The sequence below is a fragment of the Citrobacter sp. SX206 genome, from assembly GCF_024181025.1.
GTDB classification, from domain to species: Bacteria; Pseudomonadota; Gammaproteobacteria; order Enterobacterales; family Enterobacteriaceae; genus Citrobacter; species Citrobacter youngae.
In genome coordinates, this window is record NZ_CP049738.1 from 1,555,560 (window position 1) to 1,613,230 (window position 57,671).

50 protein-coding genes and 1 pseudogene (1 of these 51 only partly in view) are annotated in these 57,671 nt (G+C 51.0%); 24 read left to right on the forward strand and 27 right to left on the reverse strand.

Features of this window, described 5'->3' with window-relative positions; all coding sequences use genetic code 11:
- From G8S19_RS07485 to G8S19_RS07520, 8 genes are all read right to left on the reverse strand, one after another.
- Positions 1–133, reverse strand: the 5' portion of a protein-coding gene (locus G8S19_RS07485; RefSeq protein ID WP_048211141.1) for an ABC transporter permease. The gene continues 893 nt to the left of window position 1, outside the view; only the first 133 of its 1,026 coding nucleotides appear in the window; its start codon is at positions 131–133; its stop codon lies off the left edge, out of view.
- Complete coding sequence (locus G8S19_RS07490) at positions 133–1,227, reverse strand: microcin C ABC transporter permease YejB (protein WP_137345559.1); 1,095 nt, start codon at positions 1,225–1,227, stop codon at positions 133–135. Before G8S19_RS07490 ends, G8S19_RS07485 begins: the two co-directional genes overlap by 1 nt.
- Positions 1,228–3,042, reverse strand: a complete 1,815-nt coding sequence (locus G8S19_RS07495; protein WP_124021784.1) for an extracellular solute-binding protein — start codon at positions 3,040–3,042, stop codon at positions 1,228–1,230.
- A 100-nt stretch (positions 3,043–3,142) separates the two neighbouring features.
- Positions 3,143–4,702, reverse strand: a complete 1,560-nt coding sequence (locus tag G8S19_RS07500) for a cyclic di-GMP phosphodiesterase (protein WP_048211143.1) — start codon at positions 4,700–4,702, stop codon at positions 3,143–3,145.
- A 182-nt stretch (positions 4,703–4,884) separates the two neighbouring features.
- Positions 4,885–5,454, reverse strand: coding sequence for a bifunctional murein DD-endopeptidase/murein LD-carboxypeptidase (gene mepS, locus G8S19_RS07505; protein ID WP_003027474.1), 570 nt, complete (start codon positions 5,452–5,454; stop codon positions 4,885–4,887).
- 413 nt (positions 5,455–5,867) lie between these two features.
- Positions 5,868–6,581, reverse strand: coding sequence for a phosphatase PAP2 family protein (locus tag G8S19_RS07510; protein ID WP_048211144.1), 714 nt, complete (start codon positions 6,579–6,581; stop codon positions 5,868–5,870).
- Positions 6,582–6,615: 34 nt separating this feature from the next.
- A complete protein-coding gene (locus tag G8S19_RS07515; RefSeq protein ID WP_048211145.1) occupies positions 6,616–7,602 on the reverse strand; it encodes a GTP-binding protein in 987 nt (328 codons plus the stop codon).
- 119 nt (positions 7,603–7,721) lie between these two features.
- Complete coding sequence (locus G8S19_RS07520) at positions 7,722–9,188, reverse strand: mannitol dehydrogenase family protein (protein WP_253686402.1); 1,467 nt, start codon at positions 9,186–9,188, stop codon at positions 7,722–7,724.
- 202 nt (positions 9,189–9,390) lie between these two features.
- Here G8S19_RS07520 and uxuA point away from each other — a divergent pair, with 202 nt between their 5' ends.
- On the forward strand, positions 9,391–10,581 hold the full coding sequence (uxuA, locus tag G8S19_RS07525; protein WP_048211147.1) for a mannonate dehydratase: 1,191 nt from the start codon (positions 9,391–9,393) through the stop codon (positions 10,579–10,581).
- Between the two features lie 70 nt (positions 10,582–10,651).
- On the opposite strand, the gene G8S19_RS07530 is transcribed toward uxuA, so the two are convergent.
- Positions 10,652–12,133: a PLP-dependent aminotransferase family protein gene (locus tag G8S19_RS07530; protein ID WP_061068176.1), complete on the reverse strand. Its 1,482-nt coding sequence runs from the start codon at positions 12,131–12,133 to the stop codon at positions 10,652–10,654.
- A gap of 167 nt (positions 12,134–12,300) precedes the next feature.
- Between G8S19_RS07530 and torC the strand changes: the two genes are divergently transcribed.
- Genes torC through torD form a run of 3 tightly spaced genes read left to right on the forward strand, consistent with a single transcriptional unit; the run spans position 12,301 to position 16,564 of the window.
- Positions 12,301–13,431, forward strand: coding sequence for a pentaheme c-type cytochrome TorC (torC, locus tag G8S19_RS07535; protein WP_137345563.1), 1,131 nt, complete (start codon positions 12,301–12,303; stop codon positions 13,429–13,431).
- Positions 13,432–13,443: 12 nt separating this feature from the next.
- Positions 13,444–15,942 (forward strand): trimethylamine-N-oxide reductase TorA, encoded by a 2,499-nt coding sequence (gene torA, locus G8S19_RS07540; protein ID WP_253686404.1) that lies wholly within the window; start codon positions 13,444–13,446, stop codon positions 15,940–15,942.
- Positions 15,932–16,564, forward strand: coding sequence for a molecular chaperone TorD (gene torD / locus G8S19_RS07545; RefSeq protein WP_048211151.1), 633 nt, complete (start codon positions 15,932–15,934; stop codon positions 16,562–16,564). Before torA ends, torD begins: the two co-directional genes overlap by 11 nt.
- Before the next feature lie 55 nt (positions 16,565–16,619).
- Here the strand turns inward: torD and yeiP are convergent, their stop codons facing one another.
- Positions 16,620–17,192: an elongation factor P-like protein YeiP gene (gene yeiP / locus G8S19_RS07550; RefSeq protein ID WP_005129255.1), complete on the reverse strand. Its 573-nt coding sequence runs from the start codon at positions 17,190–17,192 to the stop codon at positions 16,620–16,622.
- A gap of 157 nt (positions 17,193–17,349) precedes the next feature.
- On the opposite strand from yeiP, the gene G8S19_RS07555 reads away from it, so the two are divergent.
- Positions 17,350–17,604 carry a YkgJ family cysteine cluster protein gene (locus G8S19_RS07555; protein ID WP_040230605.1) on the forward strand — a complete coding sequence of 85 codons (255 nt, stop codon included), beginning with the start codon at positions 17,350–17,352 and terminating at the stop codon, positions 17,602–17,604.
- On the opposite strand, the gene setB is transcribed toward G8S19_RS07555, so the two are convergent.
- Entirely contained in the window at positions 17,601–18,782 is a 1,182-nt protein-coding gene (setB, locus tag G8S19_RS07560) for a sugar efflux transporter SetB (protein WP_137376433.1), read from the reverse strand. The genes G8S19_RS07555 and setB overlap by 4 nt on opposite strands.
- Positions 18,783–19,150: 368 nt before the next feature.
- Here setB and fruB point away from each other — a divergent pair, with 368 nt between their 5' ends.
- The 4 genes from fruB to G8S19_RS07580 all read left to right on the forward strand — a co-directional run bounded on the left by fruB (position 19,151) and on the right by G8S19_RS07580 (position 23,306).
- Entirely contained in the window at positions 19,151–20,281 is a 1,131-nt protein-coding gene (gene fruB, locus G8S19_RS07565) for a fused PTS fructose transporter subunit IIA/HPr protein (RefSeq protein WP_253686406.1), read from the forward strand.
- Positions 20,281–21,219: a 1-phosphofructokinase gene (gene fruK / locus G8S19_RS07570; protein ID WP_003027446.1), complete on the forward strand. Its 939-nt coding sequence runs from the start codon at positions 20,281–20,283 to the stop codon at positions 21,217–21,219. The genes fruB and fruK overlap by 1 nt, the downstream gene beginning before the upstream one ends.
- Positions 21,220–21,235: 16 nt before the next feature.
- On the forward strand, positions 21,236–22,924 hold the full coding sequence (gene fruA / locus G8S19_RS07575; protein WP_048211154.1) for a PTS fructose transporter subunit IIBC: 1,689 nt from the start codon (positions 21,236–21,238) through the stop codon (positions 22,922–22,924).
- Positions 22,925–23,069: 145 nt separating this feature from the next.
- A complete protein-coding gene (locus G8S19_RS07580; RefSeq protein WP_048211155.1) occupies positions 23,070–23,306 on the forward strand; it encodes a YgdI/YgdR family lipoprotein in 237 nt (78 codons plus the stop codon).
- 61 nt (positions 23,307–23,367) lie between these two features.
- Here G8S19_RS07580 and G8S19_RS07585 read toward each other — a convergent pair whose 3' ends face one another.
- Both G8S19_RS07585 and G8S19_RS07590 read right to left on the reverse strand, forming a co-directional pair.
- Positions 23,368–24,666, reverse strand: coding sequence for an anaerobic C4-dicarboxylate transporter (locus tag G8S19_RS07585; protein WP_101741562.1), 1,299 nt, complete (start codon positions 24,664–24,666; stop codon positions 23,368–23,370).
- 76 nt (positions 24,667–24,742) lie between these two features.
- Positions 24,743–25,462: an aspartate/glutamate racemase family protein gene (locus G8S19_RS07590; RefSeq protein ID WP_124021776.1), complete on the reverse strand. Its 720-nt coding sequence runs from the start codon at positions 25,460–25,462 to the stop codon at positions 24,743–24,745.
- Positions 25,463–25,813: 351 nt separating this feature from the next.
- Between G8S19_RS07590 and hypT the strand changes: the two genes are divergently transcribed.
- From hypT to G8S19_RS07610, 4 genes are all read left to right on the forward strand, one after another.
- Positions 25,814–26,725: a hypochlorite stress DNA-binding transcriptional regulator HypT gene (hypT, locus tag G8S19_RS07595; RefSeq protein ID WP_048211158.1), complete on the forward strand. Its 912-nt coding sequence runs from the start codon at positions 25,814–25,816 to the stop codon at positions 26,723–26,725.
- 301 nt (positions 26,726–27,026) lie between these two features.
- Complete coding sequence (locus tag G8S19_RS07600) at positions 27,027–27,968, forward strand: pseudouridine kinase (RefSeq protein WP_137376434.1); 942 nt, start codon at positions 27,027–27,029, stop codon at positions 27,966–27,968.
- A complete protein-coding gene (locus G8S19_RS07605) occupies positions 27,956–28,891 on the forward strand; it encodes a pseudouridine-5'-phosphate glycosidase (RefSeq protein ID WP_048211160.1) in 936 nt (311 codons plus the stop codon). The genes G8S19_RS07600 and G8S19_RS07605 overlap by 13 nt, the downstream gene beginning before the upstream one ends.
- A gap of 95 nt (positions 28,892–28,986) precedes the next feature.
- Positions 28,987–30,237 (forward strand): NupC/NupG family nucleoside CNT transporter, encoded by a 1,251-nt coding sequence (locus G8S19_RS07610; RefSeq protein WP_137376435.1) that lies wholly within the window; start codon positions 28,987–28,989, stop codon positions 30,235–30,237.
- A 47-nt stretch (positions 30,238–30,284) separates the two neighbouring features.
- On the opposite strand, the gene G8S19_RS07615 is transcribed toward G8S19_RS07610, so the two are convergent.
- From G8S19_RS07615 to G8S19_RS07625, 3 genes are all read right to left on the reverse strand, one after another.
- On the reverse strand, positions 30,285–31,373 hold the full coding sequence (locus tag G8S19_RS07615) for a sugar kinase (RefSeq protein ID WP_048211162.1): 1,089 nt from the start codon (positions 31,371–31,373) through the stop codon (positions 30,285–30,287).
- 2 nt (positions 31,374–31,375) lie between these two features.
- A complete protein-coding gene (gene nfo / locus G8S19_RS07620) occupies positions 31,376–32,233 on the reverse strand; it encodes a deoxyribonuclease IV (RefSeq protein WP_048211163.1) in 858 nt (285 codons plus the stop codon).
- A 65-nt stretch (positions 32,234–32,298) separates the two neighbouring features.
- Entirely contained in the window at positions 32,299–33,348 is a 1,050-nt protein-coding gene (locus G8S19_RS07625) for a YeiH family protein (protein WP_048211164.1), read from the reverse strand.
- A gap of 133 nt (positions 33,349–33,481) precedes the next feature.
- Here G8S19_RS07625 and yieE point away from each other — a divergent pair, with 133 nt between their 5' ends.
- Entirely contained in the window at positions 33,482–34,363 is an 882-nt protein-coding gene (yieE, locus tag G8S19_RS07630) for a DNA-binding transcriptional regulator YeiE (protein WP_048211165.1), read from the forward strand.
- Positions 34,364–34,557: 194 nt separating this feature from the next.
- The gene (gene lysP, locus G8S19_RS07635) at positions 34,558–36,027 is read left to right on the forward strand and encodes a lysine-specific permease (protein WP_048211166.1); all 1,470 of its coding nucleotides are present in this window, start codon (positions 34,558–34,560) and stop codon (positions 36,025–36,027) included.
- A 752-nt stretch (positions 36,028–36,779) separates the two neighbouring features.
- Here the strand turns inward: lysP and G8S19_RS07640 are convergent.
- On the reverse strand, positions 36,780–38,765 hold the full coding sequence (locus G8S19_RS07640; protein ID WP_048211167.1) for a ligand-gated channel protein: 1,986 nt from the start codon (positions 38,763–38,765) through the stop codon (positions 36,780–36,782).
- A gap of 278 nt (positions 38,766–39,043) precedes the next feature.
- The gene (gene fghA / locus G8S19_RS07645; RefSeq protein WP_253686408.1) at positions 39,044–39,880 is read right to left on the reverse strand and encodes an S-formylglutathione hydrolase; all 837 of its coding nucleotides are present in this window, start codon (positions 39,878–39,880) and stop codon (positions 39,044–39,046) included.
- 321 nt (positions 39,881–40,201) lie between these two features.
- On the opposite strand from fghA, the gene folE reads away from it, so the two are divergent.
- The 6 genes from folE to mglC all read left to right on the forward strand — a co-directional run bounded on the left by folE (position 40,202) and on the right by mglC (position 47,120).
- Positions 40,202–40,870: a GTP cyclohydrolase I FolE gene (gene folE / locus G8S19_RS07650; RefSeq protein WP_003027410.1), complete on the forward strand. Its 669-nt coding sequence runs from the start codon at positions 40,202–40,204 to the stop codon at positions 40,868–40,870.
- A gap of 14 nt (positions 40,871–40,884) precedes the next feature.
- Complete coding sequence (gene yeiB / locus G8S19_RS07655; protein WP_061068164.1) at positions 40,885–42,042, forward strand: DUF418 domain-containing protein YeiB; 1,158 nt, start codon at positions 40,885–40,887, stop codon at positions 42,040–42,042.
- Between the two features lie 143 nt (positions 42,043–42,185).
- On the forward strand, positions 42,186–43,208 hold the full coding sequence (gene galS / locus G8S19_RS07660) for an HTH-type transcriptional regulator GalS (protein ID WP_061068163.1): 1,023 nt from the start codon (positions 42,186–42,188) through the stop codon (positions 43,206–43,208).
- A gap of 295 nt (positions 43,209–43,503) precedes the next feature.
- Positions 43,504–44,502 (forward strand): galactose/glucose ABC transporter substrate-binding protein MglB, encoded by a 999-nt coding sequence (mglB, locus tag G8S19_RS07665; protein WP_003027399.1) that lies wholly within the window; start codon positions 43,504–43,506, stop codon positions 44,500–44,502.
- Positions 44,503–44,573: 71 nt separating this feature from the next.
- Positions 44,574–46,094: a galactose/methyl galactoside ABC transporter ATP-binding protein MglA gene (gene mglA, locus G8S19_RS07670; protein WP_048211171.1), complete on the forward strand. Its 1,521-nt coding sequence runs from the start codon at positions 44,574–44,576 to the stop codon at positions 46,092–46,094.
- 15 nt (positions 46,095–46,109) lie between these two features.
- On the forward strand, positions 46,110–47,120 hold the full coding sequence (mglC, locus tag G8S19_RS07675) for a galactose/methyl galactoside ABC transporter permease MglC (RefSeq protein ID WP_003027393.1): 1,011 nt from the start codon (positions 46,110–46,112) through the stop codon (positions 47,118–47,120).
- Positions 47,121–47,177: 57 nt separating this feature from the next.
- On the opposite strand, the gene preA is transcribed toward mglC, so the two are convergent.
- From preA to G8S19_RS07710, 7 genes are all read right to left on the reverse strand, one after another.
- Positions 47,178–48,413, reverse strand: coding sequence for an NAD-dependent dihydropyrimidine dehydrogenase subunit PreA (preA, locus tag G8S19_RS07680; protein ID WP_124020726.1), 1,236 nt, complete (start codon positions 48,411–48,413; stop codon positions 47,178–47,180).
- Positions 48,407–49,648 carry an NAD(P)-dependent oxidoreductase gene (locus G8S19_RS07685; RefSeq protein WP_124020725.1) on the reverse strand — a complete coding sequence of 414 codons (1,242 nt, stop codon included), beginning with the start codon at positions 49,646–49,648 and terminating at the stop codon, positions 48,407–48,409. The genes preA and G8S19_RS07685 overlap by 7 nt, the downstream gene beginning before the upstream one ends.
- Positions 49,649–49,881: 233 nt before the next feature.
- Complete coding sequence (locus G8S19_RS07690; protein ID WP_101741571.1) at positions 49,882–50,121, reverse strand: DUF2542 family protein; 240 nt, start codon at positions 50,119–50,121, stop codon at positions 49,882–49,884.
- A gap of 2 nt (positions 50,122–50,123) precedes the next feature.
- A complete protein-coding gene (gene sanA / locus G8S19_RS07695; protein ID WP_048211175.1) occupies positions 50,124–50,843 on the reverse strand; it encodes an outer membrane permeability protein SanA in 720 nt (239 codons plus the stop codon).
- Between the two features lie 163 nt (positions 50,844–51,006).
- Positions 51,007–51,891: a cytidine deaminase gene (cdd, locus tag G8S19_RS07700; protein WP_101741572.1), complete on the reverse strand. Its 885-nt coding sequence runs from the start codon at positions 51,889–51,891 to the stop codon at positions 51,007–51,009.
- 148 nt (positions 51,892–52,039) lie between these two features.
- Complete coding sequence (locus tag G8S19_RS07705; RefSeq protein WP_101741573.1) at positions 52,040–52,735, reverse strand: CidB/LrgB family autolysis modulator; 696 nt, start codon at positions 52,733–52,735, stop codon at positions 52,040–52,042.
- Positions 52,732–53,130, reverse strand: a complete 399-nt coding sequence (locus G8S19_RS07710; protein WP_005129194.1) for a CidA/LrgA family protein — start codon at positions 53,128–53,130, stop codon at positions 52,732–52,734. Before G8S19_RS07710 ends, G8S19_RS07705 begins: the two co-directional genes overlap by 4 nt.
- Positions 53,131–53,345: 215 nt before the next feature.
- On the opposite strand from G8S19_RS07710, the gene dusC reads away from it, so the two are divergent.
- Positions 53,346–54,290 (forward strand): tRNA dihydrouridine(16) synthase DusC, encoded by a 945-nt coding sequence (gene dusC / locus G8S19_RS07715; RefSeq protein WP_048211177.1) that lies wholly within the window; start codon positions 53,346–53,348, stop codon positions 54,288–54,290.
- Positions 54,291–54,349: 59 nt separating this feature from the next.
- Here the strand turns inward: dusC and G8S19_RS07720 are convergent.
- A pseudogene (locus G8S19_RS07720) lies at positions 54,350–54,642 on the reverse strand (SAM-dependent methyltransferase); the annotation flags it as partial.
- A gap of 168 nt (positions 54,643–54,810) precedes the next feature.
- Here G8S19_RS07720 and mdtQ point away from each other — a divergent pair.
- Positions 54,811–56,250: a multidrug resistance outer membrane protein MdtQ gene (gene mdtQ / locus G8S19_RS07725; protein WP_048211178.1), complete on the forward strand. Its 1,440-nt coding sequence runs from the start codon at positions 54,811–54,813 to the stop codon at positions 56,248–56,250.
- 30 nt (positions 56,251–56,280) lie between these two features.
- On the opposite strand, the gene G8S19_RS07730 is transcribed toward mdtQ, so the two are convergent.
- A complete protein-coding gene (locus tag G8S19_RS07730; protein WP_101741575.1) occupies positions 56,281–56,856 on the reverse strand; it encodes a DedA family protein in 576 nt (191 codons plus the stop codon).
- A 162-nt stretch (positions 56,857–57,018) separates the two neighbouring features.
- On the opposite strand from G8S19_RS07730, the gene G8S19_RS07735 reads away from it, so the two are divergent.
- Entirely contained in the window at positions 57,019–57,606 is a 588-nt protein-coding gene (locus G8S19_RS07735; protein ID WP_005129189.1) for a Yip1 family protein, read from the forward strand.
- The last annotated feature ends 65 nt before the right edge of the window (positions 57,607–57,671 follow it).

A 57,671-nucleotide genomic window follows, 5' to 3' on the forward strand; every position in this document is an offset into this window, starting at 1 on the left:
TATCATTAGCGATCAGCTCGGAACACATGCTCAGGCCAAACAACACCAAAAAAATCCATAATGACCAGTAGCCGCGGCGGTTATGACGAAAACGCGCCCAGCGGGCCTGATTGACGGGGCTTAATCGCGACATTAGCGTCCCTCAAAATCAATACGAGGATCGACCAACGTATAGCTGATATCACTGAGGATATTGAGCAACAGGCCAATCAGGGTGAAGATGTAGAGTGTGCCGAACATCACCGGGTAGTCGCGCGATACGGTAGATTCATACCCCAGTAATCCCAGACCATTAAGCGAAAACATCACTTCAATCAGCAGTGAGCCGGTGAAAAACATACTGATAAATGTGGCGGGAAATCCTGCGATTACCAGCAACATGGCATTGCGGAACACATGCTTCCATAGAATATTTTTCTCACTAACGCCTTTGGCGCGCGCAGTAACGACATACTGCTTACGAACCTCATCCAGAAATGAGTTTTTGGTCAGCATGGTCAGCGCGGCGAACCCACCTACGACGGTTGCCAGCACTGGCAGGGTAATGTGCCACAGATAATCGGTAATTTTTTGATACCAGGGCAGGGCATCAAAGTTAGCGGACACGAGCCCACGTAGCGGGAACAGGTCGTAATAGCTGCCCCCGGCAAAAAAAACGATCAGCAAAATGGCAAACAGAAAGGCCGGAATGGCATAGCCAATAATAATAAATGCGCTGCTCCAGACGTCAAAACGACTGCCGTTGTGAACCGCTTTGCGGATCCCAAGCGGTATCGACACCAGATAGATGATGAGCGTACTCCACAGCCCCAGGGTAACGGACACCGGGAGGCTGTCTTTGATTAGCGTAAGAACAGAGGAACTGCGAAACAGACTATCGCCAAAATCAAAACGGATATAGTCCCAGAGCATCTTGAAATAGCGTTCATGAATGGGTTTATCGAATCCGTAGCGACGGGTAATTTCCGCGATGACTTCCGGATCCAGACCCCGACCGCCACGGTAGTTACTGTCGCTGATATTCCCTACGCCGGTTTGCGCGTGGCTGGCGCGAACACCTTCGCTGCCCGCACCGGGCAACGCGCCGCTTTGTCCGAACTCAATGGCGGCGACGGCCTGCTCAACAGGACCGCCAGGTGCTATCTGTACGATAAAAAAGTTGATAGTAATGATGGCCCAAAGCGTTGGGATCACCAGCAGCAGACGTCGAATCAGATAAGCGCCCATTTACTCTCCCTGTCGTCTGGCTGCGGGAAGCTTCGCCGCTTTGTTGACGTCATACCACCAGTTGTCGATGCCAATGGTATAAATCGGGCGGATCGCCGGATGCGAAAACTTATCCCACCAGGCGATACGATCTTCAGCCATGTACCACATCGGCAACATGTAGTAGTTCCAGGTTAATACCCGGTCCAGTGCCCGCCCCAACGGGATCAGTTTGGCTTTATTCCCTTGTGCGGCAATGATCTGGCTAATCAGTTTATCAATGACCGGGCTTTGCACTCCGGGCGCGTTATAGCTGGAGTCTATATATTCAGAGGCCCAGAGAATTTGCAGGTCTGAACTTGGCCACGGCATTGCGCGATAGAGCCTGGGCATCATGTCATAGTCGCGACTGCGCAAACGGTTAGTGATTTGCGAGTTATCGACCTGGCGGATATTCATCGTAATGCCTAAGCGTTGCAGGTTGTGCTGGAACGGCAGCACCCACTGGCTGTTGCTGCCTGCCGGGAGTAATAACTCGAAGGTCAGCGGTTTACCGCTGGTGCTATTTATCCGTTGTTGCCCTTTCAGTATCCATCCCGCCTGTTGGAGTAACGTATCGGCTTTCAACAGGTTTTCACGATCGTAGCCATCGCCTTTCGACATCGGTGGTTGATAGATTTGACTGAAGACTTCCGGTGGCAGCTCTTTTTTCAATGGCGCGAGGATCACCAGTTCATCCGCATCGGGATAACCCCTGGCTGCATACTCGGTGTTCTGGAAATAGCTGTTTGTCCGACTCCAGGCATTATAAAACAGGGCCTTATTCATCCATTCGAAATCAAAGGCCAGCGTAATCGCTTCCCGTACACGTCGGTCACTAAACATTGGACGTTGAATATTAAAGGCTAACCATCGTGTGTCCTGCGCGGACTCATTCTTTTGTTCGTCTTTGACAATGTAATGATTGGCGAAATTTTTTCCGGTATAACGCGTCGCCCAGTTTTTGGCATCGTTCTCAAGACGCAGGTCAAACGCACCGGCCTTAAATGCTTCAAAGGCGACGTTATCATCTAAGTAGTAATCGTAGCGGAGGGTATCAAAGTTCCAGCGTCCGCGATTGACGGGCAAGTCAGCAGCCCAATAATCTTTGACGCGCGAATAAACAATGTACTGGCCCATTTTCCATTGACTGATGCGATAAGGGCCGCTGGCGAGCGGAGGTGATGATAAGGGATCGCTGAGCTTATGATCTTTCCAGTACTTCTCTGGCATCACCGGTAATGAAAACAGGCTGAGCATGTCCTCTTTACCCGGTTTGGCGAGTTCAATTCGCACTGTTAACGGGGCAATTGCCTTTACCGTCGTTCCTTTGTAGACCAAACGAAACTGCGGTACGCCTTCGGTCATAAATTTATGGAAGGTGAATTCAACATCGCGTGCGGTAATGGGTGAACCATCATGAAAACGGGCCCGCGGATTAATCGCGATTTCTACCCACGAATAATCATCGGCATAACGCGCTCTGTCAGCGATGAGCGGGTAGTAGCTGCCGGGTTCGTCATCCGAGGTGGTAAACAGCGTATCGTAGAGCGTTTCAGTGCGTGCGCCAGGGTTGCCGCGCATCGAATAGCGGTTGAAGTTGTCGAAGGTACCCAGGGCGGAGAGGGTGAGCTGCCCGCCTTTAGGGGCCGCGGGGTTAACATAATCAAAGTGATTAAAATTAAACGCGTACTTGGGTTCGCCCAACACGGCAAAGGCGTAGCTTTCTTTGATGGATTGGGCATGAACGTTAAACCCGATAAGGGCGATAAACAGAAGCAGTACACGAGGAATCATATCACAGAGGTTTCCTTGTCCTGCCACAACCCGACAGGCTTCTTGCCTGAGAAATAGCGGTTGGGGTGGCGAGTGAAAATATATGAATCGCCTGGTGCGATCACCACGTTGGCTTATCGGATTGCGCCATCCAACGTACAAAATCATCAAGCATTAATGGGCGGCTGATCCAGTATCCCTGGAAGAAATGAACCCCGCGATCGCGCAGCCATCGGGCTTGCTCAGGCGTTTCTACCCCTTCAGCAACCGTCAGCATATTAAGACGCTTAGACAGTGTCAACACCGCATCCAGTACCGGAGACGTTAGCGTTTCTGTCCCAATGGCGTTGATAAATCCTCGGTCGATTTTCAGATAGTCAACGGTAAAGCGTTCCAGATAAATGAGTGCGCTATGGCCGGTACCAAAATCATCAATGGCAATTTCGAATCCGGCAGCGTGTAGCCATTCAAATAACTTTGAGGCTTCATGCTGATTGAGCATATCGCGTTCGGTGATTTCGAGTACAACCTGGAAATGGTGTGGCGGCAGGGAAGCGTTCAGGTGTTGAATATCGTCTTTAAAGCTTTCACCATGCAGGTGCGTTGGGGCGATGTTGAGCCCGAGCTTTGCGCCTTGCGGTAACACTTTTTTTAATGCGGGGGCATCACGGGCCACCAGTTTGAACAGATGCTGCGTCAGCGGCACGATCATTTGCTGTGATTCAGCGTAGTGAATAAACGCATCTGGCGGGATCTCACCTGTTGTCGGGTGGCGCCAGCGTAACAATACTTCTACCCCTTTTACTTCCAGCGTCTGCATTTCAACGACTGGTTGGTAGACCACATAAAACTGATCGTGCTTGATAGCGTTGAGAATATCCTTTCCCGGGCGTAAACGAACGGCGTAGTTGTAGTACCACAAAAGCAACCCGGTCATGATCCCGGCCATACATCCCAACATGACGGCATACCAGACGTCAGTGTACGTCCACTCTTGCGCGTATAGCCGGATCTTCATCGGGATCCCTTTCAGCGTCGTCTGGCGCCAGGTGGTATCCGGAAGCGCGGAAACGTCCATCAGTTGGGATGAAAATGTCGTGATAGCGGTATCACCAACAATAATTGCAATACCGTCAAAATCATCTTCTCGGGCGGTATAGAGAAGGTAAGGCGCCAGATTGATATTCAGTGAGGAAAACACGCCGCTATTCTTAAATGAAGGATTCCGCTGCCAAATCATGATTGCCGGATTGTCCGGCATCATCGGGGTACCGGACAATAATTCCACATCGACATCTTGCTTGAGATCCAGCTTCGGAACCAGCGACAGAATAGGCGAGTCCATCGCGCCAGTTGCGGATGAGCAGAAAGCAATACCATCTTTTACCAATAAAAAAGCGCGTACATTGAGGTTAAACGCTGCGCTGGCGGTTAGCCTGGCGGCAACTTGTTGGCAATTGTATGAGACCAGCGGCTGCAGGGCATCTGTTGTGCTTTTGAGGTCTGAGAGGTAACTGCTGATGTAATAGTCGATATCGGAAAGAAGCGTTTCGTACTTTACATCTCGTTTGTGCCAGGTGGCAAAAAACTGCAGGGTGCTGACAAGTACCGCGACGACTACCCCCGTAAAAATACAGGTAAAAAGGACATTTCGACTGGAAGATGAAGGACGTCTGAACATAGTTCCTTATGTTTACCTGGGGTATCTGCTTATTATTAAACGGCTTGATCTGTAAAACTATAACCTGGATTGATTCGTATAGTGAGATTTTTCTTAAACATAGCGCAACGCAAAAAGCACTGCCGAAGCAGTGCTTTTGATAAGTCTCATCAGGATAGCCAAGGGATAGCTGCCAAACGAAATTAACTGCGGCTCAGGACCCGGCGAGCTTCGTTGTAACGTTTTTTCCAGTAAGGCTCGTTCATGCTGGAAATGATAACGCCACTGCTGGTCGAGGCATGTACAAACTGGTTATTGCCGATATAGATACCGACGTGACGGCCGGTGGAACCCGCACGGAACAGAACCAGATCGCCTGTGCGCAGATTAGTGCGCGAAACGGATTTGCCCGTTTCCTGTTGCTCGTAGGTCGAGCGCGGAAGCTCTAAACCAAATTGCTCACGAAACGTACGCTGTACGAAGCTTGAACAATCAATACCTTTTTTGGTGCTGCCGCCAAGGCGGTAACGCACGCCTTTCCAGTCAGCATATTGGTCCATAATACGTGATTTAACATCGATATTACGTACCATATTTTCAAATTCATCCTGAGAGGCTTGCAGTGAAGAGTTATCTCCATTGCCCACAGCATGCGTCTCAGAATGCATATTCCTGGCGGTGTTCGTTGTGCTACATGCAGAAAGCAGAACCGCAACTGCTATCGCGGGTATGCCCCGCAAGATATATCTCAAAATCGGTTGAGATTTGACCATTTTGTTTGTTTTCCCTTGAAGTCCTTAACGATAAATATCGTTATAAAAAATGCCAAACGTGACGAGACTAATTACCAACGCATGATGAGACAATTCTTTAAGGTCAAATCTGTGGCAGAACGCACAAATTTATTCTTATAGTGAATAATTATCCCGCGAGGCAAAACGAGTCTGAGGTTACCCGATCGCTCCGGTCATTGCGAGTGATTTTATGTGATTTCTTATAAGAAAAAGTGATACAGAAAGTGAATAGACTGCATTGGCTAAATTAAGAACAAATAGAGTGAAAAACACGCAATTCATTCATTTTAAACAGGAATAATATGACAGGAGAATGACAGTCAGAAGGATAATTTCCTGGCAGATATCATCAGGAAATCAGAAGCATTCCTGATGATGTTAATTACTTTGCGTTATTTGTTTAAAAATTGTTTGTTTTTGCCGGGGAGATAATGAATAAACAGCGTAACCAGACGGTCGCTTAATGGCGTCATTAACCACCAGGGCAAGCCAATCAATACGACGGTCATAGAACCTACCACGATATCTGTAAGCCAATGTGCGCCGATCATTACGCGTGGAAAGGCAAAAACCACAGTGATAATAAGGCCGATTATTCCTGCGACTTTTCCGAAATAACGTAGCATAAATGCGGAAAAAATAAGCAGCATCATACCGTGATCGCCAGGAAAACTGTCTCTGGACGCATCTTTTGTTGAAATATGCAGCAGCTCGCTGACGCGATTAATATTATCGAACGTGAGGGTGGGGCTGGCGCGCTTAACCGGAATAAGCGCCTGGCCCAGTTGGTTTAATATCACCGCTGTTAGCAGCATCACCAGCCCAATTGCCACAATACGACGACGACCTTCCTGCGTTTCTTTTAACCAAAAACTCAGCATTAATGTGCCCATCGCCAATAATGAGCAGCCGTCAAATGCCCGGTTATTGGTGACCGCGACAATCCACAGGAAGAGCGGGCTCTCAACCAGCTTATGATTGAAGAAGTGGAAGATGCCCGAATCGAGAGAAAACCAGAGCCCATGCCCATGTGGAAGGTACCAGGACAAAAACAGCGCCAGACCAGCAATATTAAGCAGGAGTATTAGTGGGTATCGGGTTTTCATCGTCGTTTACCATTGCCATAAAACGGAGGCAACCTTACGCGCCAGCGTCTAAACGAAGCCTCAACAATGCACTCTGTAATGCATTCCAGTCGGTCTCAGTATCGGAGATGAGTTCAATGCGGCTGTCTGGAGGGGCGACGTTTTGGGTCTCAATATGCCAGTCCTCACCCTGACGATTGATACGCACCAGCCCCTCTTTAATGCGCATCACTCCCTTCACGCGGCCGACAGGGGCGAGACGTGACCATTCCAGCAGGCCGATGGTATCGAACACCGTGTCAGCGTCAAAAATCCAGCCGCAGGCCTGATGCCCCTGACCGCTGTTCAGACTGCGGCGCCAGCGTTGCTGGGCAGGCAGGCTTAGTGCTGCCAGCCCTTTTTTATCAGCATGCTGGTGAGTATGTGCCGCACTGGAGGGAAGTTCCGTCAGATTCAGTCGGGGCAAATCCAGTAATTGTCCGTCGATCTGTCCATGATCGGCATAAACTAACTGGCGGTTACCGCCGTAGTGCTGCCACCAGGTTTGCAGAGCAGTTTCGCTTTCTGTCGTGGCACGATCGGATTTATTGGCAACGATGATATCGGCAGAGGCCAACTGATCGCGGAAATTCTCATTCGCGACGCTTTTTTCATCCAGCAACAGGCGCGGATCAAGGATACAGAGAGTTGCGCGCAAGTCGATCCACGGTTCGTAAACCGGCGCGGTGAGTAAATCCAGAATCTGTTTGGGATGCCCGAGGCCGGTGGGCTCAATCAGCAGCCGATCCGGTTTTCCCTGACGTAACAGCGTATTGAGGCCAACCTGCATGGGCAAACCATTAACGCAGCACATACAGCCGCCGGGGATCTCTTTGAGCATTGCGCCGCTGTCGGCGAGCAGTGCGCCGTCGATACCCACTTCGCCAAACTCATTGACCAAAACGGCCCACTTCTCTGCGGGATCTTTGTTGGCCAATAGATGAAGAATAGATGTGGTTTTGCCACTGCCGAGAAAACCCGTGATGAGATTGGTTTTAGTCACGCTTACTCCAGATTCATAAATTACCGTAATGGCTTTTAACAATCCTGGCGAAAAACGGGGGAAAAGAGAAGCGCAGAGAGGACGAAGACGAACTTCGTCCCGTTTAATGGCAGAAATCGTTAACTTTTTAACGTCTCGATGACCGCCTGATGTGCACCGTATTGGGCGATACGTTGCCAGGCTCGTTCCACGGTATCGATGAATTGTGGGTTCTGCGCGAGGTCAGTGGCAAAGATTTCGTGCAGTGAAAGCAACGCGCTGACGCGTTCTGATTCCGTACTCTGTTCGACGATAGTGCGGATTTTGTCACTCATCGGGTCACGAATATCGATAATTTCACCTGAATCATCAATCCCGCTTACGTAGCGCATCCAGCCCGCAATGCCGAGTGCCAGCAGCGGCCACTCGCTTTGACGTGCTAAATGAACGCGGATCCCGTCCAGCATACGTTGCGGTAATTTTTGGCTGCCATCCATCGCGATTTGCCAGGTTTTATGTTTCAGCGCCGGATTGGCAAAGCGTTCCAGCAGGCTGTCGGCATACTGGTCCAAATCTACATCGGTAATTTGCAGCGTGGGGGCCTGTTCGCTGAGCATCAGCCGGTAAGCGGCTTCACGAAATGCGCTGTCCTGCATACAGTCGCTGATATGCTGGAATCCCGCCAGATAGCCGAGATAAGCGAGAAACGAATGACTGCCGTTCAGCATCCGCAGTTTCATTTGTTCCCACGGCAAGACGTTTTCGACCATCTGGACACCTGCCGTTTCCCATTGCGGACGGCCGCTGACAAAATGGTCTTCAATAACCCACTGAATAAACGGCTCGCAGCTGATTGCGCAAGGGTCTGCCACGCCTAATTCGCGGGCGATTTCATCCAGTGATTCTTCCGTCGCTGCCGGGACAATCCGGTCTACCATGGTTCCCGGGAAACTGACGTGCTCCCGAATCCAGTTAGCCAGTTCAGGTGAGCGTTTCTCCGCCATTCCCAGTACAGCGTTTTTTACCACATGACCGTTGTCCGGGATGTTATCGCAGGAGAGGACGGTAAACGGTTGCAGCCCACGTTGACGTCGGCGGTGCAGTGCTTCAACAATAATTCCGGGCGCGGAGTGCGGTTCAGTCGGTGTCTGCAGATCGTGAATAATACGCGGGTTAGCGATATCGAGTGACCCCGTGGCAGGATCAATACAGTAGCCTTTTTCCGTAATGGTTAACGAAACAATAGCGACCTGAGGCTCGCAAAATTTTTCGATAATAGCCGCCAGTGAATCCAGCTTTGCATTCAGGCACTCGTTGACGGCCCCGACGATAATCGGCTGGTTGCCGGCCGCACCTTTTTCCAGCACGGTAAATAAATGATCCTGCTCGCGTAGCTGGCTCATCAGCCGGTCGCCGCTGAACAGGCTGATCTCACAAATCCCCCAGTCTCCACCCTGCGCATTCAGCACCCGGTCGGTCAATAACGCCTGATGGGCGCGATGAAATGCACCGAAACCAAAATGTACGATCCGCGTTTTTAGCTGTTGGCGATCGTACTGAGGCATCACGACATTTTCCGCAAGAGACGCTGAGGCAATAGTCTTCATTAAATACACCTGATTAACCATTAATTAACAATGGCAGTATAAAGTTATATGACAACAAATTGAATTGGTGTGCCTCATTTATCCGGGTAATGTGAGCTGGATCAATCAATGATGGGCGGTGTGTTGATCGTATACCGGATGCCTGTATGGTAGTCGTCATAAAAGTCGTTTAATTTGGTATAACAACTTGTGAGGTGAAGTAATGGAACAAACCTGGCGTTGGTACGGACCAAACGATCCAGTATCGCTTGACGATGTGCGTCAGGCTGGCGCAACGGGTGTTGTGACCGCCTTGCACCACATTCCCAACGGTGAAGTGTGGCCCGTAGAAGAAATTCAAAAGCGCCAGGCTACCCTGGCCGAAAAAGGGCTGACCTGGTCGGTGGTGGAAAGTATCCCTGTTCACGAAGATATCAAAACGCGTTCAGGTCAATATCAAACGTGGATTGCCAACTACCAGCAAAGTATTCGTAACCTGGCGACCTGCGGCATCGATACCGTGTGCTACAACTTCATGCCGATCCTGGACTGGACGCGTACTGACCTTGAATATCAGCTACCGGACGGGTCCAAAGCGCTGCGTTTTGACCAGATTGCCTTTGCGGCTTTCGAGCTGCACATTCTGCAACGCCCGGGAGCTGAAGCGGATTATACCGACGAAGAACAACGCCAGGCGCTGGACTACTTCAATGCCATGAGCGATGCAGAAATTGAAAAGCTGACCCGCAACATTATTGCTGGCCTGCCTGGTGCCGAAGAAGGTTATACGCTGGATCAATTCCGCGCGCGCCTGGCGGAATATGATGGGATCAGCAAAGATGATTTGCGCAATAACATGGCTGTCTTCCTGCGGGCGATTGTGCCTGTTGCTGAGGAAGTTGGTGTACGTCTGGCAGTGCATCCTGACGATCCGCCAAGGCCAATCCTCGGTCTGCCACGTATCGTGTCGACCATTGAAGATATGCAATGGCTGAAAGAAACGGTAGACAGTATCAATAACGGTTTCACCATGTGTACCGGTTCGTACGGCGTGCGCGCCGATAACGATCTGGTAAAAATGATTGAGACCTTTGGCGATCGTATTCACTTCACACACTTGCGTTCAACCTGCCGTGAAGAAAACCCGAAAACCTTCCACGAAGGCGCACACTTGCAGGGCGATGTGGATATGGTATCGGTGGTGGCAGCTATTTTGAGCGAAGAGCAACGCCGTAAGAAAGCGGGTGATTTGCGTCCGATCCCAATGCGCCCGGATCATGGGCATCAGATGCTTGACGATCTGCATAAGAAAACGAATCCGGGCTATTCCGCGATTGGTCGCCTGAAAGGACTGGCAGAAGTTCGCGGCGTGGAGCTGGCGCTGAAAAAAACGCAGTTCCGCGATCTGCTGTAATTCGCCCAACACCAGGCGATAAATTGCCGGATGGCGCTTGTCCCGCTCCCGGCAATACTCAGGTGCGTTGTTATTGCTGTAATAACGCACACCTCTCCTGCTCCAGTACGTTTAATACCTTTCTGAGGTGCGGCACCTGCAGTCCGCCAAAACCAAAGAACATCACCGCATCGGAATTTTTTTGCCGCCACGCTGTTTCTGAGCCGTTTTCAATTTCCTGTAATGTATCAAAGCGCACCCCTGCCTGCAGGCAGCGCTGGCGTAGTTTTGCGATGACGTCAGGCGACCAGTCAATGCGTAATGAGAGATGTAACCCTGCCGTGGCACCATCGATCTTTCCTTCAGGGAACAGGGCTGATAAGCCATCACGCAGTAATGCGAGGCGTGCTGCATAGTTGCAGGCTAGCTTACCGAGATGGGTATAAAACACCTGGTTTTGCATTAACTCGGCTAAAAACTGCTGCAATAACCACTGGCTACCATTGTTGTTCAGCGCTTTCATATTTTGAACGGCGGGCAGCAGCTCATCGGGGCAAACGAGGTAACCGAGACGTGCCCCCGGTCCCAGCGTTTTTGAGAAAGTCCCCATGTAGATAACCCGGTTGTGGTAATCCATGGCTTTCAGTGCCGGAAGGGGATTCTCGCCATACGTAAATACGGCATCGTAATCGTCTTCAATAATCCAGGCGCCCACTCGCTGTGCCCACGTGAGTAATGACTTACGTCGTTCAAGTGACAGAACACTGCCCATTGGATACTGGTGAGCAGGTGTCACATAACAAAGCTGGGTTTCAACCTCGGGTAAATTATCGGTGCACAGCCCGTGATTATCCACGGCAATAGACGTAATATCGGCACCATAATAATTAAACAGATGCCATGCGCCAGAATAACAAGGTGATTCGGCGACCACGTGACACTTTTTATTCTGGCTTAGTGCATGATGAATAATGAATATTTGACTGAGCAGTGACAACCCTTCCTGAATTCCATCAGTAATGATGATGTTTTGTGCACTGGTATTAATACCACGGGATAAATTAAGGTATCTGACAATTTGCTCACGCAATGAAAATAATCCATTTGGTGAATGATATCGAGTCAGTAGCTGCTCTTTAAGTACGCTGGGGGCATTATTCCATTTACGCCAGCTTGACCAGGGAAACGCATTGGGGTCAGGGACGCCCATCCGGCAATAGCACTCACGTCCCATTTCAGCGTAAACATCGGTAGAAACACCGGCAGGCTTAGGCTTTATCGGTGGTGAGCCTTCCGCAGATGGCACGTGTGTTGGGGGACTACGCATAGGTGCCGTAAATGTGACTTCATAGCCGATACCCTGCCTGCTCTTAATAAAACCGGCCGCCATCAGTTTTTCATACGCCATCACCACCGTGATTTTGGCCACGTTTAGCGTCTGTGCCTGTTCGCGGATAGAGGGCAGTTTATCCCCACAAAGCAAATCGCCTTGCTGAATTGCCTGAAAGTAGAATTGAAAGATCTGTAATTGTAGAGGGGTGCGACTTTCCCTATTGAGAAACAGTGCCAGCATGAGGGAATTCCTTGTTTAAACAATAGCGGCATATTACACGTTTCAGAATATTGCTATTTTGACACGCCTCATAGAGTTAAGGCTGTTCCTATAATCTGAAATCGCTGTCTCTATTTTTGCTTTTTAATATCCCTTAGCGTGACGCTATTAAAAAAATGGAGGCAGGTATGTCGTGGATAAAAAAGAACGCGCTTTGGTGTGCGTTAGGTGGCGCTGTCGTAATGGCCATTGTTATTTGGGGAACATGGCAAGGAGTCCATTACACCAGCACTACGGAGTTTTGTTTATCGTGCCACTCGATGCGCACACCTGGAGAGGAGTATAAAACCAGCGTGCATTTTCGTAATGCCTCTGGCGTGCGAGCGGAGTGTAAGGATTGCCACATTCCCCCGGGAGTCGTCCCGACGTTGATGCGTAAAACCGAAGCCCTAAACGATCTCTATCACACCTTTATCTCACCCTCTATCGATACCCCGGAAAAATTCAATGCTAAACGGGCTGAGCTCGCCCAGCGAGAGTGGGCGCGGATGAGCGCCAACAACTCGGCAGCCTGTAAATCGTGTCACAGCTATGAAGCAATGGATCATGGAAAACAATCCGCCAATGCCGCGGCACAGATGACGGCGGCAGCGGCGAAGGACAGCAACTGCATTGATTGCCACAAAGGGATCGCGCACCACAAACCGGACATGAGCAGTGGTTTTCGCGATCGCTACAAGCAGCTACAACAGCAGGGAGAAAAACTGTCAACTGCGACGACGCTGTTTTCGTTAAGCGAAAAAACACTGACAGCCACGGCAGGGGCACCAGCAGGGAAAGCGCTGTTATTTCCGGCGACCCAGGTCAAGGTGCTGCAAAAAGAGGGAGGCAACGTCCAGTTGGAAGTGACGGGCTGGCGTGAAAGCAAGGGGCGTGGGCGGGTGATCACCCAGTATATGGGTAAACGCGTATTCTCCGCGGTTCTGGATGCTTCACTGATGGAAAACGTGAAAGTCCTGCAAACCCAGACTGACCCAGGTTCGCATCAGGAATGGCAGCAGGTGAGCGTGACCGCATGGACCTCCGCGCAGGGACTCATCGATAGCATTACTCCGGTATGGGAGTACTCAGATCAGATGCTGCAATCGACGTGTAGCGCCTGTCACAGCACGCCGCCGGCTACCCGATACACCGCCAATGGCTGGATTGCCGGACTGAAAGCGATGTCGACGTATTATCGACTCAATCCGGTGGAAGAACGTACGTTGTTGAAATACCTCCAGACACACGCCAGCGATGTGTCTGAACCCAACAAATAATAAGGATAAGATATGGATATTCATGACTTTAATCCGTCCCGCCGTCGTTTTCTGACCGGAATGCTGGCGGTTGGCGCAGCCAGTGCGCTGGCGCCTAATCCGCTGATATCAAAAGTATGGGCGGCGGGGGAAAACCCCGAACAATGGATCCAGTCCGGCTCACATTATGGTGCTTTTGAAGCCAAAGTGGTTAACGGCGAGTGGACGGAAACGCGTCCGTTCAAACATGACAAACACCCGTGCGATATGCTCAATGCGGTACGTGAAATCGTCTACAACCCTTCACGGGTTCGCTATCCGATGGTTCGACTGGACTGGTTACGCAAGCGTGAGAAGTCGGATCGTAGCCAGCGGGGAGATAATCGTTTTGTGCGGGTTAGCTGGGATCAGGCGCTGGACCTGTTTTATGAAGAGCTTGAGCGGGTGCAAAAAACCTACGGTTCATCCGGCGTCTTTACCGGGCTGGCAGATTGGCAAATGGTGGGCAAATACCACAAGGCTGGCGGTGCAATGGACAGAGGGCTCGGCCTGCATGGTAGCTATGTGACGACCGTAGGCGACTATTCAGCGGCTGCAGCCCAGGTGATTTTGCCGCATGTTATTGGTTCGCTTGAAGTCTATGAACAGCAAACCTCGCTGCCGCTGGTTATCGAGAACAGCAATACCATCGTACTGTGGGGCTGTGATCCCATTAAGAACTTGCAGATTGAATTTTTGGTTCCCGATCACGATGCGTTTGGCTACTGGCAGCAGATCAAAGAGGCCGTCGCCCAGGGCAAAATGCGCGTCATCAGCGTTGATCCGGTGCGCAGCAAATCGCAAAATTTTCTGGGGTGTGAACAGCTGGCGTTACGACCACAGACCGATGTTGCGTTACTGCTGGCGCTCGCACATACCCTGTATGCAGAAAAACTGTACGACACGGCATTCATTAACGACTACACCGTCGGCTTCGAGCAGTTTTTACCCTACCTGATGGGAGAAACAGACAAACAACCGAAAAGTGCCGAGTGGGCTGCTGAAATCTGTGGGCTGACGGCGGATCAGATCCGTGACTTTGCCAGGCTGCTGGTGAAAGGTCGGACGCAGTTTATGGGCGGCTGGTGCGTACAGCGTATGCACCACGGTGAACAGTATCCCTGGATGCTGGTGGTGCTGGCCAGTATGGTTGGTCAAATTGGTTTACCGGGCGGCGGTGTGGGGTTCGGCTGGCACTACAACGGCGGAGGGACGGTGACGTCAGCCGGGCCAGTACTTTCTGGTCTGGGGAGCATTAACAATCCGCCAGAGGCGAAGTATAAACCAGATTTTCGCGGCGTATCCGAGCATATTCCTACCTCACGTATTGTTGATTGCCTGCTGGAGCCGGGCAAAAAGATTGCGTTTAACGGTGAGACGTTAATCTACCCTGACATCAAAATGGCGATCTTCAGCGCGGCTAACCCGTTCCACGCCCAGCAGGATCGCAACCGGATGATCGAGGCGTGGAAGAAACTGGAGACCGTGGTGGTGTTAGATCACCAATGGACCGCATCCTGTCGTTTTGCCGATATCGTCCTGCCTGTTACCACACGCTTTGAACGTAACGATATTGAGCAGTTTGGCACCCATTCGAATAAGGGACTGATGGCGCTGCATCAGGTCGTCAAACCGCAATATGAAGCGCGGCATGATTTCGACGTGTTTGCCGGACTCTGTAAACGTTTTGACAAGGAGTCGGTATACCGGGAAAACCGCGATGAAATGCAGTGGGTACAAGCGCTTTATGACGAAGGGGTCAAAATGGGGGCCTCGCTCGGTGTTACGTTGCCAGACTTTGACACGTTCTGGAAAGGTGAAGGGTATGTTGAATATCCCGCGGGACAACCGTGGGTGCGTCATGGCGAATTTCGCGATCAGCCCGATCTTAATCCCCTGGGCACACCATCCGGTCTGATTGAAATTTACAGCAAAACGATTGCCGGTTTTCAGTATGACGATTGCCCTGGACATCCGGTGTGGATGGAGCCGTTTGAACGTAGCCATCAGAGTAGGAAAGATAAATATCCACTGCACCTGCAATCCTGTCACCCGGATAAACGCCTGCACTCCCAATTGTGCTCAAGTGATGCGTTTCGCAGCACGTATGCGGTAGCGGGAAGAGAACCGCTTTACATCAGCGAGCAAGATGCTGCCGCGCGGGGGTTAAAAGCCGGGGATATTGCGCGGGTCTTTAACGCGCGCGGTCAGGTGCTGGCGGGGGTGGTGATTAGCCCTGATTTTACCCCTGGCGTGATCCGCATTCATGAAGGGGCATGGTATTCCCCACAGGAAGGTGGGAAAGCCGGGACGCTATGTACCTATGGCGATCCTAATGTCCTGAGCGCGGATATTGGTACGTCTCAACTGGCGCAAGGGCCTTCAGCGCATACCGTGCTGGTGGATGTCGAGCGCTATCAGCAACATGTTCCACCGGTCACGGGATTTGGTGGGCCGGAGATAGTAAAAGAGGAGGGGGACAATGCAGCATAGCCTTATTTTCCAGCAACGTGCCGCGGTCTATCAGTGGTTTTCACAATTGCTGTTTCGTGAGCTGGACCAGAAACAACTCGCTCGTCTTGAAAGCGAGGATACCCGACAGTGGCTTGCGTCGCTGGCGGGTATCCCTGGGCTTTCGCTGGATGTCAAAAAACTGGAGCGTAGCCTGACGCAGGCTCTGCGTCGTGAAAGCCGACAACTGGAGCTGGCCGCAGATTTTGCAACGTTATTTCTGCTGGCGCCGCCTGGCGGTGTTTCCCCGTATGCGGGACATTATCCGCACACAACAGCGGCCGAAGAACGTCGACAAATGAATGTACTGTTGGTTGAACACGGGCTGGCTGCGCAGGAAAATGAGCCCTCCGATCATATCGCTATACAGCTGGCTTTGATGGCGAGGATGGCAGCCAAAGAGGAAACGCTATCTGCACAATATTACTTTTTACATCATCATATTATGTGTTGGGCACCCTTGTTTCGTGATAGCTGCCTGCAGCGTGATGAGAAGGGATTTTATGCGCGGGCGGTTAGCGTCATTGTGGGTTTTATACGGGAAGATGAGCAGTATCTCGAATCATTGTTGATGGATGATTTTTACCTCAGCAGTCAGCGCTGAAAATGACAAAGGGACAGCCTGCGCTGTCCCTTATACGTCAATGTGCGGCAGAAAATTAGTCTGCACGGCCCATATAGCGGCGTTCTTCGATATGAATACGGATTTTCTCACCCGCACTCAGATACTCAGGAACCTGGATCACCAGACCGGTGCTCAGGGTTGCTGGTTTGTTACGCGCACTCGCTGAAGCACCTTTAATACCCGGTGAGGTTTCAACGATTTCCAGGTCTACGGTCTGTGGCAGTTCAAGCGCCAGCAGCTGGCCGTCCCAGGTCAGTACCTGCATGTCTGGCATTCCGCCTTCCGGGATGAACAGCAGCTCTTCTTCAATCTGGTCTTTGGTGAAGGTATACGGGGTATAGTCTTCTTTATCCATAAAGACATATTCATTGCCATCAACGTAGGAGAAATCAACCCCGCGGCGGCTTAGGGTGACGGTATCCACGATATCGTCACCTTTGAAGCGCTCTTCAACTTTCAGACCGGTACGGACATCAGAAAAACGCATTTTGTACAGCGTAGCTGCACCACGTGCGGACGGTGATTGAATATCGATATCTTTTACAATCAGCAGCTTGCCGTTGTAGTTCAGTACCATACCTTTTTTAATTTCGTTCGCTCTTGGCATCGAAAAAATCCTGTAGTGAGGAGTGTCTAAAATATCGCGTAAAACTACTCGCGCCGGGGCATTCAGGCAAGCGGAATTCATGCTTTTGCTGGTGCCAAAAAGGTGGTACTGTGCGCTTCCCGCACAATCCGATGGTTTACGATAAAGAGAGTACTGTATGGAATGCCGTCCGGATTGTGGTGCATGCTGCACCGCGCCTTCAATCTCCAGTCCCATCCCTGGCATGCCTGATGGCAAACCTGCTAATACGCCATGCGTTCAGCTGGATGAATCCCTGCGTTGCAAAATTTTTGCGTCTCCGTTGCGACCAAAAGTGTGCGGCGGTTTACAGCCCAGTGCGGAAATGTGCGGACAGACGACGCACCAGGCCATGATTTATCTCATCGAGCTTGAAGCGCTGACCGCGCCTTAAACGTCCTTGATGCGCGCCAGGCACACAACCGTCGCGACGATCATCACCAGCGCAAACCAGAACACCGCGTGATAGTTCCAGATTTCAGCGGCTATCCCCGCCAGTGAGCCGGCAATAATCCAGCCGACGCGGATGGTATTGGTGTACAACGTTGTGGCTGATCCCGCCTGCCCCGGCATTAAATCCTGAAAATAAAGCATGCCAATCCCGCCGAGGATGCCGATGTAAATCGCGTTCAGCAACTGTAAGCCGAGCAAAACCGCCGGTGAATGTGCCAACAGCATGCCTGCATAAAAAAAGAACCCGGCGATGACGGCGATTCTCATCAACAGACGTTTGCCCAGACGTTTGGCAAAATATCCCGCAATCAGCATGGTTGGGATTTCCAGTCCTGCTGCGGTGCCCATCATGATACCGGCGAGTTTTTCAGGCAGATGCAGTTCGTTGATGATAAACAGCGGCATATTAATGATATAGAGGCTGTTGGTGCCCCACATTAATGTACAGACAGCAAAAAGCAGCAGCGTATCACGACGATTACGGCGTGGAGCTTCAACCGCCCCTGTTGCGAGAGGTACGCTTTTGTTCATTGACGGTAAGAAAAACCAGACCATCACGCCGCAGACAATAAATGCCACCGCGGCGCTGAGATACATCACCGTAAAGCTGAACCCCATGGCCAGCGCGTAGGCCAATGGTGGGCCGATCACCCAGGCCAGTGAAACCTGGGCACGTAAAATCGAGCTGAACATGACGGCTTCCCGGCCCGTGCGATCGGCGTGTTCACGAGCAAGCGCAAACATTTGCGGGTTGGCGGTGGAGCCAAAGCTACTGAGAAATACGCCGACAAACAGCAAAATAAAATAGTTACGGTTCCAGGCAAACAACACGCAGGCCAGCATACCCAGTACACAGCAAAAAACGATCAGGTTTTTACGATCGCCTTTTTTGTCAGAGCGTCCGGCCAGAAACTGGCTTACCAAAATGCCGATGACGGCGCTACCGGTAAAAAAGAAACCCACCATTCCCGGACGTGCATGGACCTCATCGGTCAGAAAAAGGCTGAGCGTGGGCGTCTGTAATGCCCCGGCGATGCCCGTGAGAAAAGCGACAAGCAGGAACGCCGAAGACGTTAAATCAAACGCCTTGGGTGTGGCGGCTACGGGGGTGTTATGCATGTTTAGCTATCAGTGGAGTGAAGAGAGGCGGAGTTTACGCTGCTCGCCAGAAAATAAACAGGGCACTAAATCAAAATCGGTATGGAAAATCAAAATGTCATTTCAGTCTGAGAAGTCCACATGCTGACGATGCTGAAGTTGAATAGCTGAACACGTTTTTGCGTCAGCTTGTTTCAAAGAAACGAAGAGAAAATGTGCGGTACATCTAAATTCAGCAAGTTAATTGTTAACTTTACTTGCGTGCTGAAGCAGAAAGATCCAGACTCCTTGAAACGTTTCAGCGTCATCTTACCTTAACTGATGGAGTCGGGTGACGCCTTTTTTCTCATGTTAGCTGAATCGTTTCAATTCAGCAGGAGAGGAGAATCATGTTCCAGTTATCTGTTCAGGATATTCACCCGGGCGAACAGGCCGGGAACAAAGAAGAGGCTATTCGCCAGATTGCCGCAGCCCTTGTGCAAGCGGGCAACGTTGCGGACGGCTATGTCAATGGCATGCTGGCGCGCGAACAACAAACATCGACGTTTCTCGGCAATGGTATTGCCATTCCTCACGGTACGACAGACACACGCGATCAGGTGCTGAAAACCGGGGTGCAGGTGTTTCAGTTTCCGCAGGGTGTGACGTGGGGCGAAGGTCAGATTGCGTATGTGGCTATCGGCATTGCGGCCAGCTCAGATGAGCACCTTGGGTTGTTGCGTCAGCTGACTCATGTATTGAGTGATGACTCGGTTGCGGAACAGCTGAAATCAGCCACCACGGCAGAAGAATTACGCGCATTGCTGATGGGCGAAAAGCAGAGCGAGCAACTGAAGCTTGATAACGAAACGCTGTCGTTGGACGTCGTCGCCAATTCGCTGGTGACGCTGCAGGCGCTGAACGCCGCGCGTCTGAAAGAAGCCGGTGCAGTAGATGCCACCTTTGTGGCCAGAGCGATTAACGAGCAACCAATGAATCTTGGTCAGGGCATCTGGCTGAATGACTGTGCTGAAGGCAATGTGCGCAGCGCCGTCGCGGTCAGTCGTGCGGCAAGCGCATTTGAGGTGCAGGGCGAAGCCGCTGCGCTGCTGGTGACTGTCGCGATGAATGATGACCAGCCCGTTGCGGTGTTGAAGCGTCTGGGCGATCTGTTGCTGAGCAATAAAGCTGACCGTTTGCTGAAGGCGGATGCTGCAACGGTGTTAGCGATGCTGACCAGCGATGATGCATTAACTGATGATGTACTGAGTGCCGAGTTTGTGGTGCGTAATGAGCATGGTTTACACGCCCGTCCGGGCACCATGCTGGTGAATACGATTAAACAATTTAATAGTGAAATAACCGTGACAAATCTTGATGGAACCGGAAAACCGGCAAATGGACGCAGTTTGATGAAAGTTGTGGCATTGGGCGTGAAAAAAGGACACCACCTGCGCTTTACCGCACAGGGTGAAGATGCTGAACAGGCGCTGAAAGCCATTGGCGATGCCATCGCGGCAGGCCTTGGGGAGGGCGCATAATGAGCAGACGTGTTGCAACTATCACCCTGAATCCGGCTTACGATCTGGTCGGTTTTTGCCCGGAAATTGAACGCGGTGAAGTCAATCTGGTGAAAACGACCGGTCTGCATGCGGCGGGAAAAGGGATTAACGTCGCAAAAGTACTTAAGGACCTGGGGATTGACGTGACGGTCGGCGGCTTTCTGGGTAAGGACAACCAGGATGGTTTTCAGCAATTGTTCAGTGAACTGGGCATCGCTAACCGTTTTCAGGTGGTGCAGGGGCGTACCCGAATTAACGTCAAGCTGACTGAAAAAGATGGTGAAGTTTCTGACTTCAATTTCTCCGGCTTTGAAGTCACCCCGGCTGACTGGGAACGCTTTGTGAATGACTCACTAAGCTGGCTGGGGCAATTCGATATGGTGTGCGTCAGCGGCAGCTTGCCGACCGGCGTGAGCCCTGAAGCATTCACTGACTGGATGACGCGCCTGCGCAGCCAGTGTCCATGCATTATCTTTGATAGTAGTCGTGAAGCGCTGGTCGCTGGCCTGAAGGCAGCTCCGTGGCTGGTGAAACCAAACCGTCGTGAGCTGGAAATCTGGGCTGGCCGTAAGCTGCCAGAAATGAAAGATGTTATCGATGCGGCACATGCTCTGCGTGAGCAAGGCATTGCGCACGTGGTGATTTCACTCGGTGCGGAAGGCGCGTTGTGGGTCAACGCTTCGGGTGAATGGATTGCTAAGCCACCGTCAGTTGAGGTGGTCAGCACTGTAGGTGCGGGTGATTCGATGGTTGGCGGTCTGATTTATGGCTTGCTGATGCGTGAATCCAGCGAACATACCCTGCGTCTGGCGACGGCAGTTGCCGCCCTGGCGGTAAGCCAAAGTAATGTGGGTATTACCGATCGTCCTCAGTTGGCCGCAATGATGGCGCGTGTCGACTTAAAACCGTTTAACTGACAGCAGGAGAGGCATAATGAAAACGCTGCTGATTATTGACGCTAATCTCGGCCAGGCTCGCGCCTATATGGCGAAAACCCTGCTTGGAGCGGCGGCACAGAAAGCGCATCTGGAGATCATCGACAATCCAAATGATGCAGAGCTGGCGATTGTCCTGGGCGATAAGCTGCCTGTCGACAATTCGCTGAACGGCAAAAAAGTCTGGCTGGGTGACATCGGTCGTGCGGTTGCGCATCCCGAGCTTTTTCTCAGTGAAGCAAAAGGTCATGCGCAGCCATATAGTGCGCCGGTTGTGGCAACGCCAGCGGCAAGCAATGGTCCAAAACGTGTGGTGGCAGTGACAGCCTGTCCGACAGGCGTCGCACATACGTTTATGGCTGCTGAAGCTATCGAAACCGAAGCGAAAAAACGCGGCTGGTGGGTGAAAGTGGAAACCCGCGGCTCAGTAGGGGCAGGTAATGCCATTACGCCGGAAGAGGTTGCCGAGGCCGATCTGGTGATTGTGGCGGCTGATATTGAGGTTGATCTGGCGAAATTTGCTGGAAAACCGATGTATCGCACGTCTACGGGCCTGGCGCTGAAGAAAACGAAGCAGGAACTGGATAAAGCGCTGGATGAAGCGACCCCGTATCAGCCAGCCGGGAAAAATCAGACTGCGGCCACCGAAGGAAAAAAAGAGGGCGCGGGCGCGTATCGTCACCTGCTGACCGGTGTGTCTTACATGCTGCCGATGGTGGTTGCGGGCGGTCTGTGTATTGCGCTGTCATTCGCCTTTGGTATTGAAGCATTCAAAGAGCAGGGAACGCTTGCGGCAGCACTGATGCAGATTGGTGGGGGCTCAGCCTTCGCACTGATGGTGCCCGTTCTGGCAGGTTACATTGCATTTTCTATCGCTGACCGCCCAGGTCTGACGCCGGGTCTTATTGGCGGTATGCTGGCGGTAAGCACCGGTTCTGGCTTTATCGGTGGGATTATCGCCGGTTTCCTTGCCGGTTATGTGGCGAAGCTCATCAGCACGAAGTTGAAACTCCCACAGAGTATGGAAGCGCTGAAACCGATTCTGATTATTCCGCTGCTTTCGAGCCTGGTCGTTGGTCTGGCAATGATTTACCTGATTGGTAAACCGGTTGCGGGCATTCTGGAAGGCCTGACTCACTGGCTGCAAACCATGGGGACGGCGAATGCGGTTCTGCTTGGCGCTATTCTTGGCGGCATGATGTGTACCGACATGGGCGGTCCGGTGAACAAAGCGGCCTACGCGTTTGGGGTGGGGCTGCTGAGTACGCAAACTTATGCACCGATGGCAGCCATTATGGCGGCAGGTATGGTGCCACCGTTGGCGCTGGGTCTGGCAACGCTGGTTGCGCGTCGCAAGTTCGACAAAGCACAACAGGAAGGTGGCAAAGCGGCGCTGGTTCTGGGTTTATGCTTTATCACCGAAGGGGCAATTCCGTTCGCGGCACGCGATCCGATGCGTGTTCTGCCATGCTGTATCGTCGGTGGCGCGGTGACGGGAGCAATCTCAATGGCTGTGGGTGCGAAGTTGATGGCGCCACACGGCGGACTATTTGTACTGCTGATCCCAGGCGCCATTACCCCTGTACTGGGTTACCTGTTGGCGATTGTTGCTGGTACGCTGGTGGCCGGTCTCTCCTACGCGGTGCTGAAGCGCCCGGAAGTGGACGCTGTCGCGAAAGTAGCCTAACTCTTCTTTACTTCCCTGGGCAGAGATTTCTCTGCCCTTTTTTATTCTTTGATCCCGACAGTCGCGGCACCGCCACAATAATCCATCCTGTCTTAACCAAATTCGATAAAGTGCCCTTAAATCAAACTCGTCACGGAAATCGAATATGAAAAAAACGCACATTTTTGCCTCTCTGTCACTCGCTACGCTGTTGCTTACGGGGTGCTCAACCACCTGGGTGATGACAACAACATCAGGGGCAACGATAGAGACGCAAGGCAAGCCTGAGCAGGATTCCGGGACTGGACTGACAAAATATGCTGACACCTATGGCTATCACCGCGTGATTAAAAGCAGCGATGTGAAGCAAATAGATAAAGGTAAGACGGTATTGCTATGGTGAGTCAGGTCAGGTAAGTCGCGAAGTATTCAGGAGGCGATATCGCTCCCCTGAATAAAACGGGTCAGGCAATCATTGGCGCGATGATAAAACCAAAGGCAACGCCCGCGATGATCCCACCCAGTCCTGGCAACATAAACGGATGGTTTAAGACATATTTGCCCACGCGCGTTGTCCCGGTGGTGTCGAACTCCATTGCCGCCAGTGAAGTGGGGTATGTGGGTAGAACAAACACACCTGTCACTGCCACGTAGGAAGCCAGAATGGCCCAGGTGGGTACGCCGAGCGCGACGGCAAGCGGGATAATCAGCGGCGTGGTGGCTCCCTGCGAATAGAGCAGCGCGCAGGTCCCAAACAGTACCAGAGCCAACAGCATCGGGTAGGCCTGTAGAATATTACCCGCGATGTCTTTAATTTCCGCTAAGTGTGCGTCAATGAATGTGGTTCCCAGTGTAACAATGCCGAGAATGACGGCCAGCGAACTCATACCTGCTCGAAAAGTGGATGTCAGTACAATGGCATCTGTCGATGTTTTGCACAGTACGACCATCAGACAAGCGGCAGATAACATGCAGATAATGATGATATCCCGGGTATTCATTGGGTTACCTGCATCGAATCCAGGACGTAGTTGAGGACATGCTGCAAGAATAACGATGACGACCGTTGCCAGCATAAACAGGGCAACGGAAAGCACGGCACCCGGCGTCGTGCTACTCTGGCTTTCATATTTACGGACCAGACCTTTTTGCAGGCGTTGCAGATACACTTCATCATCCTGTAGCTCGCACCCCTGGCGTGAAGCGATTAATGCCGCCACCATTGCGGCAACGAACGAGGCCGGCAGGCATACTGCCATGACCTGTATAAAGCTGACGCCGTTTCCCTCCATGATGGTCAACATTGCGGCCATTGCAGCGCTGATCGGCGAGCCGGATATTGCCACCTGGGAGGCGACGACGGATCCTGCGAGCGTGCGTGAGGGGCGGATACCGGACTCTTTTGCTACTTCGGCAATGACCGGTAGGGTAGAGAAGACAATAAATCCGGTCCCCGCCATAATGGTCATCGACCAGGTAATAATGGGCGCAATAACATTGATATATTTAGGGTTACGCCGCATAAAATTCCCTGCAACGCGTACCAGATAATCCATACCACCCGCGGCCTGTAGTGCTGAGGCAGCCACTACCACCGTCATAATAATGAGAATCACGTCAACGGGTGGCGAACCAATTTGCAACCCAAATCCCAGTGTTAAAATAGCCAGCCCCAGCCCGCCACATAAACCAATACCAATACCGCCGAAGCGGATACCAAAAAATATTGCGCCCAACACTACGATAATTTCCAGCCAAATCATAATGGCCTCCGCCAGAGAATAATTCGTTATTAAAATGGGTGTTTATTTAATTCAATAATTAGCCAGGCATAGATTTTCATTGCACTAAAAGATGATCTTTACCAACGCGTTTCTCGTACCATTTAATACCGGCGCGAACCAACGAACCGGTTGAATCAATATATTTTTCAGGTGCCGTTTTGACAGCCTCAGCAAGGATGACGGGAACTTCAGTACATCCCAGTACGATAACTTGTGCGCCGCGAGAGAAGAGTGCTTGAGCCTGTTCATTCATCAGCGTTTGCGCCCGCTTAACATCACCGGCTTTTAAGCAATAGATACTTTCCATCACTTTTTCCTGACTGGCAGAGTCAGGACTGATGCAGGTTAACCCAAGAGATTCAATGCCTTTTTGATAGAGACCCATGTACAACGTGGCGTTGGTGGCGAGTAGTCCAATACGTGATTTTCCACAGTTCCTGACCTCGCTGATGGTCGTTTCAACGATACTGAGCAGCTCTGTGTGACAGCACTCTTTTAATTCATTAAACCAAAAGTGGGCGGTATTACAGGGGATGACAATACACTCAGCGCCAGCATCTTCGAGTTTATGCATATAATCGCGCATTGCCGGGAGTGGGGAATTACCATGATGCATTAACGCGTCAGTTCGGTCAGGAATGTCAGGAATAGATGAAATAATTAATGGGATATGTTCCTGGTCACGTTGTGCCGCGGTAAAGGTGACGAATTTATTAAAGAGATCGACGGTTGCCGCTGGCCCCATACCACCCAGTACACCAATTAAACCTTTCACGATATATACCTCGATTTACCGTTAAATAATATTCAGGCTGTTTTTATCTTGCCCTAATGTTTAACAGCAGAGAGTCGAGAGGAGAAATGCAATAATGTTTGTCTAAATGCAAAAACTGCATGACTGTAGTTTCTTTCGTCCTCCCATGAGGTTCGGAAAACGTGCGAAACCTGAAGTTTTGCCTGCAGAGAAGGGGGATGACTGAATGGCGAAGCCAACATGTTAATGCCAAAAACGAAGGCTTGATGCAAAAAACGAATCATCAGTGGCTAATCGCCAATATCATCTCTGGAACGCCTCTGGCATGATGTTTTAGGTTAATCACCCTATTTAAACATCCGCGTGACAGGCATGAAAAATATTGAGACAAAATGGTTATATGATTTCCTGACGCTGGAGGCGTGTCGTCATTTTTCCCAGGCGGCTGAGGAACGCAATATATCCCAACCGGCATTTAGCAGGCGGATCAAGGCGCTCGAATCCGCCGTGGGAGTACAGCTTTTTGATCGCACGACGAGTCCACTGCAACTCACGGAGGAGGGCAAGCTATTCCATTCGCAAACCCGTAGCCTGCTGCAACAGCTGGAATGCAATCTGGATGAGCTAAGTGGGCACAACCTGCTTGGGGTTCCCAATATTAAAATAGCGGCGGCACATTCTCTGTCGCTGACGATGTTGCCCAGATTAGTGCACTCAATGGCGGCCTGGGGGGAAGAGTTTGTTTATCACGTCGAGGCGATTGATGTGGTGCAAGCGGTGAATACCCTGCGTGAAGGGAAAAGTGATTTTATTATCTCTTTTCGGGATGAAGATTTAATGCAGTCACCCTTCTGCGGTTTGAAGGTTTTTGAGTCTGAGTTGTATCCCGTTTGTGCGGCTGATGCGAAGGGGAAGGCGTTGTTTGATATCTATCAGCCGCAGGTGCCGATTCTGAACTATACCAGTACATCCTACATGGGAAGATTGGTAAACCGTCATCTGGCGGAAGTGGGCGGTATTTCTGCTCGTACACTGTTTATGTCTTCGATGAGTGAGTTATTGAAAAATATGGCATTAGATGGCCATGGTATCGCCTGGCTGCCGGCGTGGACTATCGTAAACGAACTGCGTGACAAGCGGCTGGTTTGTCTGCAGACGCCGGAACTGATGGTGCCTATTCAGGCCTATATTTACCGGATGGATACCCGCTTGAATAAAACGGCTGAGCACTTCTGGCGGATTTTGTACAACCACATGCCGGAGGACCTGGTTTCGCTCAGTTAATACACACCAGTCTGCCTGGCACATCTGAAAAACCTCCGGTTATCCGGAGGTTTTTTTCTGGTTTGCTCAATTTGTGTTCTGCCTCTCATTTTTTCTCTCCCTTGCAAACTGTATCTATAAAAAATTGTGACTCTGTTCATATCTATTTGTTTTAGATCTTGCGGATGGATTTACTTTACAAAAAACCTGGCTAACATGAACACATGTTTGATAGTGAACATGTGCTCTAATAACCTTTGCTGTAGCAATGGTTATTTTTGACGAACTCATTAGTGGTAATTATATTGCCAGGGGACGTGCTATGCGTGAAAAGGAATACATAGTAACCATTGGCTCGGCTAATATGGATGTCGCCGGGTATTCGCATGCTTCTCTGAATTATGCGGACTCGAATCCAGGGAAAATAAAATTTACGCCAGGCGGCGTGGGACGCAATATCGCTCATAATTTGGCGCTGCTGGGAAAAGATTCATGGTTACTGACCGCTGTTGGTAACGATTTCTATGGACAATCACTGCTGGCGCAAACTAATCAATCTGGCGTTCATGTCGAAAAATGCCTGATTGTTGCTGGAGAAAATACATCAAGTTATTTGTCGCTGCTTGATAATACCGGTGAGATGCTGGTTGCCATAAATGATATGAGTATTACCGACCACATTTCAGCGGATTTTTTGTCGCAACATCGTGATTTTATTCGTGCAGCAAAAGTCATTGTCGCTGACTGTAATATCAGTGAAGACGCGCTGACATGGGTGTTGGAAAATGCGGGCGAGGTACCGGTGTTTATTGACCCGGTATCGGCATGGAAGTGCGTTAAAATTCGCGAGCAGCTCGGCAAAATCCATACCTTAAAACCTAATCGACTTGAAGCTGAAACCCTGAGTGGGATTGCACTCTCCGGGCGAGAGGATGTTGGCAAAGTTGCCGCGTGGTTTCATGAACGCGGCCTAAACCGCCTGGTGCTCAGCATGGGGGGGGACGGTGTTTATTACAGCGATATCTCGGGGAGTAGCGGCTGGTCGCTGCCCATTAAAACTCACGTCATTAATGTCACGGGGGCTGGTGATGCCATGATGGCGGGACTGGCTTCCTGCTGGGTAGACGGTCTGCCCTTTATTGATTCGGTTCGATTTGCGCAGGGTTGCTCATCTATGGCACTGGCCTGTGAATATACCAATAACCCTGATTTGTCTGTTGCGAATGTTAGCTTAATAGTGGAGAACACAGAATGTCTGAATTAACTCTTTCCTCTGAATTATTACAAATATCTCCAGAAGTTCAGGAAGCATTAAACAGTAAAAAACCCATTGTTGCACTTGAATCAACCATTATTTCCCATGGCATGCCATTTCCACAAAATGCGCAAACAGCAATTGAAGTAGAAGAAACTATTCGCAAACATGGTGCTGTGCCTGCAACCATTGCCATTATTGGCGGGGTAATGAAAGTTGGCTTGAGTAAAGACGAAATTGAACTTTTAGGACGTGAAGGGCATAACGTTGCTAAAGTTAGCCGCCGAGATTTACCGTTTGTTGTAGCCGCAGGGAAAAATGGCGCGACTACCGTTGCCTCTACCATGATTATTGCCGCTATGGCGGGAATTAAAGTATTTGCAACCGGGGGGATCGGCGGTGTTCACCGCGGGGCTGAGCATACATTTGATATTTCTGCGGATCTGCAAGAACTGGCTCATACCAATGTCACGGTTATTTGCGCAGGGGCAAAATCTATTCTCGATCTCGGATTAACAACTGAATATTTAGAAACCTTCGGTGTGCCGCTCATTGGTTATCAGACAACATCGCTGCCAGCATTTTTCTGCCGCACCAGCCCGTTTGACGTCAGTATTCGTCTGGACAGCGCAAAAGAAATTGCCCGCGCGATGGCGGTGAAATGGCAAACCGGTCTGAACGGCGGCCTGGTTGTCGCCAATCCAATCCCGGAGCAGTTTGCCATGGCAGAGGAAAAAATTAACGCGGCAATCGATCGGGCCGTGAAGGAAGCTGAAGAACAGGGCGTTGTGGGCAAAGATAGCACGCCGTTCCTGCTGGCGCGGGTTGCGGAACTGACCGGAGGCGACAGTCTGAAATCAAACATTCAGTTGGTGTTCAACAACGCCGTACTGGCTTGCGAGATTGCGAAGGAATACCAACGCCTCGCCTGACCAAATTTTTCGGGCAGAAAGCGGTCGCCCGTGAATATCAAACCTACCAAAACCTGGCGTTAGCGCCGGGTTTCCTGGCATGAAGGGATTTCATTATGGATATAATGAGAAGTGTTGTGGGTATGGTGGTATTACTGGCCATCGCGTTTCTGCTGTCAGTAAATAAAAAACGGATTAGCCTGCGTACCGTTGGCGCTGCGTTGGTTTTGCAAATCGCCATTGGCGGTATCATGTTGTATTTCCCTCCGGGAAAATGGCTGGTTGAACAGGCTGCACTCGGCGTCCACAAGGTTATGTCATATAGCGATGCGGGAAGCGCATTTATTTTCGGCTCGTTGGTCGGTCCTAAAATGGATGTGCTGTTTGACGGTGCCGGTTTTATCTTTGCCTTCCGGGTACTCCCCGCGATCATTTTTGTTACCGCGCTGATAAGCCTGCTTTACTACATTGGCGTAATGGGACTGTTGATCCGTATTCTCGGAGGTATTTTCCAGAAAGCGCTGAACATCAGCAAAATCGAATCATTTGTCGCGGTGACGACGATTTTTCTCGGGCAAAACGAAATTCCGGCAATCGTGAAACCCTTTATTGAGCGCCTGAATCGCAATGAGCTGTTTACTGCAATTTGTAGCGGGATGGCATCTATTGCGGGTTCAATGATGATTGGTTATGCCGGAATGGGTGTACCCATCGATTATTTGTTGGCGGCATCATTGATGGCAATCCCTGGCGGGATTTTGTTCGCGCGTATGCTGAGTCCGGCAACGGAAGAGTCTCGCGTTACCTTCGAGAATCTGTCGTTTACTGAGACACCACCGAAAAGCATCATCGAAGCGGCGGCCAGTGGGGCGATGACCGGGCTGAAAATCGCCGCAGGTGTGGCGACGGTGGTAATGGCATTTGTCGCCATTATTGCGTTAATTAACGGCATTATTGGTGGCGTTGGTGGTTGGTTTGGCTTCGGTCACGCCACTCTGGAAGGCATTTTTGGCTATATTCTGGCCCCGCTGGCGTGGATTATGGGCGTGGACTGGAGCGATGCGACGCTGGCAGGTAGCCTGATTGGACAGAAGCTGGCGATCAACGAATTTGTCGCTTATCTCAACTTCTCGCCGTATCTGCAAACGGGCGGTGCGCTGGACGTGAAGACCATCGCGATTATCTCGTTTGCTTTGTGTGGTTTTGCAAACTTTGGTTCAATTGGTGTTGTCGTCGGTGCGTTTTCAGCCATTGCACCACAGCGCGCACCGGAAATCGCGCAACTTGGAATGCGTGCTTTGGCAGCGGCAACGCTTTCTAACCTGATGAGCGCCACAATAGCCGGTTTCTTTATCGGACTGGCATAAAATAAAGTTTGTAGGCCGGATAAGCAGAGCGCCATCCGGCATTATATCTAAGCGGTTTTCAGCAAATACAGGGCATTATCGGCGGAGAGCGTTGGGTTGTTGATACTGACGCTGGCCCGCGATAATGCCGCGCAGGCCATGGCAAACTGCGCGCTTTCACGAAACTCGCTACCTTCCAGAAAGCTGTACAGTAATCCCGCCATAAAAGCGTCATCGGCGCCAAAACTGTCTACCACCGTATGCTCAGGCGGCGTCAATAAAAACTGTTCGCCGTCCTTTTCGCTGCAAAAAACGGATTCGTCTTCCAGACACACAAAGATGCGTTTTACTCCTTGCTGATGAAGGTCGTTGACGGCCTGCATGCGATCCGCATCCGACTGGACAGGCTTACCCCATAAAATGCCCAGCTCTTTCTGCGTGGGTTTGAGCGTATGAATACGTGTAAACCAGGTCTTCATTTTTGCCGCTTTGAACTCTGAAACGGTATCAATAAATACCGGAATGTCATCAGCAATAGTAAATACCCACTCGATGGCTTCAGCAGTCAGGTTGCAATCCGCCAGCACGACGCCGGAATGGCGGATAAGATCCCGTGAACCGTTCAGCAACTGCGGCGTTAGCTGTTGCAGAATGTGGGTATCGTTAATCGCCAGTACGGTCTCTTCCTGCTGATTCGCGATCGACAAATAGGTGGAGGTGTTATGTCCATGCAGACGAATGCAATTGGAAACGTTAACACCAGCCTGACGGGTCTGTTCCAGCAGCGTTTCGCCATAGAAATCGCTACCAACAGCGGAGATTAAATGCACGTCACGGCCCAGCAGCGCCAAATTATGAGCGATATTGCGTCCCACGCCGCCTGCAGAACAGTGGATGCTGCCGGGGTTAGATGCGGCTTGAGGATAGTGGATGTCTGCAATACCCCGGATATCCATGTTGATAGCTCCGACGACGACGCAATAATCTTGTTCGGTAAGGATATAACCTTTACCTTTGATCATTCCTTTGCGCATCAAATCCATAATATGTGCGGCGACGCGCGAACGGCTGATCTGCAAAATATCGGCGATTTCATTCTGCTGAATCAACGGATTACGTCGCAGGATCTTAAGGATCTGCTTTTCCCTGTCGTTCATGATTAGGCCACCGCTTTTTCAGTTTGCTGCGCTTTCAGCCAGGCAATCTCTTCTGCCCAGATATCTGGATTAATGGTTTCCAGTATCAGTGGGATGCCGTCAAAACGGTTGTCCTGCATGATCCAGCGGAATGCATCGTGACCGATATTACCTTCCCCTAAGCTATGGTGACGGTCAACGCGGCTGCCAAATGCGCTCTTGGCATCGTTCAGGTGCATACCGCGTAAATAGTTAAAGCCGACAATACGTTCAAATTCAGCGAATGTCTTTTCACACTCGTCAACGGAACGCAAATCGTAACCGGCCGCGAAGGCGTGGCAGGTGTCGATGCAGACGCCGACACGGGATTTATCCTCGACGCCGTCGATGATTGCCGCCAGATGCTCGAATTTAAAACCAAGATTACTGCCTTGCCCGGCGGTGTTTTCAATGACTGCCGTCACGCCCTGAGTTTGAGCAAGGACAATGTTGATTGATTCGGCAATACGCGCCAGGCATTCATCTTCCGGGATCTGCATTAAGTGGCTGCCCGGGTGAAAGTTAAGCAGGGATAAACCAAGCTGCTCGCAGCGCTGCATTTCATCAAGAAAAGCATCGCGTGATTTTTCCAGCGCGTCGCTGACCGGATGACCGAGGTTTATCAGGTAGCTGTCGTGAGGCAGGATTTGCGCAGAAGTATAGTGATACTTCTCGCAGGCAGATTTGAAATCATCAATGATTTCGGTGGTCAGCGGCGCGGCACGCCACTGACGCTGATTCTTGGTGAACAGGGCGAATGCGGTCGCTTCGATTTCTGCGGCTCGAATAGCGGCGTTAGCCAGACCGCCAGCGGCGCTTACGTGCGCTCCAATATATTTCATAAATTAAACCCGCCATACTCAAAAGGAGAGAGTATAGCGGGTTAATGGGGGGGAGTCGTGCTCGTTTATGCCATCAGCGCGTGGATAGCGAGGTTAATCGCGCCACCGCCCACAATCAGCCAGACAAACAGCACCAGTGCCATCAGCAGAGGTTTTGCACCGGCTTTTTTCAGGGCGCTAACGTGAGTGGTCAGCCCCAGCGCGGCCATCGCCATTGCCAGCAAAATGGTATCCAGCGTTACCAGCATGTTCACTACCGACTGCGGCAGCAGGTGGAACGAGTTAAAAATCGCGACCACAATAAACAGGATGGCAAACCACGGAATAGTGATTTTACTTTTTTCTCCGCTGGCCGCCGGAGACAGTTGTTTAACACGTGCTGCCAGGATGATGAGGAACGGAGCCAGCATCATGACGCGCAGCATTTTAGCTATGACGGCTGCGTTTTCAGCTTCCGGGGTGATTGCATGCCCGGCAGCAACAACCTGTGCGACTTCATGCATCGTGGAGCCAATATAAATCCCGTAGGTTTCCGGGCTAAACCAGTGCGCCAGTAGCGGGTACATTGCCGGGTACAGGAAGATAGCAATGGTCCCGAAGATAACCACGGTAGCAACGGCGACCGTTACCTTACTGGCTTCTGCTTTCACCACCGGCTCGGTGGCTAATACGGCGGCGGCACCACAAATGCTGCTCCCCGCGCCAATCAGCCAACTGGTGTGGCGGTCCAGACCAAACACTTTCTGCCCAAGGAAGCAGGCAATCATAAAGGTGCTGCTGAGCGTTAACACATCAATCACGATACCGCTGACGCCGACGTCAGCAATTTGCGCGAAGGTGAGGCGGAAACCATAAAGGATGATCCCCAGACGCAGTAAATGTTGCTTGGCAAACAGCACGCCACCGTCACAGCTTTTCCAGATTTGTGGATACACGGTGTTGCCGATAACCATCCCGAATAAAATGGCTAAGGTGAGGGCGCTGAACCCGGCACCTGCGACGGCGGGAATGGAACCTCCCCATAAGGCGGCCCCGGTGATAACTGCACTAAGGGCAAGCCCCGGAATAAAATGCCACACTGTACGACGATGATTCTGTAGGGCGAGTTCAGTCATAACCCCTCCTGAACAATTTGAATGATTTCTTGGCAAAAATTGTAAGGTGAAGTGGCTTAAAAATAAAATTGATTATATATTTATAATTAATCTTTATAAGTGGTAAGCACGGGCTACCCGGTGGAAAACGACTATGCATATCACCCTGCGACAACTTGAAGTTTTTGCTGAGGTACTGAAAAGCGGCTCGACGACTCAGGCATCTGTCATGTTGTCATTGTCGCAGTCAGCGGTCAGTGCTGCGCTTACCGATTTAGAGGGGCAACTTGGCGTGCAACTGTTTGACCGCGTCGGCAAGCGACTGGTCGTTAATGAGCACGGGCGCTTACTCTATCCGCGTGCGTTGGCCTTGCTCGAGCAAACGACAGAAATTGAACAGCTTTTTCGTGAAGATAATGGCGCGATTCGCGTCTATGCCAGTAGCACCATTGGCAACTATATTTTACCTGCCATGATTGCAGGTTACCGGCGGGATTTCCCCGATTTGCCGCTGGAACTCAGCGTGGGCAACAGCCAGGATGTTATCAATGCCGTGCTGGATTTTCGGGTCGATATCGGGCTGATTGAAGGGCCCTGTCACAGTACCGAAATCATCTCTGAACCGTGGCTGGAAGATGAACTGGTGGTATTTGCTGCGCCGTCATCGCCGCTAACCACGGGGCCCGTGACGCTGGAGCAACTTGCGGCGTCGCCCTGGATCCTGCGCGAACGTGGGTCTGGTACTCGCGAGCTGGTGGATTACCTGCTGTTGTCTCATCTACCGAGATTTCAGATGGCAATGGAGTTGGGTAACTCTGAGGCCATTAAGCATGCGGTGCGCCATGGTCTCGGGATCAGCTGCTTGTCGCGTCGGGTTATTGCAGAACAACTGCAGGCAGGAACGTTAAGCGAAGTTCCGGTGCCGTTGCCACGTCTGGTCCGCACGCTTTGGCGCGTCCATCATCGCCAAAAACATCTTTCAAACTCGCTGCTGCGTTTTTTACGTTATAGCGACCAGGTAGAGCAGGTTGAATAAGGCGCTGATGCGTCGTACCTGCAATAAACACCCCATCGTCAACTGAGGGCAATCGTCATACGTTGCCCATTTCTGCTTTACTTATAATCCGCGGCCAGTCATGAAGGTCTCTTATAACAGCGCATTTGTGCCGGAAGAATGCCATTTCGTCTGCTACAATCGCGCCTCATTTTTTGGATGGATAGCATTTTCACATGGTTTCCGAAACTAAAACCACAGAAGCGCCCACGCTACGCCGTGAACTGAAGGCGCGTCACCTGACGATGATCGCCATTGGTGGTTCCATCGGTACGGGTCTTTTCGTTGCATCTGGTGCAACCATTTCTGCGGCGGGTCCTGGCGGCGCGCTGTTTTCTTATATTCTGATTGGCCTGATGGTGTACTTCCTGATGACCAGTCTTGGTGAGCTGGCTGCCTACATGCCGGTTTCCGGTTCGTTCTCTACCTACGGTCAGAACTATGTAGAAGAAGGCTTTGGCTTCGCGCTCGGCTGGAACTACTGGTACAACTGGGCGGTGACTATCGCCGTGGACCTGGTGGCCGCACAATTGGTAATGAGCTGGTGGTTCCCGGATACGCCTGGTTGGATCTGGAGTGCGCTGTTCCTTGGCGTTATCTTCCTGCTGAACTACATCTCGGTACGTGGATTTGGCGAAGCGGAGTATTGGTTCTCACTGATTAAAGTCACCACCGTGATTATCTTCATCGTGGTTGGCGTAATGATGATTATCGGTATCTTCAAAGGTGCTCAACCGGTGGGTTGGAGTAACTGGACGACAGGTGATGCCCCCTTTGCCGGCGGTTTTGCCGCCATGATTGGTGTGGCGATGATTGTCGGCTTCTCTTTCCAGGGGACCGAGTTGATTGGTATCGCCGCGGGCGAATCTGAAGATCCAGAGAAGAACATTCCACGCGCGGTGCGTCAGGTATTCTGGCGAATCCTGCTGTTCTATGTGTTCGCGATTTTGATTATCAGCCTGATTATCCCGTATACCGATCCGAGCCTGCTGCGCAATGATGTAAAAGACATCAGCGTCAGCCCGTTCACGCTGGTATTCCAGCACGCGGGTCTGCTGTCTGCGGCGGCGGTGATGAACGCCGTTATCCTGACGGCGGTGCTGTCGGCGGGTAATTCCGGGATGTATGCATCAACACGTATGCTCTACACCCTGGCATGTGACGGTAAAGCGCCGCGTATTTTCTCTAAACTGTCTCGTGGCGGCGTACCGCGTAACGCGCTGTATGCGACGACTGTCGTGGCAGGTCTGTGCTTCCTGACATCCATGTTTGGTAACCAGACTGTGTACCTGTGGCTGTTGAACACTTCCGGGATGACGGGCTTTATCGCCTGGCTGGGAATTGCAATTAGCCACTATCGTTTCCGCCGTGGTTACGTGTTGCAGGGCCATGATATTAATGATCTGCCGTATCGTTCAGGCTTCTTCCCTCTGGGGCCGATCTTTGCCTTTGTCCTGTGCTTGATAATCACCCTGGGGCAAAACTACGAAGCGTTCCTGAAGGATACCATTGACTGGGGCGGTGTAATGGCAACCTATATTGGTATCCCGCTGTTCCTGATCATCTGGTTTGGCTATAAGCTGACCAAAGGAACCCGTTTCGTTCGTTACAGCGAAATGCACTTTCCGAAACGTGTGAAGAAGTAATCCAGTGCATAATGCTTGCCAGGTAAGCATTATGGAGAACATTTGATTCCGCTATAGGGTTCCGTTCATCTTAGTGGTGTCATTTCTCTGAAGCACAGATATCTGTGAACGTGCAAGGGAGGCTCGCCGCCGCCTCCCTTGTAACCCTGGCTCCCGGCGGGAAAATCGCCGCTACACGATGTATTCGTCTTATTCCGTCTGCCTGTCGGGTCGGGGCCTAGCCTGCGTCCCTGCAGGCCGTCCCCTCTGACCGCATCCCTGCGGGCATTCCCGGTCAACCGTCAACGCCTCATCGATTTTCAGCCGGACCGGGGTCATCGCTTCAACGCTCTGACTTCCAGTTAAATCTGTTTTGCTGTTTAAACAAAAAACGCAGATGGCCAGGTGTGGGCTGGTCCGGCTGAAAATTGCCGACGTGTATCCATAAGGTCGGGAGAACCCGCAGGGATGCGGGTTCAGGGTGTGAGCGACAGGGATGTTGCATCGCGCCCGGCCCGGTAGCCTGGACGAATAAGCGGAGGGGATTGCGAAGCAACAATTTTCCTGCCGGGAGCCGGGATTGTTAAGGGTGCGGAGATAGCACCCTTAACACGTTCACGGGTGTTCAGTGTACAGAGAAGCGATGAACATGAGGTGAACGGAACCCTTTCTCTGAGAGAGCATGTTCATTACCCCGCCAACACATGTTGATGCTTTATGTTAACTGAACAGCATTAGGCATGGTGAATGCCGGGGTTTTTATGGTCTAAAATTTAGAAGTTATATGTCAGGCCAACAGTGTAACGACGACCATCAAGCACGGTGTCATAGGTCTCGTAATCAATCTGTTTATCCAGCACGTTATACACGCCAGCAGTAAGCAGTACATCTTTGGTCGCATAGTAACGCATACCGATATCGACCTGGGTATAGGAAGGGGTGCCTTGCGCCATGGAGGTACGGCTCAGGTATTCTGATGTTTTGCCACGCAGATTCAAACGGCTCCAGAAACCGATATCCTGCGTAGCCTGCCAGTCCAGCGTGGTGTTGAACATATGCTTCGGCATTTTGTTCAACGGCTGGCCCGAGAACTGACCGCTTTTCTGTTCAGATTCAGTGTAGGTATAGTTCGCTGTCCAGTTGATGTCGGAGGTCATCTTCCAACCGAAGGTGGATTCGACGCCGCGCATATTGGCTTTATCAACGTTAACCCGATCGCTGACAAAGTCGTAATGGGTGCTGCCAATAGTACAAGCCGGATCGGCACTGCTGTTACAGCGACGGACTTCGGTAATTTTGTTTTTGAAGTCAGTATTGAACAGCGTGACACCCGCATTGAGGTCGTTGCCGTTATCCCACAGCAAACCGATCTCTTCGCTCAGGCTTTTTTCTGGTTTCAGATCCGGGTTGCCGACAATGATACCGTTCAGACGACCGCCACCGGTCACTTGCCCCCAGCTTGCGGATGACTGGCGCAGATCCGGTGCACGATAGCCCGCAGAAACTCCCCCTTTTAAGGTCCACTGATCGCTCAGGTGCCATACGCCATAGCCGCGCGGCGTCCAGTTGTCACCGTAGTTTTCATCTTTATCCATACGCAGACCGCCGGTCAGCGTGAAAGTATCGGTAACCGCCCATTCATCTTCGGCAAACAACGCCCAACTCCAGCGGGTCAATTTGTTCAGACCGTCAGCTGCTTGCAGTTGGTTGCCGTTATCGCGCAGTTTTTCATAACGGTATTGCCCGCCAACTGTCAGGGTGTGCGCCCCGAGGAAGACCTGGTTCTGGTTATTGAAGATCGTGTTGTAGGATTTCATCTGACGACCAGGGTTTTTGGTCTCTTCCTGCTGAACATAGCTGGTGCTGTTGAAATCGTCGTAATAACCGCTGTGGGTTAATGAATACGTTGTGTGTTCATAACGGTTGTAGCTTTTGCTGTTTGGCTTACAAACACCGTTACGGCAGTTTTCTGCCGCCATCGATTCGCCCGGTGTGCTGTTGCGATCCTGTAGTTCATGCGCGACATCGAAGTCGATGTCATTTTTATCATCCGGGGTGAAGTTGAGGGTGAGTCCGCCGTTGCGCAGGCGTTGTTCATTGTAACCATTGACTATCTTATCTTCTCCGCGATGGGAGAACAGCCCGGTCACTTTTGCGCCGAGTAGCCCGTCGATCAGTGGTCCGGACGCGTATGCATTTGTCTGGTAAAGGTCTCCGGAGTCCCGATCTTCCTGGAGGGTGGCATCACCATGCAGGGAGCCGGTCCAGGCTTTAGTATTCGAGACTTTTTTGGTGATCACGTTAATCACGCCGCCCATAGCGTCAGAGCCGTACAGAGACGACATCGGGCCACGGATCACCTCGATACGCTCGATGGATTCCAGTGGCGGTAGCCAGCCTTGCTCAATACCCGCGTTGTCGCTGTTCGGGCGGGTACCGCGTGTACTGATACGTTTACCGTTAACCAGGAAGAGCGTGTATTGCGAGGCCATACCGCGGATGCTGATATCACTGCTGCTACCGCCGCCGGTCACAACAACACCAGGGACGTCTTTCAGTGCATCGGTCACATCGCGATACGCTTTATCTTCGATCTGCTGCTTGGTAATAACCGAAATGGAGGCGGGGGCATCCTGAATTTTTTGCTCAAACCCGGTGGCGGTGACGACCACGGTATCCTGGTCGGCGGCATAGACGAGTGATGGGAGACTCGCGACGCATACTGCGGCGGCTACAGCCTTAACGTGAGGTATAGTCATTTGTATCATTCCATTTAAATGAATCTAACTGCGTGTCATGTGAAAGGCCATGACAATTGTATGTATTTGTCTTTTAAGGACTCTTTTCAGTAAAGAAGCGGGGGGATTGTACAAAAGTATGAATTTTTGTAAACACAAATGATAATAGAAATCATTTGTGTTTGATGGGTTTAGCATGGAAAATCTTTTTAATTCAGTGGGATAGTGGTGAAATAAAAAAGGAGAAAAAGTGAAGGAATGATGGAGAAATGAAGAGGGCTGACGCCCTCACTCAGGCGTTACTTCAGCAAATATTGGGCGTGGAAACGCAGATGATCTTCAATAAATGATGCAATGAAGTAGTAGCTATGATCGTAACCCGGCTGAATGCGTAATGTCATCGGCCATGCGGTTTGACGGGCCGTTTCGGCCAGCACTGCGGGCTGCAACTGATCGGCAAGAAACTGATCGCTATCCCCCTGATCAATAAGCGTTGGGATCGCATCTGCGGGTTTACTGGCCAGCATTAGCGCACAGCTGTCCCATTCCGCCCACCGTGATTTATCCTCACCCAGGTAGGCGCTAAAGGCTTTCTCACCCCACGGTACGCGACATGGATTGACGATGGGGGAGAAGGCAGAAACGCTGGTGTATTTGCCAGGGTTTTTCAGTGCCATGATCAGTGCACCATGCCCCCCCATAGAGTGCCCGCTGATGGCGCAGCGATCGCTGACGTTAAACTGTGACTGAATGAGTGCCGGCAACTCGTCACGCATATAGTCATACATGCGAAAATGTGAGGCCCACGGTTGTTGCGTGGCATTGAGATAAAATCCGGCACCCTGGCCTAAATCGTAGCCTTCATCATTGGCGACCTGTTCGCCACGCGGGCTGGTATCAGGCATCACCAGAACGATGCCCAGTTCAGCCGCAATACGTTGTGCTCCGGCTTTAGTGGTGAAGTTTTCATCATTGCAGGTCAAACCCGACAGCCAGTACAGCACCGGAGGCGGGGTGTTATCCCGGGGTGGTGGAAGAAAAATACTGAAGGTCATGGTGCAATTTAGCGTGGTGGAGTCATGACGCCAGCGTTGCTGCCAGCCTTCAAAACAGCGGTGCTCTTCAAGCATTTCCATGCGTGGCTCCTTGTTGTGTTGAACCTGTATGTGTTTGCGAACTCACCATAATACAGATTATTCATTGCACTGTGAGTAACTTTCACTTCCGCATTGAGCAAACATACTTCATCATCTATATAACTTTACATTAACACTCGAATTCACCCGGTTGAACGACGTATGAAATCTGTGTGCTAAAAGGCTGCACCAATTTCAATAATTATCGCGGTGAATACTGGATTATGTGCGCCGCCTCACGCACAATGTTCTGGCTGTGACACAGCCTACAAACTTTGCCCCACGCAGGGCAGAGGCGCCCCACCTGCAGGAGAAAAAGAAATGTCATCACTCAGTAAAGAAGCGGCACTGGTTCATGAAGCGCTGGTCGCGCGTGGTCTTGAAACACCACTACGCCCGCCCGTGCAAGAGATGGATAATGAAACGCGCAAACGTCTTATCTCCGGTCATATGACCGAGATTATGCAATTGCTCAATCTTGATTTGAGCGATGACAGTCTGATGGAAACGCCACATCGCATCGCTAAAATGTATGTCGATGAGATTTTCTCCGGCCTCGATTACGCCAACTTCCCGAAAATTACCGTCATTGAAAATAAGATGAAGGTTGATGAGATGGTCACGGTTCGCGATATCACGCTGACCAGCACCTGCGAACATCACTTCGTAACGATTGATGGCAAAGCGACGGTGGCCTATATCCCGAAAGATTCGGTCATCGGTCTGTCGAAGATTAACCGCATTGTGCAGTTCTTCGCTCAGCGCCCGCAGGTCCAGGAACGCCTGACTCAGCAAATTCTCACCGCGCTGCAAACGTTGCTCGGGACGAATAATGTGGCGGTTTCAATTGATGCTGTGCATTACTGCGTGAAAGCGCGTGGTATTCGTGATGCGACCAGCGCTACCACCACTACTTCACTTGGCGGATTGTTTAAGTCCAGCCAGAATACGCGTCAGGAATTCCTGCGCGCCGTGCGTCACCACAACTGATCAGGGCAGGGGCCATGGAGCGTAATGTCACGCTGGATTTTATTCGTGGCGTCGCCATCCTCGGCATCCTGCTTCTCAATATTAGCGCCTTTGGTCTGCCAAAGGCGGCCTATCTGAATCCTGCCTGGTACGGCAACATTACCCCGTCAGATGCCTGGACCTGGGCCGTGCTTGATCTCTTCGCGCAGGTGAAATTCCTCACGTTATTTGCGCTGCTGTTTGGCGCGGGTCTGCAGATGCTGCTACCGCGAGGCAAACGTTGGATCCAGTCACGACTCACTTTGCTGGTTCTGCTGGGGTTTATTCACGGTTTGCTGTTCTGGGATGGCGATATCCTGCTGGCGTATGGCCTGATTGGGCTGATTTGCTGGCGGTTGGTTCGCGATGCTCCTTCCGTCAAAAGTCTGTTTAATACCGGCGTGTTGCTCTATCTGGCGGGCGTTGGTGTGCTGTTGCTGCTGGGATTTATCTCCGGAAGTGAGACCAGTCGGGCCTGGACACCGGATGCTTCTGCGTTGCTGTATGAGAAATACTGGAAGGTGAACGGCGGTATGGAAGCGGTCAGCAATCGCGTAGATATGATGTCCAATAGCTTGCTGGCGTTGGGTGCGCAGTACGGCTGGCAACTGGCGGGGATGATGCTGCTGGGCGCGGCATTGATGCGCAGCGGTTGGCTGAAAGGGCAGTACAGTTTGCAGCACTATCGACGTACCGGCGCGTTATTGGTCATTATTGGGATGGCGATTAACCTGCCTGCTATCGTTGCGCAGTGGCATCTGGACTGGGCCTACCGCTGGTGTGCTTTCCTGTTACAAGCCCCGCGAGAGCTGGGCGCGCCGTTGCAGACCATTGGTTACGCTGCGCTGATGTTCGGTTTCTGGCCGCAGCTTAGCCGTTTAAAATGGGTCATTGCCATAGCCTGCGTTGGGCGCATGGCACTAACCAACTATTTGTTACAAACCTTAATTTGCACCACGCTGTTTTATCAATTCGGCTTATTTATGAAATTCGACCGGCTGGAGTTGCTGTATTTCGTCATTCCGGTCTGGGCCGTTAACCTGCTTTTCTCCGTCATTTGGTTGCATTTTTACCGGCAAGGCCCGGTAGAATGGCTATGGCGTCAATTAACCCTGCGTGCGTCAGGGACATCATTACCGCGAACATCCAGATAACGATCTGGATCACATTCATTAACAAAATGGATGTAAGCGCTTTCATTCCTGTGACATCACTCACGCAGTCCGTTTCGTTGTGCTGACAAAATACCCAGCCTGGGGTGTCTGCGGGTAACCGCATCTTAAACAGGGTAGTGAATATGGTAACCATCCGTGATGTGGCACGACAGTCTGGCGTTTCTGTCGCGACTGTTTCCCGCGTACTGAACAACAGCGCGCTGGTGAGTCCCGATACGCGTGAAGCGGTAATGAAGGCGGTCACTCAGCTCGGCTATCGACCGAATGCCAACGCGCAAGCGCTGGCGACGCAGGTGAGCGACACGATTGGCGTTGTGGTGATGGATGTTTCAGACGCATTTTTTGGCGCGCTGGTCAAGGCCGTGGATATGGTTGCTCAACAGCATCAGAAGTACGTCCTGATTGGCAACAGCTACCATGAGGCTGAAAAAGAACGTCATGCCATTGAGGTACTGATTCGTCAGCGTTGTAACGCACTGATTGTTCACTCGAAAGCGTTGAGCGATCGCGAGCTGGCCGGGTTCATGGATCAGATCCCTGGCATGGTGCTGATCAACCGCATTGTGCCGGGCTATGCGCATCGTTGCGTCTGTCTGGATAATATTAGCGGGGCTAAAATGGCAACCCGTATGCTGCTGAATAATGGGCATCAACGTATTGGTTACCTGGCATCAAGTCACCGCATTGAGGACGATGCAATGCGTAAAGAAGGGTGGCTAAGTGCCTTGAAAGAACAGGGGGTTACCCCGGCAGACAGTTGGATAGGTACCGGTTCACCGGATATGCAGGGCGGAGAGTCCGCAATGGTGGAACTACTGGGACGTAACCTGCAACTGACGGCAGTCTTCGCTTACAACGACAATATGGCCGCTGGCGCGCTAACGGCCCTAAAAGACAACGGCATCGCCATTCCATTACATCTATCTATCATTGGTTTCGACGATATTCCTATCGCACGTTACACTGACCCGCAGCTGACAACGGTGCGCTATCCCATTGCTTCTATGGCAAAAATGGCCACTGAGCTTGCGCTACAAGGCGCGGCGGGAACGCTGGATCCTGACGCAACACATTGCTTTATGCCGACGCTGGTGCGACGTCATTCTGTGGCTTTGCGGCAGAATGCGGCACCGATCACTAACTGATAATGTCGGGCTATGTAACCGCTTTCAATATGTGAGTAAATTCACAGTATCTTAACAATGCGATAGCTATGATGACACTGTTTGCTGCGCTGTAACTACTATGTAACGGTGAATAATCACTTTCATCGAGGTATAGGCGTCTTAAACAACAATTAAAGCCTGTTTTTGGAGCGTTGCCAGACACGGAAGAAATATTTTTAAAAGTGAGCTTCGGCGTTCAGTAACACTTCAGTAACGTTCTGCCTGCCGAGCATTTATCTCAAGCACTACCCTGCATAATAAAACCGGAGATACCATGAATAAGAAGGTGTTGACCCTGTCTGCTGTAATGGCAAGCATGTTATTCGGCGCGGCTGCGCACGCTGCTGATACCCGCATTGGTGTGACTATCTATAAATATGACGATAACTTTATGTCCGTGGTACGTAAGGCTATTGAAAAAGATGCCAAAGCGGCGCCGGATGTACAGTTGCTGATGAATGACTCGCAAAACGATCAGTCCAAACAGAACGATCAGATTGATGTGTTGTTGGCAAAAGGCGTTAAAGCACTGGCTATCAACCTGGTTGACCCGGCAGCAGCAGGAACGGTCATTGAAAAAGCACGCGGTCAGAACGTACCGATTGTGTTCTTCAACAAAGAGCCTTCCCGTAAAGCGCTGGACAGCTATGACAAAGCCTATTATGTCGGTACCGACTCTAAAGAGTCCGGGATTATTCAGGGGGACTTGATTGCCAAGCACTGGGCCGCTAACCCGAACTGGGATCTGAACAAAGATGGCAAAATTCAGTTTGTTCTGCTGAAAGGCGAACCGGGACACCCGGATGCCGAAGCTCGTACGACCTACGTAATTAAAGAGCTGAACGATAAAGGCATCAAAACTGAACAACTGCAGTTAGATACTGCAATGTGGGATACCGCTCAGGCGAAAGATAAGATGGATGCGTGGATGTCCGGTCCTAACGCAAACAAAATCGAAGTGGTTATCGCCAACAACGATGCGATGGCAATGGGCGCAGTTGAAGCGCTGAAAGCACACAACAAAACCAGCGTCCCGGTATTTGGCGTCGATGCGCTGCCTGAAGCCCTGGCTCTGGTGAAATCTGGCGCTATGGCCGGTACCGTGCTGAACGATGCAAACAACCAGGCGAAAGCCACCTTTGATCTGGCGAAAAACCTGGCTGATGGCAAAGGCGCGGCAGACGGCACCAACTGGAAAATTGAGAACAAAATTGTTCGCGTTCCATATGTAGGTGTCGATAAAGATAATCTGGCAGAGTTCACCAACAAATAAATACTCCGTCTGTGGGCGCAATTTCATTGCGCCCTTAATTGCGCACTCTGCAAGGCCAACAAGGTATAATTATGGTCAGCACTAATACTCAGTCGTCAGGCGAATACTTGTTGGAAATGAGCGGCATCAACAAGTCCTTTCCCGGCGTTAAGGCTCTTGATAATGTCAATTTAAAAGTCCGCCCACATTCTATTCATGCTCTGATGGGCGAGAATGGCGCTGGAAAGTCAACATTATTAAAATGTCTTTTTGGGATCTATCAAAAAGATTCCGGTAGTATTTTATTTCAGGGTAAAGAAATCGATTTTCATTCTGCTAAGGAAGCACTTGAGAATGGTATTTCAATGGTACATCAGGAATTAAACCTGGTATTACAACGTTCTGTAATGGATAACATGTGGCTGGGGCGCTATCCCACCAAAGGTATGTTTGTCGATCAGGAAAAGATGTATCGCGATACCAAAGCGATTTTCGATGAACTGGATATTGACATCGATCCGCGTGCGCGCGTTGGAACATTATCTGTTTCGCAAATGCAGATGATTGAAATTGCGAAAGCATTTTCGTATGACGCCAAAATCGTCATTATGGATGAACCGACCTCATCGTTAACCGAGAAAGAGGTTAATCATCTGTTTACCATCATCCGTAAGCTGAAAGAGCGTGGGTGCGGGATTGTGTATATTTCTCACAAAATGGAAGAAATATTTCAACTGTGTGATGAAATTACCGTGCTGCGTGATGGTCAATGGATTGCGACCCAGCCGCTGGAAGGGCTGGACATGGATAAGATCATCGCCATGATGGTCGGACGCTCACTGAACCAACGTTTCCCGGATAAAGAGAACAAGCCGGGAGAAGTGATTCTGGAAGTGCGTAACCTGACTTCTCTGCGTCAGCCGTCGATTCGTGATATCTCTTTTGATCTCCATAAAGGGGAAATTCTCGGCATTGCCGGCCTGGTTGGCGCGAAACGCACCGATATTGTTGAAACGTTGTTTGGCATTCGTGAGAAATCATCGGGCACGATTACGCTCCACGGCAAAAAAATCAATAACCACAGCGCGAATGAAGCGATTAACCATGGTTTTGCGCTGGTCACCGAAGAGCGTCGCTCAACCGGTATTTATGCCTATCTGGACATTGGTTTTAACTCGCTAATCTCCAATATCCAGAACTATAAAAATAAAGTCGGCCTGCTGGATAATTCCCGCATGAAGAGCGATACCCAGTGGGTAATTGACTCGATGAGGGTAAAAACGCCAGGGCATCGTACGCAAATAGGTTCGCTTTCTGGTGGTAATCAGCAAAAGGTGGTCATTGGCCGTTGGTTGTTAACGCAGCCTGAAATCCTGATGCTGGATGAACCTACACGCGGTATCGATGTCGGCGCGAAATTTGAGATTTATCAGTTGATTGCTGAACTGGCGAAAAAAGGAAAGGGGATCATTATTATTTCCTCTGAAATGCCGGAGTTGTTAGGTATTACCGATCGTATTCTGGTGATGAGCAATGGCCTCGTCGCTGGAATTGTTGAAACCAAAACCACAACGCAAAACGAAATCCTCCGTCTTGCGTCTTTGCACCTTTAAGATTAGGGGCTCCTCATGAGTGCGTTAAATAAGAAAAGTTTTCTTACTTATCTGAAAGAAGGCGGAATTTACGTTGTTCTTTTGGTTTTGCTTGCGATTATTATTTTCCAGGATCCCACTTTCTTAAGTTTACTGAACCTGAGTAATATTCTGACGCAATCCTCGGTGCGTATTATTATCGCATTGGGCGTAGCCGGGCTGATTGTTACCCAGGGGACCGACCTGTCTGCAGGGCGTCAGGTCGGGCTGGCGGCGGTTGTGGCGGCAACCCTGCTGCAGTCGATGGAGAACGCCAACAAGGTGTTCCCGGAAATGGCGACGATGCCAATCATCGTGGTGGTGCTGATTGTCTGCGTGATTGGTGCCATTATCGGTCTGGTGAACGGTATCATCATTGCTTATCTGAACGTGACGCCATTTATTACCACCCTCGGTACGATGATTATCGTTTACGGGATCAACTCCCTGTACTACGACTTTGTCGGCGCATCGCCAATTTCTGGCTTTGACAGCGGGTTCTCAACCTTTGCGCAGGGCTTTATTGCGCTGGGCAGTTTCCGACTCTCCTACATTACTTTCTATGCCTTGATTGCCGTGGCCTTTGTATGGGTGCTGTGGAACAAGACCCGTTTTGGTAAAAATATTTTCGCTATCGGCGGTAACCCTGAAGCGGCGAAAGTGTCCGGGGTAAACGTCGCGCTGAACCTGCTGATCATCTATGCGTTGTCTGGCGTGTTCTATGCTTTTGGTGGTTTGCTCGAAGCTGGGCGTATTGGCTCGGCGACCAACAACCTCGGCTTTATGTATGAGCTGGATGCGATTGCCGCTTGCGTGGTTGGCGGCGTGTCGTTTAGCGGCGGGGTAGGAACCGTGTTTGGCGTGGTGACCGGTGTGATTATCTTCACCGTCATCAACTATGGTCTGACCTACATCGGCGTAAATCCTTACTGGCAGTATATTATCAAGGGCGGCATTATCATCTTCGCGGTCGCGCTGGATTCACTGAAATACGCGCGTAAGAAGTAATCGTACAATGTAAAAAGCCCGGTGCAGCGCAATCTGCACCGGGCTTTTTTGTCAGCGTTACAACGTTAACGCATGTTCTTTCTCGCCGGGTTTAAATTTCACCTCGCCCAGATCAATACAGGCTACCGGGCAAACGTGGCCGCACAATAAGCATCCCACACATTTTTCCGTATTGCAGTGCGGTGTACGGGTTTCCTCATTCCATTCCATCGCCTGATGCCCACCGTCGTAACATGAGATGTAGCAGCGCCCACAGCCAACGCATTTATCCAGATGGATGTTCGGATAAACGATGTAGCTACGGTCAAGCTCCTCGGCGGGGATGATATTGCTATTAGCAAGCCCCACCATCTCCTCCAGTGAATCAAACCCTTGATCGGCGAGGTAATGTGACAGCCCGCTGATCATGTCCTCCACAATCCGATAGCCATACTGCATGATCCCGGTGGTCACCTGCAGCGTGGCCGCGCCTAACAGTAAAAACTCGGCGGCATCTTCCCAGGTCTCAATTCCCCCGATGCCGCTAATCGGGAAATCGCGCAGTTCGGGATGCGTGCGCAACTGTTGGATAAATCGCAGGGCGATAGGCTTGACGGCCTTGCCGGAGTAGCCGGAAATACTGGATTTACCGTTGACAACCGGCATTCCGATTTTCCTGTTCAGGTCGATATTAGTGATGGATTTAACCGTATTGATGGTCGCGATACCGTCCGCACCTCCGCGTTTTGCCGCCAGCGCCACTTCACACATATCACCAATATTCGGCGTCATTTTAGCCAGCATTGGCAGAGACGAGCCGCGTTTCACTGCCCGACAATATTTTTCAACCAGCTCAGGGCTTTGTCCTACATCGCTGCCCATAGCATGCGAGGTCATTTGCGGGCACGAGAAGTTACACTCGATCATGTCGGCACCTGCCTCTTCAACCAGGCGGGCCAGTTCCTGCCACTGTTCTTCGTTTTCACCCATGATCGACGCAATCAGGGCCTTATCCGGGTAGTCTTGTTTCAGTCGGCGAATTGCGGCCAGATTCTCCTCCAGTGGATGCTCGGCAATTTGCTCCATGTTTTTGAAGCCAATAAAGCCGGTATCTTCTTTGGTCAGATGGTCAAAGCGCGGGGAGACTTCATTGGCAATAAAGAACCCGATCGTTTTAAAAACAATGCCGCCCCAACCGCTATCATAGGCTTTGGCGCACATTTCATAGCAGTTGCCCACCGGAGAGGAAGAGAGGCAGAACGGGTTGGGAAATTTGACGCCGCAAAAGGTAATAGAAAGATCTTTCGTTAACATGAGCAAGCTCCCTCTAAATAGTGATGAATGGCCTGAGCGGCTTCTTTTCCGGTTTTCACGGCGTAAACGACCGTTTTATCGCCTTCAACAATATCGCCCGCAGCAAACAGAACCGGATCGGCGGTTTGGTAGTTTTGCGTATTGATAAGATTGCGCTGTGGCTTTAACGTGGCGAAATTATCAAGCTGAGCGTGTTGACCGACGGCAAGAATAATGTGATCGGCTTCTAGCGTGAGTTCGCCTGGCAGGCGTACGTGCTTAAAGGTAACTTGATTTCCGCTTACCGCCACGGGCGTGAAACCGTCAATAATCGACACGCCTAATGCCTGGGTGCTGCTGAATTCTTTATCGCTGGCCGGAAAATCAGCCAGTTCTTCACGCGCGACACAAGTGACTGACGGGCAGCCCAGCAGTTTCAACGTACTGGCGACATCCATCGCCACATCGCCACCGCCGATGATCAATACACTTTTGGCGACGGTAATATCGCCGCTGGCTTGTCGGGCGCGCTGCAGAAAATCGACGGCAATTTCAACGTGATTCGCTTTCTCAAAAAGAGGCAATGTTGAGCCGTAAGACATACCTGGGGTAACCAGTACGGCGCGATATTCTGCTTTGAGTTGCTCAACGGAAAGGGCATTGCCGACTTCACAATTGCACTTGATGGTCACGCCCATTTCAACGATACGGGCAATTTCATGATCCAAAACCGAATGCGGCAAACGAAACTCTGGGATGCCATAGCGCAACCAGCCGCCTGGCTGAGCCTGTTTTTCGAAGATGGTTACGTCATAACCAAGATTGCTCAGCGTTACGCTGGCCTGTAATCCTGCCGGACCCGCACCGATGACGGCGACCTTGCCCAGCGTTTTTGTTGCTGGCTGATATATTTTCATCGCGGTCTGCTGTTCAAAATCGGTTATAAAGCGCTGCAGACGCGCAATATCAATAGGTTTATCAATTCCTGAACGCGTACATCCGCGCTGGCATAATTTTTCGGTTGGGCATACGCGGGCGCACACCGCACCGAGCGCATTATTTTCGCGGATAGTTTCGGCTGCGCCTTTAAAATTACGGAAATAAATGGAGCGAATAAATTTCCCCGGGTCGGTTTGCGCCGGGCAATCCTGGCTACAAGGGGCATCGTGACATAATAAACAGCGGGAAGCCTCTTTTATGGCTAATAAAGGGGTAAAAGCAGGCGTGAGCTCATCCAGATAATTTTGTTGTGGCATATTTTCTTCCTTAATGCTTGAGTAAATTAAGGCAAACCGTTAATAACAAAATATAAAAAGTGAAAGGCTATTCTTAAGGCTAAGCACTGCAGGAAGAGTATTCTGTGAAAGGATTCACAAATAGAAGATAGTTTGAGGGAAATGCTGGCGGGCAGCATTAATCCCTTATATTGAAATGGTAACCATTATCATAATATTAGCTATTCTCAAGTGCTAATATAACGGTAATCTCTTTAGCGATAAAAGACTAAATAAATAACCATACCGAAAGATAAACATCCGCATCCGGCATAAACTAATACATAAGACCAGAACTGTAATGGGGCTTCATTCCGGTAGGCATAAACCGGCTCACGCGCATTCTTCTTAATTTTATCTACCGCGCCAGTACGCCAGCCTTTCCAGGCTTCACGGAAACAAAAGAGGGGAATGAGCAGAAAGGCCAATACGACGAAGATAGTTTGTACATCCATGCTTATTTTCCTTGTTTCTTTTGTAATTCGAGTAATTGTTCTGCAGTGACTGCCGGATATCCCTGAGCATCGTCAGGTACCTGATGCATGGTCGGGATGGGCACCAGCGGACCTAAAAAACGTGGCTCGCGTTTAAAAAGGTAGAGATCGGCCAGCGCACCAAAGCGAGCACCGAATTCGCGCACCCGCACGGTAAGCATATCTTTTGGCGAAGGTACCGCATAACACTGGGCCTGAATCCCCATATGTAGCGCAATAAACAACGCTCGCTCACAGTGGAATCGCTGGGTAATGATGATGAAATCGTTGGTATCGAATACTTTGCGGGTGCGTACAATCGAATCAAGCGTACGGAATCCTGCGTAATCAAGCACGATGTCAGCGGGATCGACGCCCGCGGCAATCAAGTCTTTACGCATCGTCATCGGTTCGTTATAGCTTTGCTGCGCGTTGTCGCCGCTAAGTAGCAGATAGTTTACTTTGCCGCTGTTATACGCATTTAATGCGCCCTGAATGCGGTAGCGATAATACTGATTGATGACGCCGGTACGGTAGTATTTTGCCGTGCCGAGGACAACGCCAACCTGACGGTAGGGGAGATCCTGTAATTCGTCATAGATGTAGGGGGCCGTCTTCCAGCTCATCCATCTGTCGAGTCCAAGCACAGTCAACAGCAGCAAGCCTACCAGGACTAACAGGCTGTAAAACACGCGCTTTAACATGCAGAAAACTCGTTATTTGGATGGAATTTCAATCAGGCTACTGTACCCAACGGCGGAGCGCAAGAAACGGCAGTCTGATTGAGGGGATTTTAGGCATTCTGCGTATTGCCGGATGGCGGTGTAAACACCTTATCCGGCCTACGAACTGGCGTTATTGAAACCATTAACCGAGTAGTACGCGCTCGATATTGTCGCAGCCCAGCGCATTCAGAGTGGCAGATGTCGCGTCCCACTGGATAAGCGCCGCATCCGCTTTTTCTGCCAGCACCGCACGTTGAATGTCCGGATAGTCGTAACCGTTCAGACTCAGCAGGTTTAATGCACCCTGCAACGGTGGCAGCGTTGGGTTGAAGGCGGCGTTTTCAGCATAACTGCCGCTGAAAATTTGACCATCCTTACACTCCAGCGCCACGCCGCTCGGGGATTTGCTGTACGGCATGTGGCATCTGTTGGCGGCGGCAATCGCCGCCTGGGTCAGCGCATCGCCTTGCAGCGCGAAGCCGTGATCCTGGTCATCCATCAACAGCGTTTTGATGTCGAGATCTTTTGGGCCAAAAGCGTCCGGCAGATAGTCGCGTAGTGCGTGTGGTTCACGCCCAGGCAGGTGAATACGTAAATCCAGTCCGCTGTTCAGCTCATTCATAAACTGACGGCAGTGCCCGCAAGGGGTGTAGTTGACGGTAATCGCAGCGAGTCCTTTTTCGCCACGTAACCAGGCATGGCTGATGGCGCTCTGCTCGGCGTGAACGGTTTGCTGCATTGTGGCACCAAGAAACTCCATATTCCCACCGAAATACCAGGTTCCGCTGATACCTCGTGAGATTGCGCCAACGTTGAAGTTGGACAGCGGAGTACGCGCGCAGGCCGCAGCTAAAGGCAGCAGAGCGAATGCCAGCGCGTCTTCGTCCAGTCCCGATTCGCGTTTCAGCAAAGAAACCTGCTCAGCCGTCAGCATGGCGGGGAAATGCGCATCCGCCAGAACAGGGGCCAGGGCTGATTGCAAGTTATCCGCGAGTTGGGCAAAAGCAGTTTGAAAACGTGGATGCATGGCGATGCCTCATAACAATGTAATGGAATCGTAGTTTACGGGCCTGTTATGGCTTTATATGTGATCCAAATCCCATTGTGTATGCAACTTATGAAACTTAAATGAAAAATGTGCAACGCATCGCAAATAAATAGCTAAAAAATGAAGGTTAACCCACCACCGCCAGAATAATCGGGAACAGGAATGGGGCAACCAACGAGGTGATAATGCCGCAAATAACCAGCGCCAGAGAGCTAAACGCGCCTTCCTGGTAGTCCAGTTCTGCACAGCGTGCGGTACCCAGGGCGTGCGACGCGGTGCCCATGGCCAGCCCCCGAGCGGCCTTGGTGCGAATACGCATCGCATTCAGCAGGGTATGGCCAAATACGGCGCCGAGGATACCGACAAAAATAACGCATACGGCGCTGATAGCTGGAATGCCGCCAATACTGCCACCCACAGCCATAGCGATAGGCGTGGTTACCGATTTAGGCATAATAGACGCGGCAATTTGCGGTGATGCGCCCATCAACAAAGCGATTGTTGTACCTGTTACCATCGCCACAACGCTCCCGGCAAAACAGATAGCAATGATTGATTTCCAGCGGGCACGGATTTGGTGCAGCTGCTCATATAACGGATAGGCTAGCGCAACGACAGCAGGTTGCAGTAAATCGTTCAGCACCTCGCTGCCTTTGAAGTAGTGATCGTAGGGGATACCGGTCAGCATCAGAAAGGGAATAATCACCACCATGGCGACCAGCAACGGGTTCAATAGCGGCATTTTAAATCGCGCTGCCAGCTTACGTGCAGCAAAAAATACCGCCAGGGTGAGGGGTAACGACCACCAGATATACGACATCATTGTTTAGACCCTTTTTGGCCAACGATTTTGCGTTCGCCGTGAACAATGTGCGAGCTCCAGCTCACTACCAGGAATACGACCAGTGTACTGATGGTGCAGGACACCACGACCGGACCAAATTGTGCGCGTAGCAAGTCAAAGTACTGCATGATCCCCACGCCAATCGGGACAAACAGCAGGGCCATGTAACGAATCAGTACGTAGCACCCTGGGTTTACCCATTTTGCTGGTAAGATCTGTAATGCCAGTAATACAAACAGAATCAGCATGCCGATAATGCTGCCTGGAATCGTTATAGGCAGCAGTGATGCAAGAAAAATACCTGCGTAGAGGCAGGCATAAATGAGGACGAATGCGCGTAAATATTGCCAGATAATGTTCAGTGACTTGCTCATAATTGAAACCCTTGACGAGACTGATTCATCATACAATTAAACTTTAAAACGTGCTACCGATCACATCATGAATTCTAAGCATAGTGGAAATAGATATCAGGAACATCAGGCAATGCCCCCAATCAGCATAACCAAATCTGTGCCCGGCGCTGAGACGCTTTAATCTCCTGCATAGAGACGTTACCATAGCGCCTCTCTTTTTTGCGGGTAACAATATGCGTGTTTTACTGGCGCCGATGGAAGGCGTGCTCGACTCACTGGTGCGCGAGCTGCTGACTGAAGTAAATGATTATGATCTCTGTATCACCGAATTTGTTCGCGTGGTAGATCAACTACTGCCGGTAAAAGTCTTTCACCGCATTTGCCCTGAACTGCTTAACGCCAGCCGCACGACATCCGGTACGCCGGTGCGTATACAACTGCTGGGGCAGTATCCGCAGTGGCTGGCAGAAAATGCAGCCCGCGCGGTTGAGCTGGGTTCGTATGGCGTCGATCTAAATTGTGGATGCCCGTCGAAACTGGTGAATGGCAGCGGCGGCGGCGCAACGTTACTGAAGGACCCTGAGCTGATTTACCGTGGCGCTAAGGCCATGCGTGATGCGGTTCCGGCCCATTTACCGGTGACGGTAAAAGTGCGTCTGGGCTGGGACAGCAGTGACAGGCAATTCGAAATTGCTGATGCCGTCCAGCAGGCCGGTGCCAGCGAGTTGGTGGTACACGGTCGAACCAAAGAACAGGGCTATAAGGCCGAGTACATTAACTGGCAGGCCATTGGCGAGATTCGCCAGCGTCTCAATATCCCGGTTATCGCGAATGGTGAGATCTGGGACTGGCAAAGCGCACAGGACTGTATGGCCATCAGCGGATGCGATGCCGTCATGATCGGGCGCGGTGCGCTTAATATCCCGAATTTGAGTCGCGTGGTGAAATATAATGAACCGCGTATGCCATGGCCTGAAGTCGTGACGTTACTGCAAAAATATACCCGACTGGAAAAACAAGGTGATACCGGGCTGTATCATGTGGCGCGTATCAAACAGTGGCTGGGCTATCTTCGTAAAGAATATGTTGAAGCGACAGAACTGTTTCAGGAAATTCGGGCTTTGAATAATTCACCGGATATTGCACGCGCGATTCAGGCCATCACAAGTGTTGCCTGATTTATTGCCGGATGGCGGCAATTTGTTCAACCGATGGACCCCATTCATCCAAACCTGGTTTTATCTTTAATCCACCCCTGGCTGAGCGGCGCGGTATAAATAGGATGTTCAGCGGAGAAAACCAGCATTCCGCACGGTATTAATGATTGGTAAATGGTTTGCAATAATCGTTCTATATCGTGCAAATAATGCAGTGCCAGTGAGCTAAATCAAGAATATTTTTTCCCTGTAGGGGAGGGAACATGGCTTGTATTGTTGGCCACTCTGGTGCGCCGTCGAGTCCCTTTACTGAACGATCCAGCGTGGCATATCCGGCAAAGAATGTCGGGTCATCATAGATATTTTGTGACATTACGCCTCCATTTATAATTTATTGGAATTATTTTGACAGAACCATTTACCATGTATATGTTTCTTTACTATGTGATTTTATTTCAAAAGATGTATTGCCACGCGTAACTAAAAAAGAGAATGCGATAAGTCGTACTCTCTGTGCATCTTTTCTTACCTGTATATTCCCATGAATCGTAACTCTGTTCTTGTTGCAACGGCATGTTTGCCGCTGCTTATTTTGATGGTCGGTTGTGCACCTATGCATGACAATCGTCAATCGCTGTCACAGCAGACGCCCGCTGTGAACGTTGACTCCGCGTTGCCCGCGGCATTAAAAAATGGTTGGCCGGACAGCCAATGGTGGAAGGCGTATCACGATCCACAGCTGAATGCGTTGATTGACAGCACCCTTAAGAATTCTCCAGACATGCAGGTAGCAGAACAGCGCATTCAACTGGCAGAAGCGCAGGCTAAAGCGGTTAAGGCGCAGGATGGTCCAGAAGTTGATTTTTCCGCAGACGTTGAACGTCAAAGAATGTCGGCAGAAGGTTTAATGGGACCATTTGCCATTACCGATCCTGCTGCAGGCACGACCGGGCCGTGGTACACCAATGGAACCTTTGGTTTAACCGCAGGCTGGAACCTGGATCTGTGGGGTAAAAACCGGGCTGAAGTGGCGGCGCGTATTGGCGAGGTGAAAGCGCGTGAGGCTGAACGTGAGCAAACTCGCCAGCTACTGGCGAGCGGCGTATCGCGTTTGTACTGGGAGTGGCAGACACAGGCGGCGCTTAAAACCGTGCTGACGCAGATTAAAACCGAGCAACAGAACGTCATCACCGTCGATCGTCAACTGTATCAAAACGGGATTACCTCTTCTGTCGAAGGTGTTGAAACGGATATCGATTCCAGTAAAACGGAGCAGCAGCTGAACGATGTCAGCGGCAAAATGAAGGTGATAGAGGCGCGGCTGAGCGCACTGACCAACTCGCAATCTTCCGTCATGAAGCTTAAAGCAACGACGCTACCGGCGGTAGAAAGCCAGCTACCGTCACAGCTTGGTTATTCGCTGCTGGCCCGCCGCCCTGATTTACAGGCCGCGCATTGGTACATCGAGTCATCGCTGAGCAGCATTGATGCGGCAAAAGCGGCATTCTATCCGGACGTTAACCTGATGGCGTTTTTACAGCAGGATGCGCTGCATCTGAGCGATTTATTCCGCCATTCCGCACAGCAGATGGGCGTGACGGCTGGACTGACGCTGCCTATTTTTGATAGCGGCAGACTGAATGCGAATCTCGATATCACGAAAGCGCAGAGTAACCTGACGGTGGCAAATTACAACAAGGCAGTGGTCGATGCGGTGAATGACGTGGCGCGTGCGGCATCACAGGTAGAAACGCTGGCGCAGAAGAACCAGCATCAGCAGCAAATTGAACATGACGCACAGCGCGTCGTGGGGCTTGCGCAGGCACGATATAGCGCCGGTATCATTGCAGGTTCCCGGGTTAGCGAGGCCAAAATTCCGGCATTACGCGAACAGCTTAATGGTCTGGTTCTACAGGGACAGTGGCTGGATGCTTCTATACAGCTGACCAGCGCACTGGGCGGCGGTTACCGCGCCTCCTGATAGTCTGACCCGGCAGAAGCCTCTGTCGGGTCAATTTGCGTGTTCTTTGCGTTTACTTCGCCGTTTCATCCACCAGCGGGCAGCCACTACAACGCCGATAACCAGAACCAACCACACCCCATGTTTAATATGCTGGTCGAGGCTATGCAACCATGGGGCAATCACTTCACCGCCCACATAGCCGAGCGTGGTAAACAGCAATGCCCAGACAAACGCCCCCAGGATATTCAGTGGGATGAAAATCTTCGGTGGCAGGTGGCTGGCCCCAATCAGCAACGGGCCAATGACGCGAAAACCGTACATAAAGCGCGTGCCGACCACAAACAGGTAGGGACGCCGTTGGATCATCTTCTGCGCGTAGTGGATTTTTGCCCGATGACGCGAGAAACGACGTAAGATTTTGCCGCCATAACGACGCCCAAGTAAAAAGAGTAACTGATCGCCAATCATCCCACCCAACGCGACGGAGAGTACCACCAGCGGAAATTTAAGAATTCCCTGATGCGCAGCAACACCGCCTAGCAAGGTAATGGTTTCGCCTTCGGCAAGGCTGCCAATAATCAGCGCCGCATAGCCGTATTGCTCAACATAATGCGTTATATCCATACGTTGTATGACCTCCACGCTCCATAGCATACACCCAGTGAATAGTTCATGCCGGAAAAGCAGCAACTCAGCGTATCGGTATTTTTCATGTGTACATAAAATAATCAAAAGCTGAATTATACTTGAAGTGTTGAGGTCCGGAGCTGACAAGAAGGGGGCGGTATGAACCATGTCTGGGGGCTGTTTTCCCATCCCGATCGTGAAATGCACGTGATCAACAGCGAAAACGAAAGTGTTTCGCATCACTATACCCACCATGTACTGCTGATGGCGGCAATCCCGGTGATTTGTGCGTTTATTGGCACCACGCAAATTGGCTGGAATTTTGGCGACGGCAATATACTGAAGTTATCCCTGTTTACCGGATTTGCGATGGCAATTCTGTTTTACGGCGTGATGCTGGCGGGTGTGGCCATCATGGGCAGAGTTATCTGGTGGATGGCGCGTAATTACTCGCGACGCCCGTCGCTGGCGCATTGTATGGTCTTTGCCGGATATGTTGCCACGCCGCTGTTTTTAAGCGGGCTGGTGGCGCTGTATCCGCTGGTCTGGCTGTGTGCGCTCGTGGGAACCATCGCGCTGTTTTACACCGGCTATTTACTCTATCTCGGTATTCCAACGTTCCTGAATATCACTAAAGAAGAAGGGCTGAGCTTTTCCAGTTCAACGCTGGCGATTGGCGTGCTGGTGCTGGAGGTTCTGCTGGCGATTACGGTGATCCTGTGGGGTTACGGGTACCGATTGTTCTAGGCGTACAACCTGTCTGTGCTGCGTTGTTGGCGTAAAAGTCAGCAACGCAGCATTTCGAGATGATT

Bases quoted from the DNA above. Each gene is read 5' to 3' on its own strand.
- mglC (WP_003027393.1), top strand. From the start codon at position 46,110: ATGAGTGCGTTAAATAAGAAAAGTTTTCTTACTTATCTGAAAGAAGGC.
- torD (WP_048211151.1), top strand. From the start codon at position 15,932: ATGCAGCATAGCCTTATTTTCCAGCAACGTGCCGCGGTCTATCAGTGG.
- fruB (WP_253686406.1), top strand. From the start codon at position 19,151: ATGTTCCAGTTATCTGTTCAGGATATTCACCCGGGCGAACAGGCCGGG.
- G8S19_RS07520 (WP_253686402.1), bottom strand. From the start codon at position 9,188: ATGAAGACTATTGCCTCAGCGTCTCTTGCGGAAAATGTCGTGATGCCT.
- G8S19_RS07685 (WP_124020725.1), bottom strand. From the start codon at position 49,648: ATGCCACAACAAAATTATCTGGATGAGCTCACGCCTGCTTTTACCCCT.
- fruK (WP_003027446.1), top strand. From the start codon at position 20,281: ATGAGCAGACGTGTTGCAACTATCACCCTGAATCCGGCTTACGATCTG.
- sanA (WP_048211175.1), bottom strand. From the start codon at position 50,843: ATGTTAAAGCGCGTGTTTTACAGCCTGTTAGTCCTGGTAGGCTTGCTG.
- yeiP (WP_005129255.1), bottom strand. From the start codon at position 17,192: ATGCCAAGAGCGAACGAAATTAAAAAAGGTATGGTACTGAACTACAAC.
- G8S19_RS07555 (WP_040230605.1), top strand. From the start codon at position 17,350: ATGGAATGCCGTCCGGATTGTGGTGCATGCTGCACCGCGCCTTCAATC.
- G8S19_RS07580 (WP_048211155.1), top strand. From the start codon at position 23,070: ATGAAAAAAACGCACATTTTTGCCTCTCTGTCACTCGCTACGCTGTTG.
- G8S19_RS07705 (WP_101741573.1), bottom strand. From the start codon at position 52,735: ATGATGTCGTATATCTGGTGGTCGTTACCCCTCACCCTGGCGGTATTT.
- G8S19_RS07625 (WP_048211164.1), bottom strand. From the start codon at position 33,348: ATGACTGAACTCGCCCTACAGAATCATCGTCGTACAGTGTGGCATTTT.
- G8S19_RS07730 (WP_101741575.1), bottom strand. From the start codon at position 56,856: ATGGATATAACGCATTATGTTGAGCAATACGGCTATGCGGCGCTGATT.
- G8S19_RS07500 (WP_048211143.1), bottom strand. From the start codon at position 4,702: ATGTTCAGACGTCCTTCATCTTCCAGTCGAAATGTCCTTTTTACCTGT.
- mglB (WP_003027399.1), top strand. From the start codon at position 43,504: ATGAATAAGAAGGTGTTGACCCTGTCTGCTGTAATGGCAAGCATGTTA.
- G8S19_RS07640 (WP_048211167.1), bottom strand. From the start codon at position 38,765: ATGACTATACCTCACGTTAAGGCTGTAGCCGCCGCAGTATGCGTCGCG.
- uxuA (WP_048211147.1), top strand. From the start codon at position 9,391: ATGGAACAAACCTGGCGTTGGTACGGACCAAACGATCCAGTATCGCTT.
- G8S19_RS07710 (WP_005129194.1), bottom strand. From the start codon at position 53,130: ATGAGCAAGTCACTGAACATTATCTGGCAATATTTACGCGCATTCGTC.
- lysP (WP_048211166.1), top strand. From the start codon at position 34,558: ATGGTTTCCGAAACTAAAACCACAGAAGCGCCCACGCTACGCCGTGAA.
- setB (WP_137376433.1), bottom strand. From the start codon at position 18,782: ATGCATAACACCCCCGTAGCCGCCACACCCAAGGCGTTTGATTTAACG.
- G8S19_RS07585 (WP_101741562.1), bottom strand. From the start codon at position 24,666: ATGATTTGGCTGGAAATTATCGTAGTGTTGGGCGCAATATTTTTTGGT.
- hypT (WP_048211158.1), top strand. From the start codon at position 25,814: ATGAAAAATATTGAGACAAAATGGTTATATGATTTCCTGACGCTGGAG.
- cdd (WP_101741572.1), bottom strand. From the start codon at position 51,891: ATGCATCCACGTTTTCAAACTGCTTTTGCCCAACTCGCGGATAACTTG.
- G8S19_RS07600 (WP_137376434.1), top strand. From the start codon at position 27,027: ATGCGTGAAAAGGAATACATAGTAACCATTGGCTCGGCTAATATGGAT.
- G8S19_RS07495 (WP_124021784.1), bottom strand. From the start codon at position 3,042: ATGATTCCTCGTGTACTGCTTCTGTTTATCGCCCTTATCGGGTTTAAC.
- galS (WP_061068163.1), top strand. From the start codon at position 42,186: ATGGTAACCATCCGTGATGTGGCACGACAGTCTGGCGTTTCTGTCGCG.
- mepS (WP_003027474.1), bottom strand. From the start codon at position 5,454: ATGGTCAAATCTCAACCGATTTTGAGATATATCTTGCGGGGCATACCC.
- G8S19_RS07490 (WP_137345559.1), bottom strand. From the start codon at position 1,227: ATGGGCGCTTATCTGATTCGACGTCTGCTGCTGGTGATCCCAACGCTT.
- G8S19_RS07605 (WP_048211160.1), top strand. From the start codon at position 27,956: ATGTCTGAATTAACTCTTTCCTCTGAATTATTACAAATATCTCCAGAA.
- G8S19_RS07735 (WP_005129189.1), top strand. From the start codon at position 57,019: ATGAACCATGTCTGGGGGCTGTTTTCCCATCCCGATCGTGAAATGCAC.
- yieE (WP_048211165.1), top strand. From the start codon at position 33,482: ATGCATATCACCCTGCGACAACTTGAAGTTTTTGCTGAGGTACTGAAA.
- torC (WP_137345563.1), top strand. From the start codon at position 12,301: ATGTCGTGGATAAAAAAGAACGCGCTTTGGTGTGCGTTAGGTGGCGCT.
- yeiB (WP_061068164.1), top strand. From the start codon at position 40,885: ATGGAGCGTAATGTCACGCTGGATTTTATTCGTGGCGTCGCCATCCTC.
- nfo (WP_048211163.1), bottom strand. From the start codon at position 32,233: ATGAAATATATTGGAGCGCACGTAAGCGCCGCTGGCGGTCTGGCTAAC.
- fruA (WP_048211154.1), top strand. From the start codon at position 21,236: ATGAAAACGCTGCTGATTATTGACGCTAATCTCGGCCAGGCTCGCGCC.
- fghA (WP_253686408.1), bottom strand. From the start codon at position 39,880: ATGGAAATGCTTGAAGAGCACCGCTGTTTTGAAGGCTGGCAGCAACGC.
- dusC (WP_048211177.1), top strand. From the start codon at position 53,346: ATGCGTGTTTTACTGGCGCCGATGGAAGGCGTGCTCGACTCACTGGTG.
- G8S19_RS07610 (WP_137376435.1), top strand. From the start codon at position 28,987: ATGGATATAATGAGAAGTGTTGTGGGTATGGTGGTATTACTGGCCATC.
- G8S19_RS07510 (WP_048211144.1), bottom strand. From the start codon at position 6,581: ATGAAAACCCGATACCCACTAATACTCCTGCTTAATATTGCTGGTCTG.
- mdtQ (WP_048211178.1), top strand. From the start codon at position 54,811: ATGAATCGTAACTCTGTTCTTGTTGCAACGGCATGTTTGCCGCTGCTT.
- folE (WP_003027410.1), top strand. From the start codon at position 40,202: ATGTCATCACTCAGTAAAGAAGCGGCACTGGTTCATGAAGCGCTGGTC.
- G8S19_RS07615 (WP_048211162.1), bottom strand. From the start codon at position 31,373: ATGAACGACAGGGAAAAGCAGATCCTTAAGATCCTGCGACGTAATCCG.
- preA (WP_124020726.1), bottom strand. From the start codon at position 48,413: ATGTTAACGAAAGATCTTTCTATTACCTTTTGCGGCGTCAAATTTCCC.
- torA (WP_253686404.1), top strand. From the start codon at position 13,444: ATGGATATTCATGACTTTAATCCGTCCCGCCGTCGTTTTCTGACCGGA.
- G8S19_RS07690 (WP_101741571.1), bottom strand. From the start codon at position 50,121: ATGGATGTACAAACTATCTTCGTCGTATTGGCCTTTCTGCTCATTCCC.
- mglA (WP_048211171.1), top strand. From the start codon at position 44,574: ATGGTCAGCACTAATACTCAGTCGTCAGGCGAATACTTGTTGGAAATG.
- G8S19_RS07530 (WP_061068176.1), bottom strand. From the start codon at position 12,133: ATGCTGGCACTGTTTCTCAATAGGGAAAGTCGCACCCCTCTACAATTA.